The sequence below is a fragment of the Methylobacterium sp. Leaf113 genome, assembly GCF_001423325.1.
GTDB lineage: Bacteria > Pseudomonadota > Alphaproteobacteria > Rhizobiales > Beijerinckiaceae > Methylobacterium.
Genome location: NZ_LMNJ01000001.1, coordinates 563,536 through 616,453, shown reverse-complemented (window position 1 = coordinate 616,453; position 52,918 = coordinate 563,536). Strand labels below are relative to the sequence as shown.

Annotated in this window: 51 protein-coding genes and 4 pseudogenes (1 of these 55 cut by a window edge); 23 read left to right on the top strand and 32 right to left on the bottom strand. The window is 67.9% G+C overall.

The window, feature by feature from the left end; all coding sequences use genetic code 11:
• Positions 1 to 253 precede the first annotated feature (253 nt).
• The 3 genes and pseudogenes from ASF60_RS25445 to ASF60_RS02830 form a co-directional block, all read left to right on the top strand.
• Positions 254 to 618, top strand: a pseudogene (locus ASF60_RS25445) (outer membrane protein); the annotation flags it as partial.
• A 1-nt stretch (position 619) separates the two neighbouring features.
• Positions 620 to 1,014 (top strand): outer membrane protein (locus tag ASF60_RS25440; RefSeq protein WP_443136717.1); only part of this gene is annotated, 395 nt, incomplete at its 5' end.
• 217 nt (positions 1,015 to 1,231) lie between these two features.
• Entirely contained in the window at positions 1,232 to 1,993 is a 762-nt protein-coding gene (locus ASF60_RS02830; protein WP_056179868.1) for a DUF2076 domain-containing protein, read from the top strand.
• A gap of 59 nt (positions 1,994 to 2,052) precedes the next feature.
• Here the strand turns inward: ASF60_RS02830 and ASF60_RS02825 are convergent, their stop codons facing one another.
• Positions 2,053 to 2,901 carry a L,D-transpeptidase gene (locus tag ASF60_RS02825; protein ID WP_056179865.1) on the bottom strand — a complete coding sequence of 283 codons (849 nt, stop codon included), beginning with the start codon at positions 2,899 to 2,901 and terminating at the stop codon, positions 2,053 to 2,055.
• Positions 2,902 to 3,147: 246 nt separating this feature from the next.
• Here ASF60_RS02825 and ASF60_RS02820 point away from each other — a divergent pair, with 246 nt between their 5' ends.
• The 4 genes from ASF60_RS02820 to moaD all read left to right on the top strand — a co-directional run bounded on the left by ASF60_RS02820 (position 3,148) and on the right by moaD (position 7,013).
• The gene (locus ASF60_RS02820; RefSeq protein WP_056179863.1) at positions 3,148 to 3,882 is read left to right on the top strand and encodes a chemotaxis protein; all 735 of its coding nucleotides are present in this window, start codon (positions 3,148 to 3,150) and stop codon (positions 3,880 to 3,882) included.
• A 67-nt stretch (positions 3,883 to 3,949) separates the two neighbouring features.
• Entirely contained in the window at positions 3,950 to 6,061 is a 2,112-nt protein-coding gene (gene uvrC, locus ASF60_RS02815) for an excinuclease ABC subunit UvrC (protein WP_056179860.1), read from the top strand.
• A gap of 86 nt (positions 6,062 to 6,147) precedes the next feature.
• Entirely contained in the window at positions 6,148 to 6,747 is a 600-nt protein-coding gene (gene pgsA / locus ASF60_RS02810) for a CDP-diacylglycerol--glycerol-3-phosphate 3-phosphatidyltransferase (RefSeq protein ID WP_056179856.1), read from the top strand.
• 14 nt (positions 6,748 to 6,761) lie between these two features.
• Positions 6,762 to 7,013 (top strand): molybdopterin converting factor subunit 1, encoded by a 252-nt coding sequence (gene moaD / locus ASF60_RS02805; protein ID WP_056179853.1) that lies wholly within the window; start codon positions 6,762 to 6,764, stop codon positions 7,011 to 7,013.
• Between the two features lie 11 nt (positions 7,014 to 7,024).
• Here moaD and ASF60_RS02800 read toward each other — a convergent pair whose 3' ends face one another.
• A complete protein-coding gene (locus ASF60_RS02800; RefSeq protein WP_082507695.1) occupies positions 7,025 to 7,984 on the bottom strand; it encodes a metal ABC transporter solute-binding protein, Zn/Mn family in 960 nt (319 codons plus the stop codon).
• Positions 7,985 to 8,191: 207 nt separating this feature from the next.
• On the opposite strand from ASF60_RS02800, the gene ASF60_RS02795 reads away from it, so the two are divergent.
• The 3 genes from ASF60_RS02795 to ASF60_RS02785 all read left to right on the top strand — a co-directional run bounded on the left by ASF60_RS02795 (position 8,192) and on the right by ASF60_RS02785 (position 11,428).
• Positions 8,192 to 9,979, top strand: a complete 1,788-nt coding sequence (locus tag ASF60_RS02795) for an ABC transporter ATP-binding protein (protein ID WP_056179850.1) — start codon at positions 8,192 to 8,194, stop codon at positions 9,977 to 9,979.
• A gap of 69 nt (positions 9,980 to 10,048) precedes the next feature.
• Entirely contained in the window at positions 10,049 to 11,089 is a 1,041-nt protein-coding gene (locus tag ASF60_RS02790) for an aldose epimerase family protein (RefSeq protein WP_056179847.1), read from the top strand.
• A gap of 3 nt (positions 11,090 to 11,092) precedes the next feature.
• A complete protein-coding gene (locus tag ASF60_RS02785; RefSeq protein WP_056179843.1) occupies positions 11,093 to 11,428 on the top strand; it encodes a YnfA family protein in 336 nt (111 codons plus the stop codon).
• 234 nt (positions 11,429 to 11,662) lie between these two features.
• Here ASF60_RS02785 and ASF60_RS25265 read toward each other — a convergent pair.
• The 8 genes and pseudogenes from ASF60_RS25265 to tesB form a co-directional block, all read right to left on the bottom strand.
• A pseudogene (locus ASF60_RS25265) lies at positions 11,663 to 12,046 on the bottom strand (DNA translocase FtsK); the annotation flags it as partial.
• Positions 12,047 to 12,132: 86 nt separating this feature from the next.
• A pseudogene (locus tag ASF60_RS25435) lies at positions 12,133 to 12,467 on the bottom strand (FtsK/SpoIIIE domain-containing protein); the annotation flags it as partial.
• Positions 12,468 to 12,485: 18 nt separating this feature from the next.
• Positions 12,486 to 12,938 (bottom strand): annotated as a pseudogene (locus tag ASF60_RS25430) (FtsK/SpoIIIE domain-containing protein); the annotation flags it as partial.
• Between the two features lie 3 nt (positions 12,939 to 12,941).
• Positions 12,942 to 13,176: FtsK/SpoIIIE domain-containing protein (locus tag ASF60_RS26120; RefSeq protein ID WP_443136722.1), on the bottom strand; the 235-nt coding region annotated here is incomplete at its 3' end.
• 7 nt (positions 13,177 to 13,183) lie between these two features.
• On the bottom strand, positions 13,184 to 14,829 hold a 1,646-nt coding region (locus tag ASF60_RS02780; protein ID WP_244478298.1), incomplete at its 3' end, for a DNA translocase FtsK.
• Between the two features lie 220 nt (positions 14,830 to 15,049).
• Positions 15,050 to 16,555 carry an ammonium transporter gene (locus ASF60_RS02775; RefSeq protein WP_056179840.1) on the bottom strand — a complete coding sequence of 502 codons (1,506 nt, stop codon included), beginning with the start codon at positions 16,553 to 16,555 and terminating at the stop codon, positions 15,050 to 15,052.
• Positions 16,556 to 16,658: 103 nt separating this feature from the next.
• Entirely contained in the window at positions 16,659 to 16,997 is a 339-nt protein-coding gene (locus ASF60_RS02770) for a P-II family nitrogen regulator (RefSeq protein WP_056179837.1), read from the bottom strand.
• Between the two features lie 357 nt (positions 16,998 to 17,354).
• A complete protein-coding gene (gene tesB / locus ASF60_RS02765; RefSeq protein ID WP_056179836.1) occupies positions 17,355 to 18,233 on the bottom strand; it encodes an acyl-CoA thioesterase II in 879 nt (292 codons plus the stop codon).
• A 281-nt stretch (positions 18,234 to 18,514) separates the two neighbouring features.
• Between tesB and ASF60_RS02760 the strand changes: the two genes are divergently transcribed.
• On the top strand, positions 18,515 to 19,786 hold the full coding sequence (locus tag ASF60_RS02760) for an FAD-dependent monooxygenase (RefSeq protein ID WP_056180112.1): 1,272 nt from the start codon (positions 18,515 to 18,517) through the stop codon (positions 19,784 to 19,786).
• Positions 19,787 to 19,880: 94 nt separating this feature from the next.
• On the opposite strand, the gene ppa is transcribed toward ASF60_RS02760, so the two are convergent.
• From ppa to ASF60_RS02745, 3 genes are all read right to left on the bottom strand, one after another.
• Entirely contained in the window at positions 19,881 to 20,429 is a 549-nt protein-coding gene (ppa, locus tag ASF60_RS02755; protein WP_056179832.1) for an inorganic diphosphatase, read from the bottom strand.
• Between the two features lie 126 nt (positions 20,430 to 20,555).
• Positions 20,556 to 20,885 (bottom strand): hypothetical protein, encoded by a 330-nt coding sequence (locus ASF60_RS02750; RefSeq protein ID WP_056179828.1) that lies wholly within the window; start codon positions 20,883 to 20,885, stop codon positions 20,556 to 20,558.
• A gap of 87 nt (positions 20,886 to 20,972) precedes the next feature.
• The gene (locus ASF60_RS02745) at positions 20,973 to 21,479 is read right to left on the bottom strand and encodes a GNAT family N-acetyltransferase (protein WP_056179825.1); all 507 of its coding nucleotides are present in this window, start codon (positions 21,477 to 21,479) and stop codon (positions 20,973 to 20,975) included.
• Positions 21,480 to 21,701: 222 nt separating this feature from the next.
• On the opposite strand from ASF60_RS02745, the gene ASF60_RS02740 reads away from it, so the two are divergent.
• On the top strand, positions 21,702 to 22,427 hold the full coding sequence (locus ASF60_RS02740) for a fused DSP-PTPase phosphatase/NAD kinase-like protein (RefSeq protein WP_056179822.1): 726 nt from the start codon (positions 21,702 to 21,704) through the stop codon (positions 22,425 to 22,427).
• Between the two features lie 87 nt (positions 22,428 to 22,514).
• Here ASF60_RS02740 and ASF60_RS25055 read toward each other — a convergent pair whose 3' ends face one another.
• The 5 genes from ASF60_RS25055 to ASF60_RS02720 form a co-directional block, all read right to left on the bottom strand.
• Positions 22,515 to 22,673 (bottom strand): hypothetical protein, encoded by a 159-nt coding sequence (locus ASF60_RS25055; RefSeq protein WP_200935864.1) that lies wholly within the window; start codon positions 22,671 to 22,673, stop codon positions 22,515 to 22,517.
• 215 nt (positions 22,674 to 22,888) lie between these two features.
• Positions 22,889 to 23,089, bottom strand: coding sequence for a hypothetical protein (locus ASF60_RS02735; RefSeq protein ID WP_056179819.1), 201 nt, complete (start codon positions 23,087 to 23,089; stop codon positions 22,889 to 22,891).
• Between the two features lie 165 nt (positions 23,090 to 23,254).
• Entirely contained in the window at positions 23,255 to 24,544 is a 1,290-nt protein-coding gene (gene oxlT, locus ASF60_RS02730; protein ID WP_056180109.1) for an oxalate/formate MFS antiporter, read from the bottom strand.
• A gap of 283 nt (positions 24,545 to 24,827) precedes the next feature.
• Positions 24,828 to 25,685 (bottom strand): prephenate dehydratase, encoded by an 858-nt coding sequence (locus ASF60_RS02725; protein ID WP_056179816.1) that lies wholly within the window; start codon positions 25,683 to 25,685, stop codon positions 24,828 to 24,830.
• Positions 25,686 to 25,709: 24 nt separating this feature from the next.
• Positions 25,710 to 26,453, bottom strand: a complete 744-nt coding sequence (locus ASF60_RS02720) for a 3-deoxy-manno-octulosonate cytidylyltransferase (RefSeq protein WP_056179814.1) — start codon at positions 26,451 to 26,453, stop codon at positions 25,710 to 25,712.
• Between the two features lie 346 nt (positions 26,454 to 26,799).
• Here ASF60_RS02720 and ASF60_RS23380 point away from each other — a divergent pair, with 346 nt between their 5' ends.
• From ASF60_RS23380 to ASF60_RS02690, 6 genes are all read left to right on the top strand, one after another.
• On the top strand, positions 26,800 to 27,660 hold the full coding sequence (locus ASF60_RS23380) for a c-type cytochrome (RefSeq protein WP_082507693.1): 861 nt from the start codon (positions 26,800 to 26,802) through the stop codon (positions 27,658 to 27,660).
• 258 nt (positions 27,661 to 27,918) lie between these two features.
• Positions 27,919 to 29,802, top strand: coding sequence for an extracellular solute-binding protein (locus ASF60_RS02710; RefSeq protein WP_056179810.1), 1,884 nt, complete (start codon positions 27,919 to 27,921; stop codon positions 29,800 to 29,802).
• Positions 29,799 to 31,661, top strand: coding sequence for an extracellular solute-binding protein (locus ASF60_RS02705; RefSeq protein WP_056179807.1), 1,863 nt, complete (start codon positions 29,799 to 29,801; stop codon positions 31,659 to 31,661). The genes ASF60_RS02710 and ASF60_RS02705 overlap by 4 nt, the downstream gene beginning before the upstream one ends.
• Positions 31,662 to 31,671: 10 nt before the next feature.
• Positions 31,672 to 32,775: a microcin C ABC transporter permease YejB gene (locus ASF60_RS02700; RefSeq protein WP_056179804.1), complete on the top strand. Its 1,104-nt coding sequence runs from the start codon at positions 31,672 to 31,674 to the stop codon at positions 32,773 to 32,775.
• Complete coding sequence (locus ASF60_RS02695) at positions 32,772 to 33,275, top strand: GNAT family N-acetyltransferase (RefSeq protein ID WP_056179802.1); 504 nt, start codon at positions 32,772 to 32,774, stop codon at positions 33,273 to 33,275. The genes ASF60_RS02700 and ASF60_RS02695 overlap by 4 nt, the downstream gene beginning before the upstream one ends.
• Positions 33,276 to 33,316: 41 nt before the next feature.
• Entirely contained in the window at positions 33,317 to 34,207 is an 891-nt protein-coding gene (locus ASF60_RS02690; protein WP_056179798.1) for an alpha/beta fold hydrolase, read from the top strand.
• 4 nt (positions 34,208 to 34,211) lie between these two features.
• Here ASF60_RS02690 and ASF60_RS02685 read toward each other — a convergent pair whose 3' ends face one another.
• The 6 genes from ASF60_RS02685 to ASF60_RS02660 form a co-directional block, all read right to left on the bottom strand.
• The gene (locus tag ASF60_RS02685; protein WP_056179795.1) at positions 34,212 to 36,296 is read right to left on the bottom strand and encodes a hypothetical protein; all 2,085 of its coding nucleotides are present in this window, start codon (positions 36,294 to 36,296) and stop codon (positions 34,212 to 34,214) included.
• A 25-nt stretch (positions 36,297 to 36,321) separates the two neighbouring features.
• Positions 36,322 to 36,651, bottom strand: coding sequence for a type II toxin-antitoxin system HicB family antitoxin (locus ASF60_RS02680; RefSeq protein ID WP_056179793.1), 330 nt, complete (start codon positions 36,649 to 36,651; stop codon positions 36,322 to 36,324).
• Entirely contained in the window at positions 36,648 to 36,908 is a 261-nt protein-coding gene (locus tag ASF60_RS02675) for a type II toxin-antitoxin system HicA family toxin (protein ID WP_056179790.1), read from the bottom strand. The genes ASF60_RS02680 and ASF60_RS02675 overlap by 4 nt, the downstream gene beginning before the upstream one ends.
• A 73-nt stretch (positions 36,909 to 36,981) precedes the next feature.
• Positions 36,982 to 39,801, bottom strand: coding sequence for a DUF4159 domain-containing protein (locus ASF60_RS02670; protein WP_056179786.1), 2,820 nt, complete (start codon positions 39,799 to 39,801; stop codon positions 36,982 to 36,984).
• Between the two features lie 10 nt (positions 39,802 to 39,811).
• Positions 39,812 to 40,747 carry a DUF58 domain-containing protein gene (locus ASF60_RS02665; protein WP_056179782.1) on the bottom strand — a complete coding sequence of 312 codons (936 nt, stop codon included), beginning with the start codon at positions 40,745 to 40,747 and terminating at the stop codon, positions 39,812 to 39,814.
• Positions 40,748 to 40,751: 4 nt separating this feature from the next.
• On the bottom strand, positions 40,752 to 41,756 hold the full coding sequence (locus ASF60_RS02660; RefSeq protein WP_056179778.1) for an AAA family ATPase: 1,005 nt from the start codon (positions 41,754 to 41,756) through the stop codon (positions 40,752 to 40,754).
• Between the two features lie 230 nt (positions 41,757 to 41,986).
• Here ASF60_RS02660 and ASF60_RS02655 point away from each other — a divergent pair, with 230 nt between their 5' ends.
• From ASF60_RS02655 to ASF60_RS02640, 4 genes are read left to right on the top strand one after another with little or no spacing between them, the layout of a single operon-like run.
• The gene (locus ASF60_RS02655) at positions 41,987 to 42,565 is read left to right on the top strand and encodes a DUF1285 domain-containing protein (RefSeq protein WP_056180105.1); all 579 of its coding nucleotides are present in this window, start codon (positions 41,987 to 41,989) and stop codon (positions 42,563 to 42,565) included.
• Complete coding sequence (locus ASF60_RS02650) at positions 42,562 to 43,203, top strand: CoA pyrophosphatase (RefSeq protein WP_056179775.1); 642 nt, start codon at positions 42,562 to 42,564, stop codon at positions 43,201 to 43,203. Before ASF60_RS02655 ends, ASF60_RS02650 begins: the two co-directional genes overlap by 4 nt.
• A gap of 35 nt (positions 43,204 to 43,238) precedes the next feature.
• On the top strand, positions 43,239 to 43,496 hold the full coding sequence (locus ASF60_RS02645; RefSeq protein WP_056179772.1) for a DUF6111 family protein: 258 nt from the start codon (positions 43,239 to 43,241) through the stop codon (positions 43,494 to 43,496).
• The gene (locus ASF60_RS02640) at positions 43,493 to 44,746 is read left to right on the top strand and encodes a CCA tRNA nucleotidyltransferase (RefSeq protein ID WP_056179768.1); all 1,254 of its coding nucleotides are present in this window, start codon (positions 43,493 to 43,495) and stop codon (positions 44,744 to 44,746) included. Before ASF60_RS02645 ends, ASF60_RS02640 begins: the two co-directional genes overlap by 4 nt.
• 3 nt (positions 44,747 to 44,749) lie before the next feature.
• On the opposite strand, the gene atpC is transcribed toward ASF60_RS02640, so the two are convergent.
• From atpC to ASF60_RS02600, 8 genes are all read right to left on the bottom strand, one after another.
• Positions 44,750 to 45,151, bottom strand: coding sequence for an ATP synthase F1 subunit epsilon (gene atpC, locus ASF60_RS02635; RefSeq protein WP_056179765.1), 402 nt, complete (start codon positions 45,149 to 45,151; stop codon positions 44,750 to 44,752).
• Positions 45,152 to 45,233: 82 nt separating this feature from the next.
• Positions 45,234 to 45,482: a hypothetical protein gene (locus ASF60_RS02630; RefSeq protein WP_056179762.1), complete on the bottom strand. Its 249-nt coding sequence runs from the start codon at positions 45,480 to 45,482 to the stop codon at positions 45,234 to 45,236.
• Positions 45,483 to 45,486: 4 nt separating this feature from the next.
• The gene (gene atpD, locus ASF60_RS02625) at positions 45,487 to 46,947 is read right to left on the bottom strand and encodes a F0F1 ATP synthase subunit beta (RefSeq protein ID WP_056179757.1); all 1,461 of its coding nucleotides are present in this window, start codon (positions 46,945 to 46,947) and stop codon (positions 45,487 to 45,489) included.
• A gap of 45 nt (positions 46,948 to 46,992) precedes the next feature.
• The gene (locus ASF60_RS02620) at positions 46,993 to 47,868 is read right to left on the bottom strand and encodes a F0F1 ATP synthase subunit gamma (RefSeq protein WP_056179754.1); all 876 of its coding nucleotides are present in this window, start codon (positions 47,866 to 47,868) and stop codon (positions 46,993 to 46,995) included.
• 119 nt (positions 47,869 to 47,987) lie between these two features.
• Positions 47,988 to 49,517, bottom strand: a complete 1,530-nt coding sequence (gene atpA / locus ASF60_RS02615) for a F0F1 ATP synthase subunit alpha (RefSeq protein ID WP_056179751.1) — start codon at positions 49,515 to 49,517, stop codon at positions 47,988 to 47,990.
• Positions 49,518 to 49,587: 70 nt separating this feature from the next.
• Positions 49,588 to 50,160, bottom strand: coding sequence for a F0F1 ATP synthase subunit delta (locus tag ASF60_RS02610; protein WP_056179749.1), 573 nt, complete (start codon positions 50,158 to 50,160; stop codon positions 49,588 to 49,590).
• A 260-nt stretch (positions 50,161 to 50,420) separates the two neighbouring features.
• A complete protein-coding gene (locus tag ASF60_RS02605) occupies positions 50,421 to 51,131 on the bottom strand; it encodes a DsbA family protein (RefSeq protein WP_056179745.1) in 711 nt (236 codons plus the stop codon).
• A 79-nt stretch (positions 51,132 to 51,210) separates the two neighbouring features.
• Positions 51,211 to 51,837, bottom strand: a complete 627-nt coding sequence (locus ASF60_RS02600; protein ID WP_056179743.1) for a 2-hydroxychromene-2-carboxylate isomerase — start codon at positions 51,835 to 51,837, stop codon at positions 51,211 to 51,213.
• Between the two features lie 208 nt (positions 51,838 to 52,045).
• Here ASF60_RS02600 and ASF60_RS02595 point away from each other — a divergent pair, with 208 nt between their 5' ends.
• A protein-coding gene (locus ASF60_RS02595; protein WP_056179739.1) for an argininosuccinate synthase crosses the window boundary here: on the top strand, positions 52,046 to 52,918 show its 5' portion. The gene runs 369 nt beyond the window's last position; only the first 873 of its 1,242 coding nucleotides appear in the window; the start codon lies at positions 52,046 to 52,048; its stop codon lies beyond the right edge, outside the window.

Genomic DNA, 52,918 nt, shown 5'->3' with positions numbered 1-52,918 from the left:
GGTTTCAACGCCGGTTACGGCTTCGACGCCTCCAGCCGCGACACCAACGTCTACAACAACGTGTTCCCGAACCTCGTGCGTGGCCCGAACGGCCTCGYCGGCGCCGGTGGCCCGTCGCAGGTCGCTTACTCGAACAACTCCAACGAGGGTTTCACGGGCGGCGGTCAGATCGGCTACAACTACCAGTTCACCCCGGGTTCGGGCGTGGTCGTCGGTATCGAAGCTGACGCCCAGTACGTCGACTTCGGCCGTNTACTCGAACAACTCCAACGAGGGTTTCACGGGCGGCGGTCAGATCGGCTACAACTACCAGTTCACCCCGGGTTCGGGCGTGGTCGTCGGTATCGAAGCTGACGCCCAGTACGTCGACTTCGGCCGCAGCCGCAACAACTCGATCCTGACCCCCGGCTTCACCGCCGTCCCCGGCGTCACCTTCGTCGATCCGCGCGGCACCGCCAGCCTCGACTACTTCGGCACCGTCCGCGGCCGCCTCGGCTACGCCTTCGACCGCACCCTGGTGTACGGCACCGGCGGCTTCGCCTACGGCGCCGGCAGCAACGAGCGTTCGTTCGGCGGCTTCCGCGGCAACGACGACTTCCGCACCGGCTGGGCCGCTGGNGAAAATCCTCAGCAAATGAGACCGGAGGAGATGGGTCCTTCGACCGCACCCTGGTGTACGGCACCGGCGGCTTCGCCTACGGCGCCGGCAGCAACGAGCGTTCGTTCGGCGGCTTCCGCGGCAACGACGACTTCCGCACCGGCTGGGCCGCTGGYGGTGGCATCGAGTACGCGCTCCCCACCGACTCGTTCCTGAACTTCTTCCGTTCSTCGGCCGTCACGCTCAAGGTYGAAGGCCTGTACGTGAACCTCGAGAACAACAACCGCAACGCCGGCGTCTACGCCTACGACACCAACAACGTCCTCTACCGCCAGCCCGGCTTCTCCAACCGCAACAGCGGCACCGAGTTCGCCGTCGTCCGCGCCGGCCTGAACTACAAGTTCGGCTCTTACTAGGACCCGATCCGGGCGCCCCGCACGGGGCGCCCTCTTCGTCGAAAGCCCGGCCGCGAGGCCGGGCTTTCTGCGTTCGGGCACACACATTTCACGGGCGCGATGCATCCGGGACGGCAAAGTTTGCGTTGAGCCCCTGACAAAGGTCGACGGCACCCCCATCTCTGACCCGCCCCGCGCGGGTGGTTCACCCGCCGGCTTGCCCCAGGAGGACAACTCCATGAACAGCGAAGAACGCGACGTCATCGGCGGCATTTTCCAGCGCCTGGAGCAGGCTTCGAGCCAGCCCCGCGACGCGGAAGCCGAGCGCTTCATTGCCGAGAAGATCCGGGCTCAGCCCTACGCGCCCTACGCGATGGCGCAGCTCATCTATGTCCAGGAAGAGGCGATCAAGAGCCTGAACGAGCAGCTCGAGCAGCTGCGCCGTGCAGGCCAGCAGCAGCCCCAGGGTGGCGGCGGCTTCCTGTCCAGCATCTTCGGCGGCGGTTCGTCCGCCCGCCAGCCCGAGCCGCCACGTCAGGGCGGCGCCTGGGGGAACCAGGGCGGGCAGCCCGGATACGGGCAACAGCCGGGTTACGGCCAGCAGCCGGGTTACGGGCAGCAGCCCGGCTACGGTGGCCCCCAGGGCGGACCGCAGCAGGGTGGACCTTGGGGTGGCCAGCAGGCGGCTCCGGCGCGTGGCGGCGGATTCATGGCCACGGCCCTTCCGATGGCGGCGGGTGCGGCTGGCGGCATGTTGCTCGGCAGCGCGCTCTCCAACGCTTTCGCGGGCGGGCATTCCCAGCTCGGCAGCTCGGCGGCGGCAGGCCTCGGAGCCCCGAACATCACGGAGAATAACTTCTTCGGCGGCAGCGGTGGCAACGACGATCTCGGGTCGGCCCTCGGGGGCGGCAACGACCTCCAGGATGCCTCGTTCGCAGACGATTCCGGCGGCGATTTCGGGGGTGACCTCGGCGGCGGCGGCGACGACGACTGGGTCTGATCCGATCCGGACGGGAGGCGGCCGCATCGAGGGCAGCCTCCCGTCAGCTTGTCAAGGTGTCACAAAACCTCGACGCGCGTTCCCACCGGTATGCGCTCGTACAGGTCGATGACATCCTCGTTCATCATGCGGATGCAGCCAGAGGACACGTTCTGTCCGATGGTGTGCGGCTCATTGGTCCCGTGGATGCGGTAGAGCGACGAGCCGAGATAGAGCGCGCGGGCGCCGAGCGGATTGCCCGGCCCCCCTGCCATGTGACGCGGAAGATCGGGACGGCGGCGGATCATCTCGGCCGGCGGCGTCCAGTCCGGCCATTCCCGCTTCTGGCTGATGGTCTTCAGTCCGGCCCAGGCGAAGCCCGGCCGTCCGACGCCGATTCCATATCGGATAGCCTGTCCACCAGGCTGGACGAGGTAGAGGAACTTGCTCGGAGTATCGACCACGATGGTGCCGGCACGCTGCGGTCCGTCGAAGGCGACGACCTGGCGGGCATAGCGGGCATCCGGCGCGCGGGCGATACGCTCGACCGCCGGTTCCCGATCCGGCGCCATTGGCAGAGCGGCGAGGCGCACCGGAACGCGTTGCGGCGAGATCTGGGTCTGTCGCTCCGGTTCCGGCTCGACCGGGACACGATCTCCCGAATGCAGCTGGCGGGGTACGCCGTAGGCGAGCGGCTGCGGCTGCGGCTGGTGATAACCCCATTGCCCGTCGGGTAAGGGACGGCCGGAGACCGGCCGCTCCATCCGGGCTTCGGACGCCCCTGTGCCGGCACGGTCGTTCATCAGGAGCTCGAGGAAACCGCCGCCATAGGCGCCCGCCCGCGATGTGCCTTGCGCCTGCGCCCCACTCCCCTGCCCCGCCCATCCCACCGTCAGGCAGGCGATGGCCACGCACCAATCGAACCGCATGCTCGTCAACGCTCCAAGCCCGGTCGGACCCGATCCCGGGCTCGACATGCGGTCAGGATCGGGGGCCGAGGCGGAGACCCGGTGAAGGAGTATGGTGAATCGTTCCGCCCGGGGTGGCTGCGAACAGGCGAATGGATTCAGCGTGAACGCACCGTAAAGGTTGCCGAGCGGTTGCGACGTTCAAGAAATCGAAATCAGTTGGCCCCAAGGTGGCCCGGCTTCTCTCTTGTTGGCTGATCGCGACCGATGACTCTCAAACGTTACCGCATCGAAGACAGTCTCGGCCTCGCGAGCGCCCCCGTGGCGGCGGCATCCGCCGTCTCGTCGGAGACGGCCAATCTGAACAACAAGCGCTTGGACGAAATCCTGTCCGCGATTCAGGATCTGCGGAAGGTGACGCAGACCAGCACGGTGGAGACGATCGAGGCGTGTCGGAAGGAGCTGAACGAAGCGTTCGCGATGCGCTCGGAGCTCGACATCATGAAGGATGCGATCACCCGCACCAAGCAGGAGATCGCAACCCTCTATCGCTCCGAGAACACCGGCAAGGGCATGCGCCGCGTCGCCGGCGAACTCGATGCCGTGGTGGATTCCACGGAGCGCGCCACCAGCACGATCCTCGGCGCGATCGAGGAGATCGAGACCAACGCCAGCATGCTGCGCGCCATGACCACCACCATGGCCGGGCGCGAGAACATCGACGCCATCCTGGATCGGGTCGTCGTCGCCTTCGAAGCCTGCAACTTCCAGGACCTGACCGGCCAGCGCATCAACAAGATCGTGGGTGTGCTGAAATTCATCGAGGAGCACCTGGACCGCATGATCGAGGCCTGGGGCGGCCTCGACAGCTTCAGCGATCTGCTGGGCGTGGCACCGGCCAAGGTGGATATCGACGACGAGAGCTCGCTGCTCAACGGGCCGAAGCTCGCCGACGACATCGGCCACGTCGACCAGGGCGACATCGACGCGCTGTTCGATTGAGGGCCGAGGGCGGCCTTTGCCCGGTCCGCCCCTTTCCTCGCCTCGGCGCGAGGCTTAAGTCAGGCTCATGAGCCGCGCGCCCGCGAAAGACCACGCCTCGAGAGAGCGTTCCGCCAAGGATCTGCCCCCGGACGGCTTCGACGACCAGGACGGATTCCAGGAGGGTGGATTCCGGGAGGACGCCTCCGAGGAGGAGGGCGAGGACCACGCCCAGGCCGACGATGCGCCCGAGATCGACTTCGATTTCGAGGAGGGCGCGGTCAAGGCCGGCACCGAGGTGATCCGGCGCTTCTGGACGACCCTGCCGACCTCGCCGGGCGTCTATCGGATGTTCGACGAGAAGGGCGACGTGCTCTACGTCGGCAAGGCGAAGAACCTCAAGGCGCGGGTCGGGTCCTACGCGCGCGGACAGGCGCATTCGAACCGTATCGCCCGCATGATCTCGCAGACGGCGGCGATGGAGTTCGTCACCACCGCCACCGAGACCGAGGCGCTGCTCCTCGAAGCCAACCTGATCAAGCAGCTGAAACCGCGCTTCAACGTGCTGATGCGGGACGACAAGTCGTTTCCCTACATCCTGGTCACGGCCGATTCGGAAGCGCCGCAGATCATCAAGCATCGCGGCGCCCGGCGCCGGAAGGGCAGCTATTACGGGCCCTTCGCCAGCGTCTGGGCGGTGAACCGCACGGTGAATGCCCTGCAGCGCGCCTTCCTGCTGCGCACCTGCACCGACAGCTACTACGAGAACCGCACCCGTCCCTGCCTGCTCTACCAGATCAAGCGCTGCTCGGGCCCGTGCACCGGCGAGATCGATTTGGACGATTACCGGGGCCTCGCGGACAGCGCGAAAAGCTTCCTGGCGGGCAAATCGAACGCGGTGAAGGACCGCATGCGCGAGGAGATGCAGGACGCCTCCGAAAAGATGGAGTTCGAGCGCGCGGCCCGGTTCCGGGATCGCATCGCGGCCCTGTCGGCAATCCAGGGGACGCAAGGGGTCAACACGCAAGGGGTGGAGGAGGCCGACGTCTTCGCCATCGACGAGCAGGCGGGTCAGTTCTGCATTGAGGTGTTCTTCTTCCGCAACTTCCAGAACTGGGGCAACCGCGCCTACTTTCCCAAGGCTGACCGGACCATGACGCCGGACGAGGTGCTGGCCTCGTTCATCGGCCAGTTCTACGACGACAAACCGGCGCCGCGCAGCGTCCTGGTCTCGCACGCCATCGAGGATGCTGAGCTGCTGGCGGCGGCTCTGTCGAGCCGCACCGACTACCGGGTCGAGATCCACCAGCCCCAGCGCGGCGAGCGCAAGAACCTCGTCGAGTACGCGCAGCGCAACGCCAAGGAAGCGCTCGGCCGGCGCCTCGCCGACACCGCCTCGCAAGGCAAGCTGCTCGCCGCCCTCGGGCAGTCGTTCGGGCTCGCGGGCGCGCCCCGGCGAATCGAGGTCTACGACAACTCGCACATCATGGGCACGAACGCCGTCGGCGGCATGATCGTGGCCGGGCCGACGGGCTTCGCCAAGCAGCATTACCGCACCTTCAACATCAAGTCGGAGGAGCTGACGCCGGGCGACGATTACGGAATGATGCGCGAGGTGCTCCAGCGCCGTTTCAAGCGCCTGGTGAAGGAGAACCCGCGCACGGCCCGGGAGGCTGCCATCGCGGCGAGCGAAGGGGGCGCGCAGGAGCCGGTACCGGAGGCGGCGCCCGAGAGCGACACCCTGCCGGTCTGGCCCGACCTCGTGCTCATCGACGGCGGCAAGGGGCAGCTGGATGCCGCCCGTACCGCCCTCGAGGAGATCGGCATCAGCGACGTGGCCCTGGTCGGCATCGCCAAGGGACGCGACCGGGATGCGGGGCGCGAGACCTTCTTCGTGCCGGGGCGGCCGCCCTTCAAGCTGCCGCCGCGCGACCCGACCCTGTACTTCGTACAGCGCCTGCGCGACGAGGCCCACCGCTTCGCCATCGGCAGTCACCGGGCCAAGCGCAAGCGCGAGATGGTGCGCAACCCCCTTGACGAGATCGCCGGCATCGGCCCGAGCCGCAAGCGCGCACTCCTGCACCACTTCGGGACCGTGAAGGCGATCCAGCGCGCGGCCTTCGAGGATCTGGCGAAGACGCCCGGTGTCAACGCCGCCACGGCGCGCGCGGTGTACGACTTCTTCCACACGCAGGGCTGAGCGCGGAGCCGCGCCCGCGCATGCGTGAAAATGTTCGTTCGCAGGAGCGGTTGACCCCCAACCCCGCACATGGTTTCACGCCTGCGATGAATTCCGTCCTCCCCCGCCGCCGCTCGCCAGCCTGGACGCTTGCGAACTGCCTGACCTACGGTCGGCTCGTCGCGGTGCCCGTGCTGGTGGCTCTGCTGTACTGGCCGCAGGAACCGAGCGCCCGATTCGGCGCCCTGGCGATCTACATCCTGGCCGCCATCACGGATTACCTCGACGGCTACGTGGCGCGGACCTACGACCAGAGCTCGGCCCTGGGCCGGATGCTGGACCCGATCGCCGACAAGCTGCTGGTGGCGGCCTGCCTGCTGATGCTGGCGGCCGACAACACCATCGTGGGCTGGACCCTCTGGGCCGCCATCGTGATCCTGTGTCGGGAGATCCTGGTCTCCGGTCTGCGCGAATATCTCGCCGAGCTGAAGGTCGGCGTGCCGGTGAGCAAGGTCGCCAAGTGGAAGACCACCGTCCAGCTGATCGCCATCGGCTTCCTGGTGGCCGGACCCGCCGGGGAGTCGATCCTGCCGGGGACACTCCAGGCCGGCACGATCCTGCTGTGGCTCGCCGCCGCGCTGACGCTGTATACCGGCTGGGACTACATGAGGGCCGGGATCAAGCACGTCATCGACGATCCGCGCTGAGGGACACCACCGCGATGAAGCTCGTGTATTTCGCCTGGGTGCGCGAGCGCGTCGGCAAGGCCGAGGAGATTCTGGATCTCCCGGCCGACCTCGTGACGGTGTCCGATCTCGTGACCTGGCTGCGCGGACGAGGCGAGGAATACGCCTACGCCTTCGAGACGACGGGCATCGTCCGGGCGGCCATCGACCGGGTCCATGCCAAGCCGGACGCGCCGATCTCCGGCGCCTCCGAGATCGCGTTCTTTCCGCCGATGACGGGAGGCTGAGGCCGGACGCCTCAGCGTTTGCCCAGCGCCGCCGTGAAAGCCGAGACGTTGTTGCGCATCATCGCCACGTAGGTCGGCGCCGGGCCGTCCGGGCCCGACAGAGCGTCGGAGAACACCTTTCCGCCGATCACGGCGCCGCTCTCGCGGGCGATCTGCTGCATCAGGCGCGGATCGCTGATGTTCTCCAGGAACACCGCCGGGATCTTCTCCTGCCGGATCTGGCGGATGATGCGGGCGACGTCGCGCGGGCTCGCCTCGCTGTCGGTCGAGATGCCCTGCGGGGCGATGAAGGTCAGCCCGTAAGCGGCGGTGAAGTAGCCGAAGGCGTCGTGCGTGGTGATGATCCGGCGCTGCGCCTTCGGGATCGCGGCGATCGCAGCCCGCACATCGGACTCGAGGACATCCAGGGTGCCGAGATAGGCCTTCGCGTTGGCCGCGTAGGTCGCCGCGTGGGCCGGATCGATCCGCTCGAGGGCGTCGCGGATATTGCCCACGTAGATCCGGGCGTTGGCGATGCTCTGCCAGGCATGGGGATCGTCGTGATGGCCGTGTCCGTGATGGGCGTGATCGTCGTCCTCGGCCTCAATCGGCTTGACCCCGGCGGAGGCGACGACGACCGGGGCCTTTGTGCCGGAGGCCTTGATCAGGCGGTCGAGCCAGCCTTCGAACCCGAGCCCGTTGACCACGACGAGGTTGGCGTCGGCCAGGGTCTTGGCGTCGCTCGGCGCCGGGGCGTAGCCGTGGGCATCGGCGTTCGGCTGGACCAGCGACGTCACGGCCACCCGGTCACCCCCGACCTGGCTCACGAAATCGGCCAGGATCGAGAAAGTCGCCACGACCCTGATCTTAACCGCCGGTGCCGAGGGAGTGGCCGGTGCGGGCTTGGCATCCTCCGCCCAACCCGGTCCCGCCAGACCGAGCAGGAGCACGAAGGCGGCGGAGAGGCGCCAGAATGGAAGCCGGAGCGGCATCGGGAACGGTCCTTTCGATCAGCCCACCCGCTCTACTGTAACATTATCACATTGCCAAGCTGGTCTCCGGTGCACCGAGGGGGACCCGTGCCGCGCATCCGCCCGGGGTGGCTTTCCCTTGATCTCGCCGGCAGCCGGACGCAAACACCCGGGCAGTCACGGCCCAAGCGCCGTCGGGCGGGCACGGACACGGAAAGAGCGGATCAGATGGCGCGACGAGCGCTTCCCAAGGGCGACATCCTTCCCCTCCTCGGCCGGGTCTGGCGGGAATGGCTGCGGCCGCACCGGGCCACCCTCGCAGTGGTCCTGGTGCTCATCGCCATCGTGGGTGCGGCGACCGGCCTGTATCCGACCCTGATCAAGCTCGCCTTCGACGCCTTCGACCGGAAGGACATGGCGGCCCTCGCCTACGGTCCCGTCGTGGTGATCGCCATCACGTCGATCCGCGGCTTCGCGCTGTTCGGCCAGAACGTCCTGACCAACCGGGTGGTCACCCGCGTCGAGGCCGACATGCAGGCGGCCCTCTATGGGCACCTCATCGACTCGGACCTCGCCCAACTGGGGCGGGAAAGCCCTGCGGCCTTCACCCAGCGCTTCACCACGGATTTCGCCTTCATCAAGGAAGGCCTGACCCGGATCTCCACCGTCCTCCTGCGTGACATCGCCATGCTGATCGCCCTGGTGGCGGCGCTGTTGTGGATGGACCCGATCCTCACCCTGGTGGCCGGCGTGGTGGTGCCGTTCGTGGCCGGCCCGATCGGACGCGTCGGCAAGAAGCTGCGTCGGGTCTCCACAGCGACGCAGGAGCGGATGGGCCTCACCGCCAGCCTGATCACCGAGAGCCTGCAGGGCGCGCGCATCGCCAAGACCTACGCGCTGGAGGGCTACCTGAAGGGCCGGGCGCAGGGCGCCTTCGATGAGGTGCGCCGCCTCAAGATGAAGGCCGCCAACGCCCGCGGCCGCCTCGACCCGCTGCTCGAGATCGGCGGCGGCTTCGCGGTCGCCGCCGTCCTGGCCCTGGTCGGCCAGCGCGTGACCTCGGGCGACCGCACGGTCGGCGACTTCACCGGCTACGTCACCGCCCTCCTGCTTGCCTCGCAACCGATCCGCACCCTCGGGACCCTGAACGCGATTCTGCAGGAGGCAGGCGCGGCGCTGCAGCGCTACTTCGCCCTGATGGACGAGGCGCCGCGCATCCGGGACGTTCCGGGCGCGCCGCCCTTGCGGATCGCGGGCGGCGAGATCCGCTTCACCGGTGTGCAGTTCCGCTACCGCCCCGACGCACCGGCCCTGGAGGGGATCGACTTCACGGTTCCGGCCGGTGCGACGGTGGCACTGGTCGGCCGCTCCGGCTCGGGCAAGTCGTCCCTCCTGAATCTCGTGCCGCGCCTCTACGACGTGACCGAAGGGACGGTCCGCATCGACGGCCAGGATATCCGCACCGTCAGCCTCGCCTCGCTACGGGCGACCGTGGCGGTGGTCTCGCAGGACGTGGTGCTGTTCGACGACACCATCGCGGCCAATATCGGGTTCGGCCGGCCGGGTGCCACGCGGGCCGAGATCGAGGCCGCGGCCGAGGCGGCGGCGGCGCACGGCTTCATCAGCCGCCTTCCGGAGGGCTACGACTTCCAGGTCGGCTCCTCCGGTGGGCGCCTGTCGGGCGGCGAGCGCCAGCGGATCTCGCTGGCGCGCGCATTCCTCAAGGACGCGCCGATCCTGCTCCTCGACGAGGCCACCAGCGCGCTCGATTCCGAATCCGAGCGCCTGGTGCAAGCGGCCCTCCAGCGCCTCATGCGAGGCCGCACCACCCTGGTCATCGCCCACCGACTCTCGACCGTCCGCGACGCCGACAGCATCGTCGTCATGGACAGTGGCCGCATCGTCGAGACCGGCCGGCATGAGGCGCTGATCGCGGAGGGACAAATCTATGCCCGGCTGCATCGGATGCAGCTCGCCGGTGATGCCGAAGCCGAGCCCGCAGGGCTGCCGGCCTGACGACCGAACGGCTTGACGGGACCGATCCGCCATCGACGCGTTGAGCCGGGGAACACCAGGACGGACACCATGCAGGCGGAGCCTTTCGGGACGACGGGCGCGGGCGATCCCGTCACGCGCCACACCCTGGAGCGGGGCGATCTGCGGGTGCAGATCCTCGATTACGGCGGCATCGTCAGCCGGATCGATGTGCCGGACCGGACCGGACGCCGGGCCAACGTCGTCCTGGGGGCCGCCGATCTTGCCGGCTACGCGGCCAGCGACGCCCATTTCGGCGCGGTCATCGGGCGCTACGCCAACCGGATCGCCGGCGGGCGCTTCCACCTCGACGGCCGGAGCTACGACCTGCCCCGGAACGAGGGCCGCAACACCATGCATGGCGGGCCGGAAGGCTTCGACCGCCGGGTCTGGCGCGTCACGGCCGCCGAGGCCGCGAGCCTCACCCTGACCTACCGCTCCCCGGACGGCGAGCAGGGTTTTCCCGGCAACCTCGACGTCACCGTCACCTATCGGTTGGCGGACGATCACAGCCTCGCCATCGACTACGCCGCCGTTACCGACCGGCCGACCATCCTCAACCTGACCAATCACAGCTACTTCAACCTTGCCGGCGAGGGCGCCGGCAGCGCCCTCGGGCACATCGTCACCATCGCGGCGGATGGGGTGCTGGTCACCGATGCCGAGCAGATCCCGACCGGCGCGATCGCCTCCGTCGCCGGCACGCCCTTCGACTTTCGCATGCCGGTCGCCCTTGGCGCGCGCATCCGCGAAGCGCACCCGCAGCTGGCGCTCGCCCACGGCTACGACCACACCTACGTGCTCGGGGGCGACGGAGCCCTGCGGGAGGTGGCACAGGCCGTCGACCCGGTGAGCGGGCGCTGCCTTACCGTAGCGACGACCCAGCCGGGCCTCCAACTCTACACCGCCAACATGCTGGACGGGACGGTGACCGGATCGGGCGGAGGGCTCTACCGGGCCGGCGACGCGGTCTGCTTCGAGGCGCAGGGCTTCCCGGACGCGCCGAACCAACCGACCTTCCCAAGCCCCGTCCTGCGGCCGGACGCGCCGTTTCGGGCGACGACGGTCTATCGCTTCACGTCGCTCGCGTAGTCCATGGACAAGCCTCTCGCGACCCTCGCGATCTACGCCGCGGCCGCCCTGGCGGAGATCGCCGGCTGCTTCGCCTTCTGGGCTTGGGCGCGGCTCGGGCGCTCGGCCCTGTGGCTCGGCCCCGGCATCGCGGCGCTGGTGCTGTTCGCCGCCCTTCTGACCCGCGTCGAGAGCGAAGCGGCGGGACGGGCTTACGCGGCCTATGGCGGGATCTACATCGCCGCCTCGCTGCTCTGGCTCTGGATCGTCGAGAGCCAGAGGCCGGATCGCTGGGACATGGCCGGCGCTACCCTGTGTCTCGTCGGCGCCGCCGTCATCCTGTTCGCGCCGCGCGGATAGAGGCGGGTTACCGCCGAACCGCGCGCCGTAGCGATCGCGGGAAGCGGGGTCTCGTGTCGGGAAGAATGGAGCCTGGGTCGGGTACGGGATCGACCCTCCCCCCTCTGCGGAGCAGGCGGGAGAGGGTGACGCGCAGGCTGCCTCCAAGATGAGAAATACGATCGCCCTCGAAAGCGCAGACCGTTCGCGTCTCGCGACGGCTCAGGCTCCTGGCGCACCCGATCGCGCCTGCGTTCAGCTTTGGTGCGGATCCGGCTCGACCAGGATCTCGCGCTTGCCGGCGTGGTTGGCCGGGCCGACGATGCCCTCGATCTCCATCTTCTCCATCAGCGAGGCGGCACGGTTGTAGCCGATCTGCAGACGGCGCTGGATGTAGCTGGTCGAGGCCTTCTTGTCCCTGAGCACCACTTGGACGGCCTGGGTATAGAGATCGCCGCCGGCCTCGCCGAAGCTGCCCTGATCGAACACCGCGCCGTCCAGTTCGATCTCGTCGGAGCCGCCCTTGGCGGGCTTCTCGTCGCCGCTGCCGTCGTCGGCGGTGACGGCCTCGAGGTAGGACGGCCGGCCCTGGCGCTTGAGGTGGGCGACCACRCTCTCGACTTCSGAATCCGAGCAGAACGGACCGTGCACGCGCGTCGTGCGCCCGCCGCCGGCCATGAACAGCATGTCGCCCTGGCCCAGCAGCTGCTCGGCGCCCATCTCGNGAATCCGAGCAGAACGGACCGTGCACGCGCGTCGTGCGCCCGCCGCCGGCCATGAACAGCATGTCGCCCTGGCCCAGCAGCTGCTCGGCGCCCATCTCGCCCAGGATCGTCCGGCTGTCGATCTTGCTCGTCACCTGGAAGCTGATCCGGGTCGGGAAGTTGGCCTTGATCGTGCCCGTGATGACGTCGACCGAGGGGCGCTGSGTSGCCATGATCAGGTGGATGCCGGCCGCGCGCGCCATCTGGGCCAGACGCTGGATCGCGCCCTCGATGTCCTTGCCCGCCACCATCATCAGGTCGGCCATCTCGTCGACCACGATGACGATGTAGGGCAGCGCCGACGAGGGGCGCTGGGTGGCCATGATCAGGTGGATGCCGGCCGCGCGCGCCATCTGGGCCAGACGCTGGATCGCGCCCTCGATGTCCTTGCCCGCCACCATCATCAGGTCGGCCATCTCGTCGACCACGATGACGATGTAGGGCAGCGCCGAGAGGTCCATCTCCTCCGTCTCGTAGACGGCCTCGCCGGTTTCGCGGTCGAAGCCGGTCTGCACCGTCCGGGTCAGGATCTCGCCGCGCCCACGCGCCTCGGCCAGTCGGGCGTTGAATCCGTCGATGTTGCGGACACCGACCTTGGACATCTTCTTGTAGCGCTCCTCCATCTCGCGCACGGCCCACTTGAGGGCGATGACCGCCTTCTTCGGGTCGGTGACCACGGGCGAGAGCAGGTGCGGGATGCCGTCATAGACCGACAATTCGAGCATCTTCGGATCGACCATGATCAGGCGGCACTCCTCCGGCTTCATCCNTGACCACGGGCGAGAGCAGGTGCGGGATGCCGTCATAGACCGACAATTCGAGCATCTTCGGATCGACCATGATCAGGCGGCACTCCTCCGGCTTCATCCGGTAGAGCAGCGACAGGATCATGGTGTTGATGGCGACCGACTTGCCCGAGCCCGTGGTGCCCGCCACCAGCAGGTGAGGCATCTTGGCGAGATCGGCGATGATCGGCTCGCCGCCGATGTTCTTGCCCAGGCACAGGGCGAGNCCCGAGCCCGTGGTGCCCGCCACCAGCAGGTGAGGCATCTTGGCGAGATCGGCGATGATCGGCTCGCCGCCGATGTTCTTGCCCAGGCACAGGGCGAGGCTCTGCTTGGTCTCGGCGAAATCGGCAGAGGCCAGCAATTCGCGCAGGTACACCGTCTCGCGCCGGGCATTCGGCAGCTCGATGCCGATGGCATTGCGGCCGGGAACCACGGCGACGCGGGCCGAGACCGCCGACATCGAGCGGGCGATGTCGTCCGAGAGCGAGATCACGCGGCTCGACTTGGTGCCGGGGGCAGGCTCCAGCTCGTAGAGGGTGACGACGGGACCCGGACGCACCGCGAGAATGTCGCCGCGCACGCCGAAATCGCTGAGGGTCGCTTCCAGCAGGGTGGCGTTCTGCTCCAGGGCCTCGGACGAAATCTGGCTCGAGGCCGGCAGGCGCGGCGCCTCACCGAGCAGTTCCAGGGCCGGATGGCGATAGTTCTCGGATGGCTGCTGGGGCGGAGTACGGCGCGCAGCGGCGGGCACCGGCGGGGGAGCGGCGGGCGCGACACGCGAGCGCGCCGGGGCCGGCTCCTCGACAGGGGCCGGACCATCGGCGTCCTCCGCGTCGTCGAAATCCTCGTCGTGATGGACCGGGGCCGGCCGCCGCTGCGAGACCGCCGCCGGCGGGGCGGATGAGACGGTCGGCGATGGGCCGGGCGAGGCCGGATCGAAGGGCTCAAACACGGGTTCCCGCCGTCCGTCGGACGGTCCGAGACGAGCCTCCGGGGCATGCGTGGCCCAGGGCGCATCCTCCGGTGCCGCGAAGGCGCGCTGCGCCGCGAGGGCCGGCGAGGCCCCCGCATAGGCGAGCGATGTGGCGGCGGCGGCGCGCTCGGCACGCCACTCCCCGATCCGGGCCGCCAGGGCCGCGCGACCGCCCATCAGGGCCTGCGCCATCGCCCCGAGGGAGACGATGCCGAGACTCGGCTCGTCATCCTCGTAGCGCCCGTCCTGGGTGTTATCGACGCGACCGCGCTGGGGCTGGCGCACAGAGGCCGGAGGCGCATCGTAGGCATCCGCATCGTCCTCCTCGGCCTCGCCGACGCGGCAGGCACCCGTGAGGCATAGAATCGCCACGCCGGCGAACAGGAAGCCCGCGAAGGCCAGGAGCGGTGAGGCCAGGATGCCCAGCATCGTGCGGGCGGCATGCATCAGCGCGTCGCCGGCAACCCCGCCGAGGCCGGTGGGCAGAGGCCAGCGCGCCGTCGACGGCAAGGCGCTGGCCACCGCGCTCGCGGCGAAGAAGCCGATGATCCAGAGCGTCAGGCGCAGACCGCCGCGCGGCAGCGTCCGCGTGCGCATCAGCTGGATGCCCCACAGGGCCGGCGGCAAGACGAAGGCCAGGGAGCCGAGCCCGAGAAGCTGCATCGCCAGATCGGACACCACGGCACCGCCGGTTCCGAGCACGTTGTGGGCGGGATGATCCGTGGCGTGGTTGAGACTCGGATCGTCGATCGACCACGTCGCCAGGGCAACCGTCAGCGCGGTGGCACCGGCAAACAGCACGAAACCGCCCAACTCCGTCATCCGCTTGGCCAGGAACGGGCGAAAGCTGTCGACGAAAGTATCGTAGGGCGATGCGGAACGGCGAAGCGAGCGCATGCGGTACCAGACACGATGGGGAACTGTCCGGTCACGCTACCGTCTTCGGAGTTAACGGTTGGCTAAGGTTGAGATTTCCCTTCGCCCGGCTCGGACAGCAATCCTGTGTCGGACCGGCCTCGTGGCCTGCCCGTCCGTCCTGCCGTACCGCCGAAGACGAAAAAGGCCCCGGTCGCGAGGACCGGGGCCTTCCGAACCGTGGGCTGAAGCGCCCGCGATCCTAGTAGTTGTAGGCGCGCTCGCCGTGATCGGCGATGTCGAGGCCTTCACGCTCCTCGTCCTGCGTGACGCGCAGGCCGATGGTGAGATCGACGAGCTTGTACAGGATGGCGGAGCCGATACCGGACCACAGGATGGTGAAGCCGACGGCCTTGACCTGGCTCATCACGGCGGCGCCGGTCTCGTAGGCGCCGACGGCGAGTTCACCGGGCTTGGAGGTGTAGTCCGGCAGACCGACGCCGCCGAACTCGGTGTTCACCAGGATACCGGTCGCGATGGCGCCGAGGATGCCACCGATGCAGTGGACGCCGAAGACGTCGAGCGAGTCGTCGTAGCCGAGCGCGTTCTTCACCGTGGAGCACATGATGAAGCAGACCGCGCCGGCGACGAGGCCGAGGACGATCGAGCCCATCGGGCCGGCGAAACCGGCGGCCGGCGTGACGGCGACGAGACCCGCGATGGCGCCCGAGAGCATGCCGAGCAGCGACGGCTTGCCCTTCAGCATCCACTCGACGAACAGCCACGACAGGGCGGCGGCGGCGGTGGCCACGAAGGTGTTCAGCATCGCCATGGCGGCGGTGCCGTTGGACTCGAGGTTGGAGCCGGCATTGAAGCCGAACCAGCCGACCCAGAGCAGCGAGGCGCCGATCGAGGTCATGGTCAGGGAGTGCGGGGCGAGCAGGTCACGGCCGTAGCCGATGCGCTTGCCGAGCATGAGGCAGCCGACGAAGCCAGCGATACCGGCGTTGATGTGGACCACGGTGCCGCCGGCGAAGTCGAGGGCGCCCCACTTGAACAGCAGGCCGGCATCGGCGTTCACGGCGTCGAGGGCGGCCTGAGCCGTTGCCTTCGAGGCGTCGTCAGTGGCGGCGGCCAGTGCCTTGGCGGCGTTGCCGACCGCATCCGGGCCGCCCCAGTACCAGACCATATGGGCCATCGGGAAGTAGATCAGCGTGGTCCAGAGGATCATGAACACGACCAGCGCGGAGAACTTCATCCGCTCGGCGAAGGCGCCGACGATGAGGGCCGGGGTGATCATCGCGAACGTCATCTGGAAGCAGATGTAGACGTATTCGGGGATCACGACGCCGTTCGAGAAGGTGGCGACGGTGGAGTTCGCGTCGATGCCCTTCAGGAAGGCCTTGGACAGACCGCCGACGAAGTCGTTCAGGCCGCCGCCGTTGGTGAAGGCGAGGCTGTAGCCGAAGATCACGAAGAGGAGGCTGGAGATGCAGGCGATGGCGAAGACCTGCGTCAGCACCGAGAGCATGTTCTTGGTGCGCACGAGACCGCCGTAGAACAGGGCCAGACCGGGCACGACCATCAGCAGCACCAGGGCGCTGGAGATGAGCATCCAGGCCGTGTCGCCCTTGTTCGGGACGGGCGCAGCGGTGGCGGCAGCGGTCATCGCCTCCGTCGTCGGGGTCTGCGCGAGGGATGGCTCGATGAACAGGAGGGCCAGCGCGGCGCCTCCCAGCCCGAGCGCCAGGGCATTGCGAAGCTTCATGGAAACGAGACTCCCGATCGCGGTGCGATGCTGATGTGAAGGGTTGTGTCAGGGGCTGGCGGACGGAACCGTCCGGGGAAGGCGTCGCCTCGGCGAGCGTCGCTCAGAGAGCGTCGACGTCGGTCTCGCCGGTGCGGATGCGGACCGCCTTCTCCAAGGGGACGACGAAGATCTTGCCGTCGCCGATCTGGCCCGTGCGGGCGGCCGCCGCGATCGCATCGATGACGCTGCCCGTCAGGTCGGAGGCGACCGCGACCTCGATCTTCAGCTTGGGCAGGAAGCTCACCGCATACTCGGCCCCGCGATAGATCTCGGTGTGGCCTTTCTGACGGCCGTAGCCCTTCACCTCGGTCACGGTCAGGCCGTGAACGCCGATGCCGGTCAGAGCGTCGCGCACCTCCTCCAGCTTGAACGGCTTGATGATGGCCATCACGATTTTCATGGGCGACGCCCCTTTGGCTACGAGTGGATTTCGCGGATGGGAACTTGCGCGAGTGCGACCTTGCGCGAGTGCAAACCTGCATGACTGGAGGCCACGGGCCGGCGCACGCACGCGTCGCGACACGATCGACCCCGCCGGTACGCAGGGGCCGTTCCCGACCCATGCGCTCGACCACCCATATTCAAGGACTATGCCAGAGGAACTTTTTCGCTGAGCCTCGATCTGCCCAAGAAGTGTCCGCCGGCTGATTTAGGACGCGGCGTTTTTCCGGCCAAGTTTGCCCGCAAAGCAGGCATGTCGTTCACAGAATAGGCATAACCAGCAGAACAGAGGCAAAGACCTAGGCTGCAAGGTGCCTCAACCCTCGGCGCGGCGCGGCCGGATCATACCTTCCTGGGCCACCGAGGCGATCAGCGTGCCGTCTCGGGTGAAGATCTGACCGCGGGCGAAACCACGGGCCCCCTCGGCGCTGGGGCTGTCCTGGGCGTAGAGAAGCCAGTCGTCAGCCCGGAACGGCCGATGAAACCACAGGGCGTGGTCGAGGCTCGCCGACTGAATCTCAGGATCGAACACCGTCTGCCCGTGCGGGATCAGGGTGGCGTCGAGAAGCGTCATGTCTGACGCATAGGCGAGGACGGTGCGATGGATCGCCGGATCATCGGGCAGGCGGTCGACCGCGCGCATCCAGACATGGAAGCGCGGCTCGCGGGGTGACCGGCGCAGGTAGCGCTCGATCTCGACGGGTCGCAATTCGATCGGCCGCCGGCGTCCGAAATACGAGAGAATGGGAGCCGGGATGGTCAGGCCCTCGCGCGCGGCCTCGGCCGTGACGGCCGGCGCCTCGGGGACATCCTCCGGGGGCGGAACATCGGGCATGGTGGCCTGGTGGGCGGCACCCTCCTCGGCATCGTGATAGGACACCGACATGGCGAAGATCGCGCGCCCGTGCTGGTGCGCCACGACCCGCCGCGTGGCGAAGCTGCGGCCGTCACGGATGCGCTCGACCGCGTAGTCGATGGGCGCCTTCGGGTCACCGCCCAGGAGAAAATAGGCGTGCAGCGAGTGCGGCGGCCGGGTCTCCGGCACCGTGCGCGAGGCCGCGACGAGGGCCTGGGCCACGACCTGCCCACCGAAGACCCGGAACCAGCCGGTCTGCAGGCTCTCGCCCCGATAGAGATCGGGCTCCAGGCGCTTCAGGTCGAGGATGTCGAGGAGTTCGGTGACGATGCCTGCCATGCCGCTTCCCTGGTCGCCCGCGTGATCCTGTCGGGGAGATCGCCCCCGAGGATCATGGCCGACCCTTCACATGTGAACGATCGCGCTGGCAAGGTGCCCCGATGCATCCTAGACGCGACGCGGTGGGCTGTACCGACCACCGGGCGAGGCCCGCCGCAGCGGCGATAAGGTCCGGGCTGAAGGTCGGCCTCGTGCGTTGCCCCCGGCACCGAGGAGTGGCACTCCGGGCAGCGAGGATGTCGGGGGTTGCCATGGGCGGCGCGGGCGAATTCGAGGCGGGCATGATCCAGGCGGGCACGGTCGAAACGAGGAAGCGTGCGGACCAGCGCAGCGTGGTGATCGCCGGAGCCGGCATTCCCGGCCTGACGCTCGCCCTGGCGCTTGCGCGCGCCAACGGCCCCGCCGTGTCGGTCACCGTGTGCGATCCCGGCCTCGGCGCCGGCGCCGCCCGACATGCCGGTCGGGCCTATGCGGTCGCCGCTGGCGGGCGGCGCATGTTCGAGCGCCTGGGAATCTGGGACATCGCCAGCCGGTCTGCGCAGCCGATCCACGATATGGTGGTGAGCGACAGCCGCCTGTCCGACCCGGTCCGCCCGGTGTTCCTGACCTTCGCGCAGGATGCTGAGGCCGGCGCCCCCTTCGCCCACATGGTAGAGGCCGAGCCGTTGGTGGCGGCCCTGCTGGAGGCAGCCGCGGCCGCGGGCGTGGTCCTCGAACCCGTCGGCATCGTCGAGGCCGTCCCGGACGGCGCTCGCATCCGCCTGTTGCTCAGCGACGGCCGTTCGCGCGACGCCTCGCTCTTGGTGGCTGCCGACGGCGCGCGCTCGCGCCTGCGCGAAGCGGCCAAAATCGGCTGGGTGGGCTGGTCCTATCCACAGATGGGGCTCGTCGCCACCATCGGCCATGAGCGCGCTCACGAGGGTCGGGCCTACGAGCATTTCCTGCCGAGCGGTCCCTTCGCGATCCTGCCGCTGGTGGATGGCGGCACGCTCGGGCATCGCTCCTCCATCGTCTGGACCGAGCGCGCGGCCGATGTGCCGCCCCTGACCGGAGGCGGCCCGGAAGAGACCCTGGCCGAGATCGAGCGTCGCTTCGGGCTCAATCTGGGGCGGTTGGCGCTTGAGCGGGGACCGAGCGCGCATTCCCTCGCCTTCGGCCTCGCCCGCAGCTTCCGGGGCGAGCGCCTGGCGCTCCTCGGCGATGCCGCCCACGTCATCCACCCGATCGCCGGACAAGGCTTGAACCTCGGCCTCGCCGGCGCGGCTGTGCTGGCCGAGGCGATGACCGACGCCCTCCGCCTCGGCCTCGACCCCGGGAGCCCGGACGTGCTGAAGCGCTATGAGCGGGCGCGCCGCTTCGACACCCTGGCCATGGGGGCGGTGACGGACGGGCTGAACCGCCTGTTCTCGAATGACCTGCTGCCCCTGCGCCTGGCGCGCGACCTCGGCCTCGGCCTGGTCGACCGGCTGCCGGGGTTGAAGCGGCTGTTCATCGGCGAGGCCGCCGCGGCGCGGGGGACGCAGCCGCGCCTGCTGCGCGGCGAGGCCCTCTGACACAGCGAAACGGCGACCCTCCCGGTTTCGGGAAGATCGCCGCGTTGCCGACCCGTCAGCCGGGAAGACCGGCTTGGCCTCTCCGTCCTCGACTTTACTTGCCCTTGGCGGCCTTGCTGGCCTTCTCGCGCTCGATGCCTTCGAGGATCAAACGGTGAGCCTCGTCCTTGCCGCCCCAGCGCTTGATCTTCACCCACTTGCCGGGCTCGAGATCCTTGTAGTGCTCGAAGAAGTGCTGGATCTGGTGGATCGTGATGTCGGGCAGGTCGGTGTAATCTTCGATGCGGTCGTAGCGCATGGTCAGATGGCGCGACGGCACCGCGATGATTTTCTCGTCCTCGCCGGAATTGTCCTCCATCACCAGCACGCCGATCGGGCGGGCGCTGATGATCGCGCCGGGTGCGATGGCACGGGTATTGGCCACCAGCACGTCGCACGGATCGCCGTCGCCCGAGAGGGTGTGCGGGATGAAGCCGTAATTGCCTGGGTAGTGCATCGCCGTATAGAGAAAGCGGTCGACCACGAGGGCGCCGGCTTCCTTGTCCATCTCGTACTTGATCGGGTCGCCACCGATCGGCACTTCGATGATGACGTTCACGTCGTCCGGCGGGTTTTTCCCGATCGAGACCGCATCGATGATCATTTATTAGCTCCCGGAAGCGCGGGCATTCCAGCCCCGTTGCGGCGTCTCATAAAGCCCTTCCGCCGCGAAGGAAATCGCACCTCCCCGAGGCCTCACAACGTTTGCACGAAATTGTCGGGCCCGGCCTCAGGGCCGGTCCGACGATCCGAAGCGCCGCCGCCACCATGCCGCCAGCCGCGCCCAGGTGCGCTCCAGCCAGCGCGCGGCATGCTCCAGGGGCACCTTGAGGGCCGGGACGTCCTGGCTCAGAAGCGCAAGTCCCAGCGGCAACATCCACAGACCCAGGACCGGCAGGATCGAGAAGATCCCGCCGAGGATGAACAGGATGGCGGCGCCGAGACGGATCCAGAACCGAGACGGCTCACGCAGCCAATCCACCGCGCGACGCGCCCGGTCCGGCAGTTTCTCGCTCAGCGCCGTGACGCGCCTGTCCCAATCCGCCGGCGTCACGCTCATCCGCAGCCCCGCTCCCTACCCGACGGTCCGGTCCGGTCCGGTCCGGGGAACGGATGCCGACCGGTCGCGACGGGGCATCCCGCCGGTTCAGGTGAAGCGGAAACCGATTTTGGGCAGAACCGTTCCGGCCATTCGGTCGACGGCGCGGGCGATCTCGGCACCGCCGAGCCCGCTGTAGAACGTCCGGGCGCGGTCGTTCTCCTCCAGGGCCCAGACCCCGACCCGGGCGAGGCCATGGTCGGCGAGGTCGTTGGACACGGCCCGGAACAGGCGCCGGCCGAGTCCGAGGCCCTGGTAGGACGGGCGCACGTAGAGTTCGTCGATCTCTCCGGGGGCCTGAAGGGTTCGGCCGCGGGCCGGTCCATAGACCGCGTAGGCCACCAGCGCGTTCTCCCGCTCGACCACGACCAGCGGTCGGCTGCGCTGGGTAGCTCCAAGCCACCATTGCGAGCTGCGTTGCGAGATCATCCGCTCCAGTGCGACACCCGGGATGATGCCGCGATAGGCCTCGCGCCAGGTCTCGTCGAACAGGTCCGCCAGAAGGTCGACGTCGGCCGGGCGGGCGCGGCGGATGCTAATGGTGCTCGTACGCATGACGGGTCTCCGCGCTCGAAGAGACGAAAGACGGTTTGCATCGGTGTCGATCTCGCATCGGAGCCGACGATCCGGGCGAAGACAAGGCGGGCTCGAGCCTCGCAAGGTCGATGCCGATTCGCCCCCGCGATCCACCGCTCGTTTGCCGCGGCGGTCGCGCGCTGGTAGATCAGCCGCCTCGCACCTCCCCACCCTCCCCGCCTCTTCGGTCCCGCCGCCCCCGTGTTGAACCGCTTCCTTTCGTACGAGACCCGCTACGCCCGGCGCATGGCGCGGATCGCGCGCTTCGAGCGCCCGATTGCCGGCCCGGTGTCGCGCGCCAAGGCCTGGGCGAACATGCTGCTGGTGGACCACGGCGTGTTCCGCCTCGCCTATCTGAACCGGCACCGGATCGGACAGGGCAAGCTGTGGCGCTCGGCCCAGCCGAGCCCGCACCAGTTGGCTTGGTTCAAGCGCCAGGGCGTCCGCACGGTGATTTCGCTGCGGGGCGGGCGCGAGCACGGTTCGTGGCCGCTCCAGCGCGAGGCGTGCGAGCGCCAGGGCCTGACCCTGGTCGAATTCGTCCTGCGCTCTCGGGAGGCGCCGTCGCGGGAGACCATTCTGGCCGCGAAAGCCTTCTTCGACACTGTCGAGTACCCGGCGATCATGCACTGCAAGTCCGGTGCGGACCGCGCCGGCCTCGGCGCCGCCCTCTACCTCATCCTGCACGAGAACCTGCCGGTGGCGGAGGCGATGGGCCAGCTCTCCGCACGCTACGGCCATTTCCGCTTCGCCAAGACCGGCATTCTCGATGCCTTCTTCACGCTCTACCGCCGCGAGGGCGAGACGAAGGGCCTCGACTTCCTGACCTGGGTCGAGACGGCCTACGATCCGGAGGCGCTCACGCGTTCGTTCCGGCCGGGCTTCTGGTCCGATCTCATGGTCGACGGGGTCATCAAGCGCGAATAGCGGTACGCAAAAACCCGCCGCGGCCATGCCGGGCGGGTTTCCAATCAAGGGCTTCAGAGAAACAGGGGAACGACGATCCCCCGCCCGTCAGGCGGCGAGACGGATCGCAGTTGCGGCATTCTCGTTGCTGGCGATGAATCGGCCGGACTTCGACAGCGGGCCGTTCTTCGGCGTCAGAGCGTCGGCGGCGAAGAACACCAGCGAGACGTTGAGGGCGATAGCGGCAACAACCAGAAGAGCGATCATCGGGGGGCTTCCCAGAGAGAGTGCGATGGACCCTATATGGCACCGCACCATTGTCCGTGGCATACCAAATCCAACACACCAGCCATGCACAGGGCTCAGCCACTGCACCATTTCGTGATCTCAGGGTGACGAGATACGCCGCTTGTGCACGGTTCGCCCGCCACCGGCACAAGTCTCTCTATGAGGAAAGGCACGGTCTTTTCGCACTGCGGTCGTCAGTTGGCAGACAGGCTTTGAATCTCAGCCGCGAAGGACGGGGCGTCGGTCACTCGATCGCCGGTGAGAACCACCAGCGTCAGGATCAGGCCGAACACCGCAAGATAGACGACGGCGAAGAGGTCCCTGTCTTCCCGACCCGACAGCACGATGGCGGCGAATGGGACTGTCTGCAGGGTCAGTAAAGCCGGGATGTTCATGGCGTAGTTCGATTCCTGACGAAACTCGGTTCATGGCGGATCTCGAACCATCCACGGTATTCGTCCGCCTGGACGGACGGGATGACGCGTTCCGCCTACGCGGCTTTGCAGCGTCGGAGCGGGCGCCCGGGTCTCCGGAATTCGGCACCCGGGTGCCCGCGTATCTCAGGCTGCCTGGATCGGACGGGCCGCGACCACCGGCACGGACGTCGGCTCCTCGCTCAGCAAGCGCAGACGCAGCGGCTTCAAGACGAACAGCGCCAGGATCGCCGCCACCACATTGAGACCGACGATGATCGCGAACACCGCCGACCAGCCGTAGCGGGCGGAGATCACGCTGGCGATCGGCACCAGGAACGAGGCCGTCCCCTTCGCGGTGTAGAGCAGGCCGGCATTGGTGGTGGCGAATTTCGATCCGAAGGTGTCGCCACAGGTGGCCGGGAACAGTGAGTAGATCTCCCCGAACACCCCGAAATACACCGCCGTGGCGAACACGAAGACGAGCGGCTGGGTGCCGTAGGTCAGCAGGGTCACGATCGCCAGAGCGGCGATCGAGAAGGCGATGAACATGGTGTTTTCGCGCCCGAGATGATCCGAGACGAAGCCGAAGAACGGGCGTCCGAAGCCGTCGAAGATGCGGTCGAGGGAGATCGCGAAGGTCAGCGCCGCCATCTGTAGGCCGAACAGGCTGACGGGCACGTCCGCGACCTTGAAGTCGTGGGCGATCGGAGCGATCTGCGCCGCCGCCATCAGGCCGCCCGAAGCCACCATGACGAAGATGGCGTACATCAGCCAGAAGACGGGCGTGCGCACCACCTCGCGCGGGGTCCGATCGACCCGGGTCTGGGGCAACCGGACGGTCTTGCGCTGCACCGCCGCCGCGAGGGACGGCTTGCGCAGGAGGAACGACAGAGCAACCACGATGGCACCCTGGCCTAGGCCGAACGTCAGGAAGGCGTCCTGGTAGCCGGAGTCGCGGATCATGTTGGCGATCGGGATCACGGTGACAGCCGCGCCGGCGCCGAAACCGGCCGCCGTGGCACCGGCAGCGAGCCCGCGCCGATGGGGAAACCACTTCAGAGCGTTGCCCACGCACGTGCCATAGACAGAGCCCGCGCCGATACCGCCGATGACGGCCGCCGCGTACAGCACGACGAGTGAATCCGCATGGGCATTGAGGAACCAAGACAGCGCGATCATCACGCCGCCGAAGCAGACCACGAGGCGCGGACCATAACGGTCGACGAACCAGGCCTCCACCGGCACGAGCCACGTCTCGGTAGCGACGAAAACCGTGAAAGCGAACTGGATCGCGGTACGACCCCATTGAAACTTGGCATCGATCGGGTCGACGAAGAGAGTCCAGCCGTACTGGAGGTTGGCGATCATCGCCATGCACAGCACGCCGAAGGCGAGTTGCCACCACTTGGCGGACGCTGGGTCCTGACGTTCCATCCCGGATTCCTTCTTGATCGGTTCTTGAACGACCGACCGGGACAGCATGCACCAAAATTCTTTGTATGCAATATACCAGGGATTAGATTATTAGTTTGCTCGTGTTGCGCGTTCCGGCGGGGCGCCTCACGGCTCCGTCGTGCACGATCCTGCACGACGGGAGGACATCATATGGCGTTTTAACGCTTGCCAGCCCGGACGCTGCGGCGCGTCTCATGCGCCGCGGCGGTTTCCGAACGCGATCCAGGGACGGCGCTTCATCGTAATGCCGACGATGCGAACGCTACTCGGCGGCGACCCGGCTCGCCTCGCGGTAGGGATGGGCCGGATAGGTCCCGATGATGCGGACCTCGCGCGAGAAGTAGGCGAGTTCGGCCAGCGCGCGCGACAAGCCCGGCTCCTCCGGATGGCCATCGACCTCGGCGTAGAACTGCGTTGCCGAGAATTGGCCCTCGATCATGTAGCTCTCGAGCTTCGACATGTTTACGCCATTGGTGGCGAAGCCGCCGAGCGCCTTGTAGAGGGCCGCCGGGATGTTTCGGACCCGGAACACGAAGCTCGTGACGATGGGACCGGTTTCCGCCGCGACCGGCTCCGGCTCGGGCGAGAACACCACGAAGCGGGTGGTGTTGTGGCTTTCGTCCTCGACGTCGCGCTCCAGGATGTCGAGGCCGTAGACCTCGGCGGCGAGGGCCGGAGCCAGGGCGCCGCGCGTCCGATCGCCCGCCTCCGCCACCTCCCGCGCCGCCCCGGCGGTGTCGCCGGCGACGATGGCGCGGACCCCGAGGCGCCGGATGATCTTCCGGCACTGTCCGAGGGCGTGGACGTGGCTGTGCACGGTGTGGATGGTCTCGACCGGCGTCCCGGGCAGCACCATCAGCTGAAAATGGATCGGCAGGAAGTGCTCGGCCACGATGTGCAGGCCCGAGGTCGGGATGAGGTGGTGAATGTCGGCGACACGGCCCGCGATCGAATTCTCGATGGGGATCATCGCCCGGTCCGCCCGGCCCTCCTTCACCGCCGCGAAGGCGTCCTCGAAGGTCGGGCACGGCAGCGGCGTCCAGTCCGGATAGGCCTGGGCGCAGATGATATGGGAATTCGCGCCGGGCTCACCCTGGTAGGAGATGGTGCGGTGGGGCATGGCGGGCAGGTCTCTCGCGTGCGGTCAGTTCAGGCGGCGGGCCGACAGGATGGCGCGCGCCCGCTCCAGGTCGGCGGGGGTGTCGACGCCGAGCGGCAGGTCGTCGACGATGATGGCATCGATTCGCATGCCGGCCTCGAGGGCGCGGAGCTGCTCCAGCTTTTCGCGGGTCTCGAGCTCGCCGGGCGGCAGCGCCATGAAGCGCGCGAGCGCCTTCCGGCGATACGCGTAGAGGCCGATGTGGTGATAGAGCGGCCCCTCCCCCCACGGCGCCGAGGCGCGGCTGAAATAGAGCGCCCGCAAGCGGCGCGTGCCGACGGTGTGGCCGATCAGCTTGACCACGTTAGGGTCGTGCCGCTCGGCCTCGTCGGTAATCACCGCGCAGAGGGTGGCGATGTCTACCGTACGGTCCATCAGCGGCAGGATCGCGGCCCCGATGATCCCGGGATCGATGGTCGGCAGGTCGCCCTGCACGTTCACCACGACATCGTGGTTGCCCTGCGGATCGATGATGTCCAGGGCCTCCGCCAGGCGGTCGGAGCCGGAGGGATGATCGGCCCGAGTCAGCACCGCGAGGCCGCCGACGGCCTCGATGGTCTCGACGATGGTCGGCGTATCGGTCGCGACCACGACCGGGCCGATGCCGGATTCGACGGCCCGGCGCCAGACATGCACGATCATCGGCTCGCCGGCGATGTCGGCCATCGGCTTGTTGGGCAGGCGGGTCGCGGCCATGCGCGCGGGAATGAGGACGATGGGATCGGACATCAGTGCAAGGTCCTGTTCCGGATGAGCCCGGTGCTTAACAGTGGCCGTGTGCGATGTCATGCCGTGGCGCGCAGCGATGCCGTGGCGCGAAGCGCATCGTCTCGCCACGAACCCCGGATGCGGGAAACGGGCTTCGGGAACCCGTTCCGCACGACCGCGTCTCAACAAGTGAGGGATGTAGGCGACACCCAGGTCTCTGCGACTCCGCGAAGCGCGACTCCACCATTGTCAAGGTCGGGCCTCAGCAGTTAAGCACCCTCGAGCGTTTCCAAAGTCCGCCGCATTCACGCGCTGGACTTCGCCCTGAATTCTCCCCCTCAGGCCGGCCGCACCGGAGTTGTCGAGAATGGACTCTTTCGAGCTGAACAAGGTCGCGGGTGCCGCGCTGGGCGCGCTGCTGTTCGCCGTGGGGTCGGGCTTCGTTGCCGAACTGATCTATCACCCGAAACCTGCCGGCAACGCCGGCTACGCGCTCCCCGAACCGCAGCCGAAGGCCGCCGGCGGTGGGGCACCCGAGGCGAAGGTCGAGCCTCTGCCGATCCGGCTCGCCAGCGCCACCGTCGACAAGGGACAGTCCGCGGCCAAGAAATGCGCCTCATGCCACAGCTTCGAGAAGGGCGGCCCCAACAAGGTCGGCCCCCATCTCTGGGGCGTGGTCGATCGCCAGCGGGCGCATGAGCCGGGCTTCGAATATTCGGCCGCGCTGAAGGAGAAGGGCGGCACCTGGACCTACGACGAACTCGACCATTTTCTGGCCAACCCGAAGGGTTACGTCCCCGGCACCAAGATGGCCTTCGCGGGCATCACCTCGCCGACCGAACGGGCCGACGTGATCGTCTATCTGCGCAGCCTTGCCGACACCCCGGCCCCACTGCCGGCTGCCGACGCGAAGGCAGAGGGCGACAAGCCGGCAGAAGCCAAGCCGGCCGATAAGCCGGCCGAGGCCAAGCCGGCGCCGGATTCGAAGCCCGCCGCCGAGGTTCGTCGCGAGCAGACGCCGAAGCCCGCCGATGGCGCGAAGCCGACCGAAGATCAGAAGCCCGAGGTCAACAACCCGGCGACCGCCGCCCAGCCCACCGTCGCAGGCGAGAAGGCGAACCCGCCCGCCTCCGTGAAGCCGGCCGACGACACGCCGGTCGGGGCTGCCCCAGCCGCGCCGCCGGCACCGGCCGCGACCGTTCCGGCCGAGAAGCCCGCGCAGCAGTAATCCCCGCAGATTGCGAGACGGGAGAAGGCCGGGCATCGCCCGGCCTTTTTTGTTTGCCGCCGTGCTCGCATCCATCCGAGAGGGTCACCGCTCGTCCTGCCGCACGCCCCCGCTGGGTGCTTCGCGCACGCGCCAACTTCTCCTGCGCGCACGCGCCGGCTTGGCGTTCGCCGCCCGTCCGTCCTAGAACACCCGCCTGCCGTCGCCGGTGAGGCGATGGGACCGCGACCCCCGGAATCCGGAGACCGCCTGCCCGTGATGCGAACAGCCCTGATCGGACGCCTTCTCGCCGCCCTCGCCTTCCTGGCCTTGGGCCTGCCTGCCAGGGCCGAGCCCGATCCGCCGGCCGCCACGCCGAAGGGCGAGTGGGTCCCCGCGATCACCCTGATGGGCGCGCCGAAATACGGCCCCGATTTCAAGCATTTCGAGTATGCCGACCCGAACGCCCCGAAGGGCGGTCTCGTGCGCCTTGGCGCCCAGGGCGGCTTCGACAATTTCAACTACGTCGTCTCGGGCCTCAAGGGCGATCTGGAAGGCGGCGTCCTTCAGATCTACGATACCCTGATGACGGAATCGGCCGACGAGCCGTTCACCTCCTATGGCCTCCTGGCCGACGGTGTGCGCCTCGCCGACGATCTCTCCTCGGTGTCGTATCGCCTTCGCGACGGGGCGAAGTGGCATGACGGCCAGCCGATCACGCCGGATGACGTGGTCTGGTCCTTCGACATCCTGAAGGCCAACAGCCCGTTCTATTCGGCCTATTATCAGACCGTGACCAAGGCGGCTGTCACCGGCCCGCGGGAGGTCACCTTCACCTTCTCGGAGGCGGGCAACCGCGAACTGCCGCAGGTGCTCGGCCAGCTCCGTGTGCTGCCCAAGCATTGGTGGACCGGCACGGATGCGCAGGGGAAACCGCGCGATCCGACGCAGACCACCCTGGAGATCCCCCTCGGCTCCGGCCCCTATCGCTTGGCAAAATTCGAGGCCGGGCGCAGCGCCACCTACGAACGGGTAGCGGATTACTGGGGCAAGGACCTGCCAGTGAACGTCGGCCGCAACAACTTCGGCACGATGCGCAACGAGTATTTTCGCGATGCCACCGTGCTGATCGAGGCTCTGAAGGGCGACCTGTTCGATTTCCGGGCCGAGAACATCGCCCGGAATTGGGCCACCGCCTACGACACCTTCCCGGCCGTGAAGGAGGGCCGCCTGATCAAGGAAGAATTCCCCGATCGCGGCAACGGCACCATGCAGGCCTTCGTGTTGAACACCCGCCGGGCGAAGTTCAGCGATCCGCGGGTGCGCCGGGCCTTCAACCTCGCGATGAACTTCGAGGAAATGAACCGGTCGCTGTTCTTCGGCCTCTACAAGCGCATCGACTCCTATTATTTCGGATCGGAGCTGGCGTCCTCGGGGCTCCCCCAGGGCGATGAGCTGGGGATTCTGGAGAGCGTCAAGGATAAGGTCCCGGCCTCGGTCTTCACCACCCCTTACACCAACCCGGTGAACGGCAGCCCGGAAGCCGTGCGGGCCAACCTGCGCGAGGCCGTCGGTCTGCTGAAGCAGGCGGGATACGAGCTGCGCAACGGCCAGATGACCGACGTGAAGAGCGGAGAACCGCTTACCGTCGAGTTTCTGGAATTCCAGAGCGTGTTCGAACGGGTCGTGCTGCCGTTCGCGGCGCAGCTGAAGCTGATCGGCATCAACAGCAGCCTGCGGGTGATCGACCAAGCTCAGTACCAGAACCGCCTGCGCGCCTTCGACTTCGACATCACCACGAGTTCCTGGCCGCAATCGCTGTCGCCGGGCAACGAGCAGCGCGAGTTCTGGGGCTCGGCCGCCGCCGACAAGCCCGGTTCGCGCAACCTCATCGGCATCAAGGACGCGGCCATCGACGCTCTGGTGGAGAAGGTGATCTTCGCGAAGGATCGGCCGGGTGTCCTTGCGGCGACGCATGCCCTCGACCGGGTGCTGCTGGCTCACAATTACGTGGTGCCGCAATGGGGCTCCAACGTCTCGCGCACCCTGCGCTGGAACCGTTTCGGCCATCCGGCGGTGCTGCCGAAATACGGTAGCTCGGGCTTCCCGGCGACGTGGTGGTACGACGAGGCACTGGCGGCGAAGACCGGGGCACCACGGTGAGCGCCGGCTGTCCGACCCGCCGCGCCGTTGTCGCGGGGGCCGGAGCCCTCGGGGTTTCCCTGGTGCTGCCGGCACCGGTCCGCGCAGCGGTCCGCACCAGTCATGGCCTGTCGAGCTTCGGCGACCTGAAATACCCTGCCGACTTCCCGAACTTCGACTACGTCAATCCGGATGCGCCGCGTGGCGGCCGGTTCTCGGCGCAACTCGCCTCCACCCTGGGCAACCAGGCCTCCGATACCTTCAACACGCTGAACATCTACGTCCTGCGCGGTGACGGCGCCGCCGGCATGAACCTGACCTTCGATTCCCTGATGGTGCGGGCGCTGGACGAGCCGGATGCGCTCTATGGCCTCCTCGCCCGCTCGGTGGAGATCTCAGAGGACGGCCTGACCTACCGCTTCGCCTTGCGGCCGCAGGCGCGCTTCCACGACGGCTCGCGCCTCACCGCCCACGACGTGGCGGCGTCGATGCGCCTCCTCAAGGAGAAGGGCCACCCTGAAATCGCGCAGGTGATCCGCGATCTCGACGAGGCCGTCGCCGAGGACGACGCCACGATCGTGCTCCGTTTTGCGAAGGGCCGCAGCCGCGACCTGCCGCTCTTCGTCGCCACCCTGCCGGTGTTCTCGGCGGCCTACTATGCCAAGCGCGATTTCGAGGCCTCCTCCCTGGAGCCGCCTCTTGGCTCGGGTCCCTATCAGGTCGGGCGCCTGGAGGCAGGCCGCTTCATCGAGCTGGAGCGGGTCAAGGACTATTGGGGCGCCGAGCTGCCGGTGAATGTCGGCCAGAACAATTTCGACGCCATCCGGTACGAGTATTTTCGCGACCGTCAGGTGGCCTTCGAGGCCTTCAAGGGCGGTGCCTTCACCTTCCGGGAGGAGTTCACCGCACGGGTCTGGGCCACGGGTTACGACTTCCCCGCCGCGCAGGAGGGCCGCGTCCGCAAGGAGGTGGTGCCGGATGCGCGGCCCTCGGGTACGCAGGGCTGGTGGATCAACACCCGGCGGGAGGCATTTCGCGATCCCCGCATCCGGGAGGCGATCGGCCTGTGCTTCGACTTCAACTGGTCGAATGCCAACCTAATGTACGGCGCCTACCTGCGCACCGTCTCCTACTTCGAGAACTCTGAGCTGAAGGCCACCGGCCGGCCCGCGCCCGAGGAACTGGCCCTCCTCGATCCCTTGCGCGGCGATCTGCCGGCCGAGGTGTTCGGCGAGGCCTGGAGCCCACCCGCATCCGACGGCTCGGGCCAGGATCGCGCCCTCCTCAGCCGCGCCGTGGCGCTCCTGCGCGAGGCGGGCTGCACCCGAGACGGGGGAGTGGTCCGCCTGCCCTCCGGCAAGCCCCTGGAAATCGAGTTCCTCGACAACGACCCGGTGTTCCAGCCGGTGACGCAGCCATTCATCCGCAATCTCGGTCTGATCGGCATCCGCGCCAGCATCCGGCTGGTGGATCCGTCGCAATATCAGGCCCGCGTCAAGGATTTCGACTTCGATCTCACCGCCCGCCGATTCGGCAGCGGGCTGACGCCCGGTCCCGAACTGCGCGAAGCCTACGGATCGCGCAGCGCCGGCACACCGGGATCGAACAACCTGGCGGGCATCACCAGCCCGGCCATCGACGCGCTTATCGAGCGGGTGACGGAAGCGACCTCGCGCGCCGACATGGTCCACGCCGCGCGGGCCCTCGACCGGGTGCTGCGCTCCGGCCGCTACTGGGTGCCGATGTGGTACAAGGCCGATCACCGGCTGGCGCTGTGGGACGTCTACGGCCGGCCCGCCAAGGGGCCGACCTACGATCTCGGCGCGCCGGGCGTCTGGTGGTACGATGCCGCCAAGGCGCGGCGCATCGGCCGAACCTGAGGATCCTCCCTTGCTCGGCTACATCCTGCGCCGCATCGCCCTGATGGTTCCGACCATCTTAGGGATCATGCTCATCACCTTCGTCATCGTGCAGTTCGCTCCAGGCGGGCCGGTGGAACGCGTGCTGGCGCAGTTGCAGGGCCAGAACGAAGGCAGCCTGTCGCGGGTCAGCGGCGGGGCCGGAGATCTCGGAGGCGCGGCGCGAAGTGCCGGAAGCGGCGACGCGAGCGCCCGCTATCGCGGCGCGCAGGGGCTCGACCCGGCCTTCATCAAGAAGCTCGAGCAGCAATTCGGTTTCGACAAACCGGCGCCCGAGCGCTTCGCCAAGATGATCTGGGACTATGCCCGGTTCGATTTCGGCAACAGCTACTTTCGCGATGTATCGGTGCTGCAGCTCATCCGCGAACGCCTGCCGGTGTCGATCTCGCTCGGCTTGTGGATGACGCTGATCTCCTACGCGATCTCGATTCCACTCGGGATCCGCAAGGCCGTCCAAGACGGCTCGCGCTTCGACCTCTGGACTTCGACCATCGTCATCATCGGCTATGCGATTCCGAGCTTCCTGTTCGGCATCGCGCTGATCATTCTGTTCGCCGGCGGCTCGTTCGTACAGATCTTCCCGATCCGGGGCCTGACCAGCGAGAACTTCGAATCCTTGAGCCTGTGGGGCAAAGCGGTCGATTACGCTTGGCACATGACGCTGCCGCTCACCGCCCTGGTGCTCGGCGCCTTCGCGACCTCGACCCTGCTGACCAAGAACTCCTTCCTCGACGAAATCCGCAAGCAATACGTGATCACCGCCCGGATGAAGGGTCTGTCCGAGCGGCGGGTGCTGTACGGGCACGTCTTCCGCAACGCCATGCTGATCGTCATCGCGGGCTTCCCGGCGGCCTTCATCTCGGCCTTCTTCACGGGATCGCTGCTGATCGAGACGATCTTTTCCCTCGACGGGCTCGGACTGCTGTCCTTCACCTCGATCGTCGGGCGCGACTATCCGGTGGTGTTCGCGACCCTGTACATCTTTTCCCTGCTCGGGCTGGCGGTGAACCTGCTCTCCGACCTGATCTACACCTGGATCGACCCACGCATCGACTTCTCGGCCCGGGCGACGTGACCACCCTTCCTCTCGTCATCCGACACGAGCACCCCGGGGACGCAGACGCGATCGAGCGGCTTCATGCGCGTGCCTTCGGCCCCGGCCGCTTCGCCCGCACCGCCTATCGCCTGCGCGAGGGCACACGGCCGGTGGCCGATCTGTGCTTCACCGCCCTGGTGGGCACCTACCTCGTCGGCTCGGTCCGGGTCGGCCCGGCCGAAGCCGTCGGTCCGCTCCTGGTGCTGGGGCCCCTCACCGTCGATCCGAGCTTCGAGGGGCGGGGTATCGGCGCCTCGCTGATGACGGCCTGTCTCGACGCGGCGACGGCAGCCGGCCACGGCCTCGTGATCCTCATCGGCGACGCACCGTATTACCGGCGCTTCGGTTTCGCGCCGATCCCGCCCGGGCGCCTCCTTCCGCCCTCCTCCGTCGATCCCGCGCGCTTCCTGTGGCGCGCATTGCGTCCGGGCGCGGCCGAGGCCGTCTCGGGGAACGTCACCGCCCTCCGGACGCGTTGACCCGTCTGACGCGGCCTTCGGCGTCGCAGGGAGTCGACGCGATGGATCACACCGGAATTCGGCACGACACGATCACGGCCAACGGCATCGCGCTCCACGTCGCGCGCCTCGGCCAGGGCCGGCCGCTGGTGCTGTTGCATGGCTGGCCGGAATTCTGGCTGACCTGGGAGCCGGTGATGCGGCGCCTCGCAGACCGCTTCGAACTGATTGTACCGGATCTCCGCGGTTTCGGCGCCAGCGAGAAGCCGGATCCGCTGCCATCCGACAAGGTGGGCGCGGAGGTCCATGCCGCCGATGTGGTGGCGCTGCTCGACGCCCTCGGCCTCGACCGCGTCGGCATCGTCGGCCACGATGTCGGGGCCTCCGTGGTTCAGGCGCTGGCCCGGGCGGCCCCGGATCGGTTGACCGGGCTCTTCACCTTCAACTGCCCTTACCCGGGCATCGGTCCGCGCCTTGCGGCTCCCGGGATGCTCGCCGAAATCTGGTATCAGTCCTACCACGTGAAGCCGTTCGCGGCGGCGCAGGTCGGCGCCTCGCGCGAAGGCTGTCGGCTTTATATCGGTCACTTCCTGCGCCACTGGGCCGGCGGCAACCCATCCGCCTTCGACGCTGTGCTGGAGGCCTTCACGGACAACTTCCTCGCCCCCGGCAACCTCCAGGGCGGCTTCAACTGGTACGTCAGTTCACAGGCCGGCCGCCTGGCGATGATCCGGGGCGAGACGCCCGCATTGCCCCCGATCACGGTGCCGACCTGCGTCCGCTGGGGCGAGTCCGACCCGCTCTTTCCCTATGCCTGGACGGACCGCCTCGGCGAGACCTTTTCGGATCTCGACCTCGCACCGTTGCCCGGCGTGGGGCACTTTCCCCATCGCGAGGACCCCGACCGGGCCGCTGCCGAGATCGCCGGGTTTTTCGCGGGGCTGCCAGCGTGAGGTTTCACGCCGCCCGCCCGCGCCGGCCCTCCACCAGCCACATCGCCAGGACGGCGCCGGCCAGGGCGACGAGCGCCCAGAGGCCGAGCGCCAAGGGATAGACTTCGACGCCGCGGATGTTGGCGCTGTCGCTGGGGCGGAAGCCGATCCAGTCGGCGCCGCTGAGGCGGCCGCTGCGGACGGATTGCAGGCGCGGCACCACCGTGCCGCTGGCGGCATCGGCGATGCGGCGGATCGAGCCGCCGGTGCCCTCCGCGAGGGTCTTCAGGCGATCGGTGTCGCTGAACACGTCGGCGAGTTCGCGCGGGTTCGGTGGGCCGACGCTGACGAAAGCGACGAGGCTGCCGGAGCGGAGGGTATGGAGGCCGAGTTCGGTCGCCTCGAAGGTGGTCGAGAACAGCCCGGGCTCGCCCTGCATCAGCGTCAAGGTGCGCTGGCTGCCGGTCGGACCCGTGACGGTGACGGGCTCGGCCGTGTCGGCCATGGTCTGGCGCTCGACGCGGACCTCGCGACCATGGCCCGTGGTCTGCGCCCGAAGGGCTTCTTCCTCCAGGGCCGGCTCCTTCATCAGCCAGTGGCCGAGGCGGCGCAGCAGGTCGAGATAGGGGCCACCCTCCTGATATCCGCGTGCCCAGAGCCAGGCATGGTCCGAAGTTAGCAGGGCGACGCGACCCTTATCCTCACGCGACAAGGCCAGCAGCGGCAGGGCGTTCGGCCCCTGCAGGATCGGCTGAATGCCCGGCCTCACCTGCGTCGAGACGATACGGAGCCAGTCGCCCCAGGCCGGCGGCGAGGCTTCCGACCCCGGCAGGGCCCGGGTCACGGGATGGCGGTTTCCGATGTTCGTCAGCGCCGCCTTGTAGGGTTGCTCGATCACCCTCCCGTTCGGCTCGCCGGGCAGGATCGCGGCCAGCCGCGTGCGCGCAAGGCTGGCGGACGAGGCGAATTCGGGACCGGCGGCGATCAGCAGGGCCCCGCCCTCGCGGACGTAGCGGACGATGTTGTCGAAATAGGCCGAAGGCAGCACGCTCTGGTTGGCGTAGCGGTCGAAGATGATGAGATCGAAATCCTTGATCTTCTGAACGAACAGCTCGCGCGTCGGGAAAGCGATCAGGGAGAGTTCGGAGATCGGCGTGCCGTCCTGCTTCTCGGGCGGCCGCAGAATGGTGAAGTGAACGAGATCGACGTTGGCGTCGGATTTCAGCAGGTTGCGCCAGGTGCGCTCGCCCTGGTGCGGCTCTCCCGAGACGAGGAGTACGCGCAGCTTCTCGCGGATGCCCTCGATGGGCAGGACCGCGCGGTTGTTGATGGTGGTCAGTTCGCCCGGCAGGGGCTCGACCTCGATCTCCACGACGTTCGGACCGCCATGCTCGATCCGCATGGTGAGGGAGAAGGGCTGGCCGGTAGGGAAGGTACGGCGCCCGACCTCCTCGCCGTCGCGACGCACGGTGACGGCGGCGCTGCCGGTTCCACCGCGCTCCATCACCTCGGCCCGGATGGTGAGGTCGCGCCCGACGATGCCGAAGCGGGGCGCCTCGATCAGCTTGATCTGGCGGTCGCGCTCGTCCGGGTGGCCGGTGACGAGGACATGGAGGGGACCCTTGAGGCCCAGCGCCGCCACCGAGGCCGGTATATCGTGCACGACGCCGTCCGTCAGCATCACGACGCCGGCCAGCCGTTCGGCTGGGACATCGGCCAGAGCCTGAGACAGGGCGGTGAACAGCCGGGTGCCTTCGTCGCCATCCTTGGCGTCGGGCACTTCGATGAAGCGCGGCTCGATGTTGGTGAGTGCCCCGAAACGGCGCTGCAATTCGGCCCGCACCGCATCGGTCATGGCCGGGCGATCACCGAGGGCCTGCGAACCCGAGCGGTCGACCACGATGGCGGCGATGTCCTTCACGGGCTCGCGATCCTCGCGCACCAGCGCGGGGTTGGCGATCGCCAGCAGCACCAGCGCGAGCGCCAGCGCCCGCAGGATCGCGACCCGGCCGCGGGCCAGGAACGCAAGACCGGCGAAGACCGCGACCAGGATGCCGAAACCGATCAGGACCGGCCAGGGCACGAGGGGCGTGAAGCTGAGGCTCAGCATGGGCGGATGGCCTCCCGAGCCAACGTCATATCGTCGCCCGTTCGAGGGTGCGGGCAACCCACTTGTTCAGACTGATGCCGGCCCTCTTCGCAGCCGAGACAACGGCGCGATGGAGAACCGGCTCGACACGAACGACGAACTGGCCCGAATAGGGCTTCTCGGGTTCTTCACCCCGCTCGGCGCAAAAGACCAAGTAGTCGTCGATGCTGTCGGAAAATGCTTTCTTCAGCTCATCGACGGATCGGCCTTGGAAGGTCACCACATCGCGCATGTCGATGACCTCACCGTGGAAGAGTTCGGCATCTTCGTCATATTCGACGACGGCTTCGTAGCCCTTGCAATGCATGATCGTCATGGCGTGGTCTCGGCCTCGGTCAGAAAGCGCCTCATAGACTTTACCGCGCCTTTGTCTGTCTCCTTTTGGGGATGCGGACGGTGAAACACTGCCCGCACTCCGTTCAGCGCGATCCTGACGCGTGAACCGCGCCCTTCCTCGATCTCGGCACCGAGCGCCCTCAGCATCGCTTCGATATCGTTCCAGACGATGCCGGACCGGACCGGATCGGCGAAGATTGCTTCCAGGATTGAGCGGTGTCGTCCACTCACCTTCATGTAGTATCACTTTTCAGTATCGCAATCCTCTTGTCCTGGATGGTCCGTGCCAGATCGGCTCGGCGGCCGGCTATCACTGACCCAGGCGCTCCAAGAGCGCGGGAACATGGACCTGATCGGCTTTGTAGTTGCCGGTCAGGGTGTAGATCACGAAATTGATGCCACCCCGGAAAGCCATCTCGCGCTGGCGCTGGTCGCCACCGACGATGGGGTAGAGCGGTTCGCCCCGCTTACCCACAGCCCAGGCCGCCGCGAGGTCGTTGCTCGTGATCACGATGGGCGAGACACCATCGCCCGCACGCGCCGGACGGCGCTCGGCGCCCTCCCCCGCCGGAGGCAGGGTCTCGACCCAGGTCTGGCCGGTCGCGTAGCGGCCGGGGAAATTGTCGACGAGATAGAACGCCTTGGTCAGGACGTGATCCGGTGGGACCGGCTCGAGCTCCGGCACCTCCAAGGTCGACAACATCTTGCGCAGGTAGGCCGCCTCCGGAGTCGGCGGACCGCCGGGCCGCGCGGTGAGAGCGTCGCGGGTATCGAAGATCACGGTGCCGCCGTTGCGCATGAAGGCGTCGATACGGCGGATCGCGGCTTCGCTCGGCTGCGGACGTCCAGCCACGATGGGCCAGTAGATCAGCGGATAGAATGCAAGCTCATCCTTGGCGGGATCGATCCCGATCGGATCGCCCGGCTCCAGGGCGGTGCGGCTCGCCAGCATCTGGGTCAGGCCCGAAAGCCCGGCGCGGCTGGCGGTGTCGGCCGCCTCGTCGCCGGTCACCACATAGGCGAGGCGGGTGGCCAGCGCCGAGTCGAAGGCGCCCGCCCGCGCCGTCTGGCCCTGCTGCGCCTGCACAGGACCGGGCAGGCCCACCAGGGCACCGAGCGCCAGAACGGCCAGAACGATCGCGGCCGGACGCGATACGAAGCCCCGTGCGCGCCGGAGGAAGCCGCTGAGCCAGAGGCCCGCAAGGGTATCGAGAATGAGGAGCATCAGAGCCAGAGTGAAGAGGGAGGCGCGCAGATCGAGGGTTTCAGCGCCGGCCAGAGACCCGACGCGCGCGCCGGACAGGGCGGCGAAGTCGAGAGGTTTGAGCCGGTCGGCGGGGGCCAGAGCGTTGACCGCGATGCCGCCATCGACAGGGCCGTAGAAGCCCGGCGGATGCTCCAGGGTGGCCCGCTCGCTGGAATCGGCTGAGACCGCGATCGCTCCGGCCGGCGGAGTGCCGAGCGCTCCGAATCCGTCGAGGGTGAGGCGCGGGGCCAGCACGGCGGTAGCCCGGGCCCCGGCATCGCCGGACGGCAGTGCCTTGGCGCCGGCGAGATTCACCACCCGGCGCAGCATGTCGATGAACAGGCCGGACAGGGGCAGGTTCGACCAGGTCGTGTCGGCGGTGACGTGGAACAGCACGACGAGACCCTGGCCCCGCTTCTGGGCGGTCACGATCGGTGTGCCATCCTGAAGCGAGGCCCATGTCCGGCCCGGCAGCTCGCCGTCGGGCTCGGCCAGGATCTGGCGACGCACGCCGATATCGGCCGGCGGCGTCAGACCCGCGAAGGGACTCTCGGGGGCGAAGGGCGCCAGGGTCTTCGGGCTGTCCCAGGACAGGGTTCCGCCGAGAGTCCGGCCGCCGCGGCGAAGACGCACCGGCACCAGGGGATCGTTGCCGGCGGCCAGGCGCGGCCCGGCGAAGCGCAGCAGGAGGCCGCCCTCGTCCACGAACTGCTCGACACGGGCGAGGGTCGGTCCGTCGAGCGCGCCGACATCAGCCAGGACGAGAACAGAAACCTGATTGTCGAGGAGCTGGGTGATCGACTCGGCGACGCTCTTGGCCCCACGCGGCTCCTGCACGTCGGCGTAGGGGCTCAGCGCCCGCGACAGGTAATAGGTCGGCGCCAGGAGTGGCTGGGCCTCATCGCTGGTACCGCCGAAGATGAGGCCGACGCGCCGGCGCTTACCGCGCTCGTCGACCAGCGTCACGGCACCGGCGGAGCGCTCCGCAGCGATCTCGATCCGGCTGATGCTGTTGCGCAGCTCCACCGGCAGGTCGAACCCGATTTCGGTGTCGAACGCCTCCGGCGCAAAGGTGAAGCTCTGCTCGGCCAGCGGCAATCCCTTCTGATCGAGGGCGCGCACCAGCCCAGTATCACGACCGTTCGGACCGGCACGCAGGACATGAGCGGTAAGCCGCCCGCTGGCCTCGGCTGCCGACAGCGCCAAGGCCGGTGGACGGTCGGCCTTCAGGATCGTCAGGGACGCGCCGCGTGCGGCGACAAGATCACCCAGGCGCTTGCCGAAGACGTCCTCGCCGGAACCGGCGACGCCGTCGCTGATCCACAGGATGGCGGCGGCGGGGCTGCGCTCCAGGAACGCGGCCAGGGCTGGCAGATGCGTCTCACGGTCGGCGAGGTGCGGCCGGGGCGCGATGGCGCGCAGGCGTTCGAGCGCAGCCGCCGGGACCTTCGCCTCGACGGGCGCCGTCGGGTCGGCCAGGGCGGTCACCGCCACCGGCCGGCCGTCGCGCGCGGCCCCCTCGACCGCGTCGGTTGCAACGCGGAGACGTTCGCGCCAGTCGTGGGCCGAGGTAAAGCCGTTGTCGAGCATGACGAGGAGCGGTGTGCGCCCCGTCGCGGCCCCCGTACCGGACGGATTCCACACCGGGCCGGACACCGCCAGGATCAGGGCGGCCGCCGCCAGAAGGCGCAGGATCAGGAGCCAGGGCGGGGTCCGGGCCGGCGTCTCACGCCGACCGAGCAGATCGGCCATGATCGCGAGCGGTGGGAAGTCGATGCGGCGCGGGCGCGGCGGCGTCACCCGCAGCAGGAACCACAGTGCCGGAAGGGCAATGAGAGCGGCGAGCGCCAGCGGCGCGGCGAAGGTCAGGGGCAATCCGAGCATGCGGCGATCCTCAGCCGGTCCCGCGCGCCGCCGCCACGAGGGTGAGGAGGCGCAGGGCCGCCTCGCTCGCCGGGCGGTCGGTGCGATGGATCGTCAGGGTCCAGCCCTGGCTGCGGGCGATCTCCGCGAGGCGATCGCGATGGGCGGCGATCCGGAACCGGTAGGCCTCGCCCCAGGCGCCGGCATCGCCGACGTTCAGGCTGAGGCTCGATTCGGGATCGTGCAGGACCGCCTGGCCAGAAAACGGAAAGGTCTCCTCGACCGGATCGACGATCATCACGAGGTGGCCGCGGGTGCCCCTTCCGGCAAGGCGGTCCACGGAGGCCTTCACGGCATCCGGCGGCGACAGGAAATCGCTGATCAGTACGGCCTCGTCGAACCGCCCGGGCGTCGCGCGCGGCGGCGCGTCGTCATCCTGCCCCTTGGCGTCGGCGACCAGGGCCTGCGCCATGGTCTCGACGATGCGGCGGGAAGCCGTTGCGCGGGTGAGCCCAAGCAGGCCGGTGCGTTCCCCGCCCTCCACCAAAGCGTCGGCCAGTGCGAAGCCGAGGACCAAAGCGCGCTCGACCTTCGGGGATTGCGCCAAGTGGGAGGCGAACCCCATCGAGGCCGAGCGGTCGATCCAGAACCAGATGTTGTGGGTGGCTTCCCACTCGCGCTCGCGCACATAGAGCCGGTCGTCGCGGGCCGAGCGGCGCCAGTCGATGCGCGCGGCGGCCTCGCCGGCCACGAACGGCCTGAATTGCCAGAAGCTTTCGCCCGACCCGGCCCGACGTCGGCCGTGGATGCCATGGGCCAGTGTCGAGGACACCCGGCGCGATTCGAGGATCAGACGTGGCATCCGCTCGGCCAGCGCGAGAGCGCTTTCGGTCTCGCGGCGTCCCGGATTGCGGGCGCTCCGGTCGAGAACCTGGGTCGCGCCGCCGCCGGGCCGGAAAGTCGCCATGCCGTTAGAGCTTGCCGGCGAGCTGGGCGATGAGGCCCGAAATGGTCTCGCCGTCGGCACGCGCCGCGAAGCTGAGCGCCATGCGGTGCTTCAGCACCGGCTCGGCCAGCGCCTTCACGTCGGCGACGGAGGGCGCAACGCGTCCCTCGATCAGAGCGCGAGCGCGCACCGCCAGAGTCAGAGCCTGACTGGCGCGTGGACCCGGTCCCCACAGCAGCTTGCCCTTGAGGGAGGGATCCCCGTCCTCCGGCCGCGCGGCACGCACGAGGTCGAGGATGGCATCGACCACTGCGTCGCCCACCGGCAGGCGGCGCACCAGGCGCTGGGCCGTTAACAGCGCCTCGGTGGACATCACGGCCACCGGCTTGTGTTCGTCGATTCCGGTGGTCTCGATCAGGATGCGGCGCTCGGCGGCACGATCGGGATAGCCGACATCGATCTCGAGGAGGAACCGATCGAGTTGGGCCTCGGGCAGCGGGTAGGTCCCTTCCTGCTCGATCGGGTTCTGGGTCGCGAGCACGTGAAAGGGTCGCGGCAGATCGTGGCGTTCGCCCGCCACCGAGACGAAATGCTCCTGCATGGCCTGAAGCAAAGCCGATTGGGTGCGGGGGCTGGCGCGGTTGATCTCGTCCGCCATGAGAAGCTGGGTGAAGACCGGCCCTTTGACGAAACGGAACGAGCGGTGCCGGTCGGCATCCTCGTCGAGAATTTCAGTGCCGAGGATGTCGGAGGGCATCAGGTCCGGCGTGAACTGCACCCGCCGGGCATCGAGCCCGAGTACGGTGCCGAGGGTCTCGACGAGCTTCGTCTTCGCCAGACCCGGCAGCCCGACGAGGAGGCCGTGGCCGCCCGCCAGAATTGTGACGAGGGCGAGGTCGACCACCTGCTCCTGGCCGAAAATCACCTTGTGGATCGCCTCGCGCGCCTGCCCCACCGATCCGAGACAGGCTTCCGCCGTGGCGACGATGCCGTCATCGAGGGGAGTGGCCGGCTGGGAGCCCTGGATCATGCGTGTCGGTCCTGGCGTCTCGGCGCCGGCCGTCGAGGGCCGGGTGCCGCGGGAATACGCGAACAATGCGCGGGCCTGTCAGCGACCCTCAACGCGGGAGTGTGGCGCCCTTTCCCGCACGCTGGCAAGGTCGGCGCGACGACGCAGGGTTCAGTCCTGCGCGAGCGGCTCACGGGCGAGGCAAGCGGTCGTATCGTGTTCTCCCTATCCAGATGCGCTATCTAGCGTTCATGACCGACCCCGCCGCCGCCGTCGGAGATCCGACGATCGACCGACTCCGTTCCGCCCTCGGGAGCGCGACACGGCGCGGCCCGCCGCCGGTGGAGCGCTGGAACCCGCCCTTCTGCGGCGCCATCGACATGCGGATTGCTGCCGATGGCACTTGGCACCACGACGGCGCTCCGATTCGCCGGCCTGCCCTGGTCAAACTCTTCGCCTCGATCCTGCGGCGCGAGCCCGACGGCAGCTTCGTGCTGGTCACCCCCGTGGAGAGCGTCGGCATCACGGTCGAAGACGCGCCGTTCGTGGCCGTCGAGATGGCCATCGAGGGCGACGGTCCCGACCGGCGTATCGCTTTCCGCACCAATGTCGACGATCTGGTCCCGGTGGGTGCCGACCACGGCTTGCGGTTCGCGCAGGATGCTGCCGGAGGCCTGCGCCCCTATGTCCATGTCCGCCGGGATCTCTGGGCCCTGCTCACCCGGGCGCTGACCTACGACCTGTTGGCGCTCGCCGAGGACCGTGAAGGTTGGCTCGGCGTCGAGGCCGGCGGCCTCTTCCACCGCATCGCGCCCGCCGAGAGCGCATGACGCACGACGTCGCGCTGACGGACCTCCTCGCCCGGGCCGCCGACCACCTGTCCTTCGAACCGCCGGGCGAGGGTGACCCGACGGCGAACCCCCGCGGCGACCACGACCTCGATGGCGCCGATGACGCCGTGGTGCCGGGGCCGCCCCATCGGCGCGCCGCGGTGCTGGTACCGGTGCTGCCCCGCGCCACGGGGCCGAGCGTCCTGTTCACCGTGCGCGCCGCGCACCTGCGCGACCATTCGGGCCAGATCGCGTTTCCGGGCGGCAAGATCGACGCCGACGATCCGACTCCGGCCGATGCCGCCCTGCGCGAGGCGCGGGAAGAAGTCGGCCTGACAGCCGATGCGATCCGGGTGCTGGGTTATCTTGATCCGTATCTGTCGGCCACCGGCTTCCTGGTCGTCCCGGTCCTCGGACTGGTTGACCCGGAGGCGCGCCTGAACCTGAACCCCGACGAGGTCGCCGCGACTTTCGAGGTTCCGCTGGCGCACCTCCTCGATCGGACACAGCGCCGCATCGAGAGCGCGGAATGGCGCGGACGCCGGAGGCGTTACTATGTCACCCTGTATGGGCCGTACCGGATCTGGGGGGTGACCGCCGGAATTCTGAACAACCTCCAAGAGCGGCTCTACCCCTGACCCGGCGTTCAGATCGTCCACTTCAAAAGCGTCTCATGATTCGTCGCGTCCTCGAAGAATTCCTGATTTTCCTCTCGCCGTTCCTTGTCTTCGCGTTCTTTCTCGCGATCACCGGGCGCAAGCCCTATGACCGCGCCCATTGGACCGGACAGGCCTTCCGGTTGACTCTGGCCGGCCTCGGCCTCGTCATCCTCTCCTTGGTCGCGATCGGGCTCTTCAGCGAGCGGCATCGCGGGGGCTACGTCCCACCTCACCTGGAGAACGGACAGGTCGTGCCCGGTCGGTTCCAGTGAGCGAGCAGGCGTTCCATTCAGCAGCCCACGACACCCGAGGGCTCGCGCATCTCCTCAAGCGGCCCGGTGTTGGACGGGTGCTCACAGCCCTGACGCGGGACGGAGAGGCGACCCGCCTCGTGGGCGGCTGCGTCCGCGATGCGCTGCTCGGGCGCATCGGCGACGACATCGACCTCGCCACCACGCTGCAGCCGAACGACGTGATCGCGTGCGCCGAGCGCGCTGGACTTCGGGCGATCCCGACCGGCATCGAGCACGGCACCGTGACACTGCTCGTCGGCGACACAACCTTCGAGGTCACCACCCTGCGTGAGGATGTGGAGACCGATGGGCGCCACGCCGTGGTCCGGTTCGGCCGGGATTTCGCCCTGGATGCCCAGCGCCGGGACTTCACCATCAACGCGCTTTCCCTCGATGCCGAGGGCCGGCTGCATGATACGACAGGCGGGGTGGATGACCTTCGAGCCGGGCGCGTCCGATTCATCGGTGAGGCTCGGACGCGCATCCGCGAAGACGCCCTGCGCATCCTGCGCTTCTTCCGGTTTCATGCCCGCTACGGGGCAGGTCGCCCCGACCCGGAGGGGCTCGCGGCCTGCATCGAAGCGCGGGATGCCCTGGATGGCCTGTCCCGCGAGCGGGTCCGCGCGGAGTTCTTGAATCTACTGCGGGCGCCGGGAGCAACGGCTGCCATCAAAACCCTGAGCGAGACCGGCTTGCTGATGCGCCTGATCGGGGGCCTCGGCGATCTCGGCCGGTTCAACCGCGTCGTCAAGGACGGGGCCGACAACGCGGAGATCGACAGGCTGGCGTCCCTGGCGGTGTTCTCCGCCGCCGATGCCGAACGCCTCGGACTGGCGCTGCGGCTCTCAAAGGCAGAGCAGGCTGCCCTCACGGACTATGCCAGTGCGGTGGCCGCCCTGCATGGTCGTGTCGTCATCGATTCCCGTGAGATCCGCCGGCTTGCCGCGTGCCACTCCACAGCGGCACTGGCCCTGGCCCGACGAGTGACCCGCGGCGAAGGCCCTTCGGTGTGGTCACCGGACGCCACAACGTATCTCGACGATGTGGAGGCTGGGCGAGTGGCGGCGCCGAGGCTTCCGCTCACGGGAGCCGATCTGGTGGCGCGCGGGGTACGGCCGGGGCCGGAGATCGGCCGTCGCCTCGCGAAAGCGCGCGACCTTTGGCTCGAGCGCGGATGCCCCGAGGACGAAGCCGCGCGCAACGATCTGCTCGCGCGCGCGACCGCGTAGGCGCTAAAAGTTGAGGGCGACCTTGGCGTCGCGAAGCTGGACGATCTGACCGGTCAACTCGTCCTTACGGGCGAAGTCCTCGGTGGCATCACGCAGCATTTCGATCGCCTCGATGTCACGGTCGAGGGATTCCTGCGTGATTTCCTCGAAGGGGTTCGCCCGCTCCGCGATGACCGTCACCGAGGTCGGGCCGATATCGGCAAAACCGCCGCGGACGAGAACGCGCTTACCGGTGTGACCAACCTCGTTGATCACGATCACGCCGACCTTGAGCGCCGTGAGCACGGGGGCGTGGCCGGGGAGAACGGTCATTTCACCCTCGACACCGGGCAGCTGAACCGCCTCGATCGGGCCGGAATACACGGTCCGCTCGGGGCCGACGAAATCGAACTGGAAGGTGGCCATTTGGTCGAGGATCCCGGTTCGGGGTGTCTGTTTGGAGTGACGGCGCGCCATGCCTCGGTGGCGCGCGCCGTCCGCTTCGTCGTCAGGCGCCGCGACGATCGGCAACGAAGCCGATCCCGAGGCCCAGCACCGCACCGATGACAGCGAAGATGCCGATATGTTGCATCTGGCCCGTGGTCAGGGAGCCGCCGCGCGTACCAGCCGGTGCATCTCCCTGAACTTCGAGGCTGAACGAGCCGATCTTGATCTCGGCAGCCTCGGGCCGGGTGAGATACCCGGCCAGACCGCCGACCACGAGACCGACCAGCAGTAGAACGATCTTGGAGTTCAAGACCTCAGGCCGCCGCAGCGATCTTCTTCGCCTTTTCCTTGGCGTCCTCGATCGTGCCGACCATGTAGAACGCCGCCTCCGGCAGGTCGTCGTAGTCGCCGTTCACGAGGCCCTTGAAGCCCTTGATCGTGTCAGCCAGCGGGACCTGGATGCCCGGCGAGCCGGTGAAGATCTCGGCCACCGAGAAGGGCTGCGAGAAGAAGCGCTCGATCTTGCGGGCGCGGGCGACGGTCAGCTTGTCCTCTTCCGAGAGCTCATCCATGCCCAGGATCGCGATGATGTCCTGAAGGGCCTTGTAACGCTGCAGGGTCTGCTGGACGCGGCGGGCGACGTCGTAATGCTCCTCGCCGAGAACGGCGGGGTTGAGCATGCGCGAGGTGGAGTCCAGCGGATCCACGGCCGGGTAGATGCCCTTCTCGGCGATCGAGCGCGACAGCACGGTGGTGGCGTCGAGGTGGGCGAACGAGGCGGCGGGCGCCGGGTCGGTCAGATCGTCGGCCGGCACGTAGATGGCCTGCACCGAGGTGATCGAGCCCTTGGTGGTGGTGGTGATGCGCTCCTGCAGGGCGCCCATGTCAGTGGCGAGCGTCGGCTGGTAGCCCACGGCCGACGGGATACGACCGAGCAGCGCCGACACTTCCGAGCCGGCCTGCGTGAAGCGGAAGATGTTGTCCACGAAGAACAGCACGTCCTGACCCTGGTCGCGGAAGTCTTCCGCGATGGTCAGGCCGGTGAGCGCGACGCGCGAGCGGGCGCCGGGGGACTCGTTCATCTGGCCATAGACCAGGGCGCACTTGGAGCCTTCCGCCGAGCCGTTGTGCTCCTTCGGGTCCATGTTCACCTTGGACTCGATCATCTCGTGGTAGAGATCGTTGCCCTCGCGGGTGCGCTCACCGACGCCGGCGAAGACCGAGTAGCCGGAGTGAACCTTGGCGATGTTGTTGATCAGCTCCATGATCAGCACGGTCTTGCCGACGCCGGCGCCGCCGAAGAGGCCGATCTTTCCGCCCTTGGCGTAGGGAGCGAGCAGGTCGACCACCTTGATGCCGGTGACGAGGATCTGCGACTCGGTGGACTGCTCGGAATAGGCGGGGGCCGGCTGGTGGATGGCGCGGAGCGTGTCAGACTGGATCGGGCCGGCCTCGTCGATCGGCTCGCCGATGACGTTCATGATGCGGCCGAGGGTGTTGAAGCCGACCGGAACCTTGATGGCCTCGCCGGTGTCGGTGACCTCCTGGCCGCGGACCAGACCTTCCGAGGTGTCCATGGCGATGCAGCGCACGGTGCTCTCGCCAAGCTGCATTGCGACCTCGAGAACGAGGCGGCTGCCGTTGTTCTTGGTCTCCAGGGCGTTCAGGATCTCGGGCAGGTGGCCGTCGAAGTGAACGTCGACCACGGGGCTGATGACCTGGGTGATCTTGCCGACCTTGCTTGAGCCGGCGCCGGGGAGAGCGGTGTTCGCCATGTTACGGGTCCTTTGAAAATGGTGTGGTCAGGGCGTCGGGTGCGCTTAGAGCGCTTCGGCGCCCGAGATGATCTCGATGAGTTCCTTGGTGATCATGGCCTGACGCGTCCGGTTGTAGATCTGCGTCTGCTTCTTGATCATCTCGCCGGCGTTGCGCGTGGCGGAATCCATGGCACCCGTTCGGGCGCCCTGCTCGGAGGCGGCGTTCTCGAGGAGTGCCCGGAACACCTGAACGGTCAGGTTGCGCGGAAGCAGCGTATCGAGGATCGCCTCCTCGCTCGGCTCGAACTGGAGCGCGGCGTCGGGTGCGGTGGCACCCGTCTCCGGCAGCTCGGCGGGGATCAGCTTCTGGGCGGTCGGAATCTGCGAGATCACCGAGCGGAAGCGCGAGTAGAACAGGGTCGCAACATCGAATTCACCGGCATCGAAGCGGGCGATGATGCTGTTGGCGATCTCGGCAGCGAACTCGTAATCGACCGCCTTGTTGCCGCGCAGATCGCGGTTCTCGATGATCTCGTCACGGAACTGGCGACGGAGCAGGTCGTAGCCCTTCTTGCCGACGGTGATGATCTTCACCGTCTTGCCTTCGGCCGCCAGCCTACGGGCGTGGTCGCGGGCGAGACGTGCAATCGAGGAGTTGAAACCGCCGCACAGGCCGCGATCGGCCGTGCACACGACGAGCAGGTGCGTCTTCTCAGAACCGGTTCCAGAGAGGAGCCGAGGACCCTGGACGCCGCCCACCAGGTTGGCCGCGAGGTTTCCGAGAACCTGGGACATCTTCTCGGCGTAGGGGCGCGCGCTTTCGGCAGCCATCTGGGCCCGCCGCAGCTTGGCGGCGGCGACCATCTGCATCGCCTTGGTGATCTTCTGCGTGCCCTTCACCGAAGTGATGCGGTTCCGCAGATCCTTCAAACTCGCCATGGGGTGACTTCCAGATCCATCCGCTGCCGCTCAAGGCGAGACGCCCGAACGACCCGGGCGCCTGCTCTCACTGAGATCCGGCCACCCTGGGGCGGCCGGTTTCGCTTTCGTGGCGCGCCTCAGGCGAGCGACTTGGCGACGCTCTCGACGACGCCCTTCAGCGTCTTGGCGCTGTCGTCCGACAGATCCTTCGAGTCGCGGATTTTGGTGAGAAGGTCGGCGTGCTTGGTCCGGAGGGCCGAGAGCAGAGCGTCCTCGAAGGGGCGAACCTTATTCAGCGGCAGGGTGTCCAGGTACCCGTTCACACCGGCATAGATCACCGCAACCTGCTCTTCCATCTTGAGCGGCGAGAACTGCGGCTGCTTCAGGAGCTCGGTCAGGCGCGAACCACGGTTCAGGAGCTTCTGGGTCGAGGCGTCGAGATCGGAGCCGAACTGCGCGAACGCGGCCATTTCGCGGTACTGCGCGAGCTCGCCTTTGATCTTGCCGGCGACCTTCTTCATCGCCTTCGTCTGGGCCGACGAGCCGACGCGGGAAACCGAGAGGCCGACGTTCACCGCCGGACGGATGCCCTGGTAGAACAGATCGGTCTCAAGGAAGATCTGACCGTCGGTGATCGAGATCACGTTGGTGGGAATGTAGGCCGAGACGTCGTTGGCCTGGGTTTCGATGACCGGCAGCGCGGTCAGCGAGCCGTTGCCGGCAGCGTCGCCCATCTTGGCGGCGCGCTCGAGCAGACGCGAGTGCAGGTAGAACACGTCGCCCGGGTAAGCCTCGCGGCCCGGCGGGCGGCGCAGGAGCAGAGACATCTGGCGGTAGGCCACGGCCTGCTTGGAGAGATCGTCATACACGATCACGGCATGCATGCCGTTGTCGCGGAAATACTCGCCCATGGCGCACCCGGCGAAAGGCGCGATGAACTGCATCGGCGCCGCGTCGGAGGCGGTGGCGGCGATGACGATCGAGTACTCGAGCGCACCGTTGTCTTCCAGCGACTTCACGAACTGGGCGACGGTGGAGCGCTTCTGGCCGATGGCGACGTAGACGCAATAGAGCTTGGCGTTCTCGTCGGTGCCGGCATGGGCCGGCTTCTGGTTCAGAATGGTGTCGAGGGCGATGGCGGTCTTGCCGGTCTGGCGATCGCCGATGATCAACTCGCGCTGGCCGCGGCCGACGGGGATCAGGGCATCGATGGCCTTAAGGCCGGTGGCCATCGGCTCATGCACCGACTTGCGCGGGATGATACCCGGGGCCTTCACGTCGACGCGACGACGCTCGGTGGTGGCGATGGGACCCTTGCCGTCGATGGGGTTGCCGAGCGCGTCGACGACGCGGCCGAGCAGCGCCTTGCCGACCGGTACGTCCACGATGGCGCCGGTGCGCTTGACGGTCTGGCCTTCCTTGATGTCGCGGTCGGACCCGAAGATCACGATGCCGACGTTGTCCTGCTCGAGGTTGAGAGCCATGCCGCGCACGCCCGACTCGAACTCGACCATCTCGCCAGCCTGGACGCTGTCGAGGCCGTAGGCGCGGGCGATGCCGTCACCGACGGACAGAACCTGACCGACCTCGGTGACTTCGGCTTCCTGGCCGAAGTTCTTGATCTGATCCTTCAGGATCGCGGAGATCTCGGCGGCGCGGATATCCATCGTCGGGCCTCTTGTCTTTAAATTGATTGATTGGGGTCAGGAACGGGAAGCAGTCGGGCCTGGAAGGCCCTTACCGGGCTTCCCGCATCGCAAGGCGAATTCCATTGAGCTTGGTGCGCAGGGAGGCGTCCACCATGCGGCTGCCGATCTTGACCACGAGGCCACCGATCAGGCTGGGGTCGATGCGCAGGTCCAGGTCGATCTCCGACTTGGCGACGTCGCGAAGAGAGGCCTTGATGTCTTCGATCACAGCGTCCGAAGGACGCTCGGCGACAGTGACCTCGGCTCGCACGATGCCCTTCGATTCCCGCACCAGGGCGCGGAAGCCGCGGATCATGTCCGGCAACGCGAAGAGACGACGATTGGAGGCCGCGAGACGGATGAAGTTGCCACCCAGACCGCCGATGCCGGACTTCTCCAGGAGGGCGACGATGGCAGCTTCCTGCTCGGCGCCGGAGAAGACCGGGCTGCGCACGAAGCGGCGCAGGTCGGCGCTCTCCTTCAGCATGGTGTCGAACTGATCGAGGCTCGCCGCGACACCATCGATGTCGCGCTCATCACGCGCCAGTTCAAACAAGGCCGACGCGTAACGCGCCGCTACGCCTGCAACCGGGGAACCCGCCTCGGAACCGTTCTGCGCCACGCGCCGCTCTCTCTTCAATCCTGCCTGAGGGCTCCGGCCTTGGCGCACCGTTGTTGGGCGCGGGCTTGCGAAACCGTCAGGATTGGGAACGTGCCGGTCTGCGCGGACCTTGAAAAGCCCGCCCTTCCGGCGCGGCGAGGGCCTAGCATGCGTGTCCGGGGGGCGCAAGACGACGGAACTTGCGCCGATGCGTTGTGCAACGCGACATGCCGAACCCCGTTCCGATGGGGGCAAACGGTGGCGAAGGTGAGGCCGCGCCGTCAGCAGGCGATCCGGTCGCAGCGCCGGGTGGCGGCGATCATCCGAGCCAAGGCCTTCGGGCCCGGATGGCCGAGAAGGCCGGTGTTGCCGAGTACGTAGGAGGGCGTCGCCGCGAGGCCGAGATCTGCTGCCATCCGCATCTGCGCCTTGAGCGCGAGCCGGACGTCTTCGCTGTCGGCGATGCTCTCGATCTCCGTCGCTGCCACGCCGAGTTTGGCCGCCGCCTGCAGGGCGCCCGGACCGTCGATCTTACCCGGCCTGGCGAGCAGCGTTCGGTACAGATTCCAGGTGGCAGCCGACCCGAGCTTGCGCTGGATCGCGAGAGCGACCTTGGCGGCCTGGGCGGACTGGACCGCGAGAATGGGGTTGTTGATCAGGCCGATCCGCAGCGACGGGTCGCTCTCGCTGAGAGAGACCATGTCGGCCGCTGCCTTCCGGCAATAGGGGCAGTTGTAGTCGAAGAACTCATACAGCGTGGTCTCGGCCTCGGCCGGACCGATATACGTGACCCCGCGCAGGGCGGGGATCTCGCCGACGATCTCGCCTGGCAGGCGCATGTTGGCGATGGGGCGGCCCTCGTCGTTCTCCACCTTGAACGCCTGACCGTATCCTTGAGCCAGAGCGGCACCGACGGACCCAATTCCGGCGGAGAGGCCCGCGGAGGCGAGGAGGAAACGCCGGCGGTCGAGGCGCGGGAACGCGAAGCTCATGGGGCGGCCCTGGAAGCGGGGGAGACGAAAAACCGCCCGGCTTCTAGACCCGCTGGCGCCGGACCGCCAGCGGCACGCCTCAACGCATGGCGCCGGGCCGATCGCCGGCGGCCCAGGCCAGGGCCTGCTCCAGACGGTCGTTGCCCCAGAACAACTCGCCATCGTTGGTCAGGAAAGTCGGTGCGCCGAAGATGCCGCGCGAGCGCGCCTCCTCCCCGTTGACGCGCAGGCGACCCTTGTTGGTCTCGGCGGCCGCCTGCTTCAGGATGATGGTTCCGTCGAGGCCGAGCCCGTTGAGGAGCGACACCACGGCCGGCGGTTCGGCGATGGACTGCCCGCGGGCGAACTGACTCTCGTAGACGGCCTTCGAGAACGGCACGAGCCACTCGTAATCCATGCCATAGGTGGCCGCGCGCGTGGCGCTGAGACTGTTCTGGGGGAAAGGATCAGGTCGCTTGACCGGAGGCAGACCCTGCCGGGCGGCTTCGCGCTCGACGTCGCGCCACATATGGCGGCCCTTGGCGGCGTAGAGGTTGAAGGGTGAGGAGTTCCAACCCTGCGCCGCGAAAATGGGCCCTACCAGGAAGGGCCGCCAGCGGATCTCCACGCCGACGGCCTCTCCCAGGGCTTCGATCCGCATCGCCGACAGATAGGAATAAGTGGACGCGAACTCGTACCAGAATTCGAGGGTCGGCCTGCGCGGCATGCGTCGAATCTCCGGGATCGAGAATGGTCTTGAGTGTCGCCCGACGCTTGGCTCGCCACAAGGCGGTCGCGCGACATGGTCTTCACCGGCCACAATTACCTCGAGCGAACGCGCCCGGCGGCACGGCGGTTGCACGGCCCCGCGCTCCGCTGATAAGCCGCCGCAATCCAAACTCCGAACGCCAAACTCCGAACGCAAAGCGAGCCCCATGACCGACGCGAACCCGAAGCCCGTCAACAAGGTCGTGCTCGCCTATTCGGGGGGCCTCGACACCTCGATCATCCTCAAGTGGCTCCAGACCACCTATGGATGCGAGGTCATCACCTTCACGGCCGACCTGGGTCAGGGCGAGGAGTTGGAACCCGCCCGCAAGAAAGCGGAACTGCTCGGCATCAAGCCCGAAAACATCTTCATCGAGGACCTGCGCGAGGAGTTCGTACGCGACTACGTGTTCCCGATGTTCCGGGCCAACGCCGTCTATGAGGGCGTCTACCTCCTCGGTACCTCCATCGCCCGGCCGTTGATTGCCAAGAAGCAGATCGAGATCGCCGAGCGGCTGGGTGCGGACGCCGTCTGTCACGGCGCCACCGGCAAGGGCAACGACCAGGTCCGGTTCGAACTCGGCTATTACGCGCTCAAGCCCGACGTGACGGTCATCGCCCCCTGGCGGGAATGGGACCTGAAAAGCCGCGAGCAGCTCATCGCCTTCGCGGAACAGCACCAGATTCCGATCTCGAAGGACAAGCGCGGCGAGAGCCCCTTCTCCGTCGATGCCAATCTCCTGCATGCCTCGTCCGAGGGCAAGGTTCTGGAGGACCCAGCCGACGAGGTTCCCGACTACGTCTACTCACGGACGATCTCGCCGGAGGAGGCTCCCGACACGCCGACCATCATCACCATCGGCTTCGAGACGGGCGATGCGGTCTCCATCGACGGCGAACGCCTGTCGCCCGCGAGCTTGCTCGCCAAGCTGAATCAGCTCGGCCACGACAACGGTATCGGCCGGCTCGACCTCGTGGAAAACCGCTTCGTCGGCATGAAGAGCCGCGGCATGTACGAGACGCCCGGCGGCACCATCCTG

Excerpts from the sequence above, each read along its gene's own strand:
- ASF60_RS02830 (WP_056179868.1), top strand. The coding sequence starts at position 1,232 with ATGAACAGCGAAGAACGCGACGTCATCGGCGGCATTTTCCAGCGCCTG.
- ASF60_RS02825 (WP_056179865.1), bottom strand. The coding sequence starts at position 2,901 with ATGCGGTTCGATTGGTGCGTGGCCATCGCCTGCCTGACGGTGGGATGG.
- ASF60_RS02820 (WP_056179863.1), top strand. The coding sequence starts at position 3,148 with ATGACTCTCAAACGTTACCGCATCGAAGACAGTCTCGGCCTCGCGAGC.
- uvrC (WP_056179860.1), top strand. The coding sequence starts at position 3,950 with ATGAGCCGCGCGCCCGCGAAAGACCACGCCTCGAGAGAGCGTTCCGCC.
- pgsA (WP_056179856.1), top strand. The coding sequence starts at position 6,148 with ATGAATTCCGTCCTCCCCCGCCGCCGCTCGCCAGCCTGGACGCTTGCG.
- moaD (WP_056179853.1), top strand. The coding sequence starts at position 6,762 with ATGAAGCTCGTGTATTTCGCCTGGGTGCGCGAGCGCGTCGGCAAGGCC.
- ASF60_RS02800 (WP_082507695.1), bottom strand. The coding sequence starts at position 7,984 with ATGCCGCTCCGGCTTCCATTCTGGCGCCTCTCCGCCGCCTTCGTGCTC.
- ASF60_RS02795 (WP_056179850.1), top strand. The coding sequence starts at position 8,192 with ATGGCGCGACGAGCGCTTCCCAAGGGCGACATCCTTCCCCTCCTCGGC.
- ASF60_RS02790 (WP_056179847.1), top strand. The coding sequence starts at position 10,049 with ATGCAGGCGGAGCCTTTCGGGACGACGGGCGCGGGCGATCCCGTCACG.
- ASF60_RS02785 (WP_056179843.1), top strand. The coding sequence starts at position 11,093 with ATGGACAAGCCTCTCGCGACCCTCGCGATCTACGCCGCGGCCGCCCTG.
- ASF60_RS02775 (WP_056179840.1), bottom strand. The coding sequence starts at position 16,555 with ATGAAGCTTCGCAATGCCCTGGCGCTCGGGCTGGGAGGCGCCGCGCTG.
- ASF60_RS02770 (WP_056179837.1), bottom strand. The coding sequence starts at position 16,997 with ATGAAAATCGTGATGGCCATCATCAAGCCGTTCAAGCTGGAGGAGGTG.
- tesB (WP_056179836.1), bottom strand. The coding sequence starts at position 18,233 with ATGGCAGGCATCGTCACCGAACTCCTCGACATCCTCGACCTGAAGCGC.
- ASF60_RS02760 (WP_056180112.1), top strand. The coding sequence starts at position 18,515 with ATGATCCAGGCGGGCACGGTCGAAACGAGGAAGCGTGCGGACCAGCGC.
- ppa (WP_056179832.1), bottom strand. The coding sequence starts at position 20,429 with ATGATCATCGATGCGGTCTCGATCGGGAAAAACCCGCCGGACGACGTG.
- ASF60_RS02750 (WP_056179828.1), bottom strand. The coding sequence starts at position 20,885 with ATGAGCGTGACGCCGGCGGATTGGGACAGGCGCGTCACGGCGCTGAGC.
- ASF60_RS02745 (WP_056179825.1), bottom strand. The coding sequence starts at position 21,479 with ATGCGTACGAGCACCATTAGCATCCGCCGCGCCCGCCCGGCCGACGTC.
- ASF60_RS25055 (WP_200935864.1), bottom strand. The coding sequence starts at position 22,673 with ATGATCGCTCTTCTGGTTGTTGCCGCTATCGCCCTCAACGTCTCGCTG.
- ASF60_RS02735 (WP_056179819.1), bottom strand. The coding sequence starts at position 23,089 with ATGAACATCCCGGCTTTACTGACCCTGCAGACAGTCCCATTCGCCGCC.
- oxlT (WP_056180109.1), bottom strand. The coding sequence starts at position 24,544 with ATGGAACGTCAGGACCCAGCGTCCGCCAAGTGGTGGCAACTCGCCTTC.
- ASF60_RS02725 (WP_056179816.1), bottom strand. The coding sequence starts at position 25,685 with ATGCCCCACCGCACCATCTCCTACCAGGGTGAGCCCGGCGCGAATTCC.
- ASF60_RS02720 (WP_056179814.1), bottom strand. The coding sequence starts at position 26,453 with ATGTCCGATCCCATCGTCCTCATTCCCGCGCGCATGGCCGCGACCCGC.
- ASF60_RS23380 (WP_082507693.1), top strand. The coding sequence starts at position 26,800 with ATGGACTCTTTCGAGCTGAACAAGGTCGCGGGTGCCGCGCTGGGCGCG.
- ASF60_RS02710 (WP_056179810.1), top strand. The coding sequence starts at position 27,919 with ATGCGAACAGCCCTGATCGGACGCCTTCTCGCCGCCCTCGCCTTCCTG.
- ASF60_RS02690 (WP_056179798.1), top strand. The coding sequence starts at position 33,317 with ATGGATCACACCGGAATTCGGCACGACACGATCACGGCCAACGGCATC.
- ASF60_RS02685 (WP_056179795.1), bottom strand. The coding sequence starts at position 36,296 with ATGCTGAGCCTCAGCTTCACGCCCCTCGTGCCCTGGCCGGTCCTGATC.
- ASF60_RS02680 (WP_056179793.1), bottom strand. The coding sequence starts at position 36,651 with ATGACGATCATGCATTGCAAGGGCTACGAAGCCGTCGTCGAATATGAC.
- ASF60_RS02675 (WP_056179790.1), bottom strand. The coding sequence starts at position 36,908 with ATGAAGGTGAGTGGACGACACCGCTCAATCCTGGAAGCAATCTTCGCC.
- ASF60_RS02670 (WP_056179786.1), bottom strand. The coding sequence starts at position 39,801 with ATGCTCGGATTGCCCCTGACCTTCGCCGCGCCGCTGGCGCTCGCCGCT.
- ASF60_RS02665 (WP_056179782.1), bottom strand. The coding sequence starts at position 40,747 with ATGGCGACTTTCCGGCCCGGCGGCGGCGCGACCCAGGTTCTCGACCGG.
- ASF60_RS02660 (WP_056179778.1), bottom strand. The coding sequence starts at position 41,756 with ATGATCCAGGGCTCCCAGCCGGCCACTCCCCTCGATGACGGCATCGTC.
- ASF60_RS02655 (WP_056180105.1), top strand. The coding sequence starts at position 41,987 with ATGACCGACCCCGCCGCCGCCGTCGGAGATCCGACGATCGACCGACTC.
- ASF60_RS02650 (WP_056179775.1), top strand. The coding sequence starts at position 42,562 with ATGACGCACGACGTCGCGCTGACGGACCTCCTCGCCCGGGCCGCCGAC.
- ASF60_RS02645 (WP_056179772.1), top strand. The coding sequence starts at position 43,239 with ATGATTCGTCGCGTCCTCGAAGAATTCCTGATTTTCCTCTCGCCGTTC.
- atpC (WP_056179765.1), bottom strand. The coding sequence starts at position 45,151 with ATGGCCACCTTCCAGTTCGATTTCGTCGGCCCCGAGCGGACCGTGTAT.
- atpD (WP_056179757.1), bottom strand. The coding sequence starts at position 46,947 with ATGGCGAACACCGCTCTCCCCGGCGCCGGCTCAAGCAAGGTCGGCAAG.
- ASF60_RS02620 (WP_056179754.1), bottom strand. The coding sequence starts at position 47,868 with ATGGCGAGTTTGAAGGATCTGCGGAACCGCATCACTTCGGTGAAGGGC.
- atpA (WP_056179751.1), bottom strand. The coding sequence starts at position 49,517 with ATGGATATCCGCGCCGCCGAGATCTCCGCGATCCTGAAGGATCAGATC.
- ASF60_RS02605 (WP_056179745.1), bottom strand. The coding sequence starts at position 51,131 with ATGAGCTTCGCGTTCCCGCGCCTCGACCGCCGGCGTTTCCTCCTCGCC.
- ASF60_RS02600 (WP_056179743.1), bottom strand. The coding sequence starts at position 51,837 with ATGCCGCGCAGGCCGACCCTCGAATTCTGGTACGAGTTCGCGTCCACT.